The organism is Streptomyces gobiensis, from assembly GCF_021216675.1.
Classification (GTDB): domain Bacteria; phylum Actinomycetota; class Actinomycetes; order Streptomycetales; family Streptomycetaceae; genus Streptomyces; species Streptomyces gobiensis.
In genome coordinates, this window is the sequence record NZ_CP086120.1 from 4132090 (window position 1) to 4189760 (window position 57671).

Below are 57671 nucleotides of genomic sequence, written 5' to 3' on the forward strand. Positions count from 1 at the left end.
ACCGGGTGCAGACCGCACAGCAGCTCCGTGTACGCGGCCGGGTCGCGCATCGCGCGCTTTCGCCCGTCCACGGTCACATGGGCCGCCAGCCCCTGCCGTAGCCAGCCCGGCATCGCCTTGGTGAGGGTTTCGGCCGCCTCCGCCTGGTTGTCGGCGATCTGCACAACCCCGGCCGAGACATGCCCGGCGGCCTCGATGGTGTCGGTGTCGTGCCCCGCCGCCCGTGCCGCACGCCGCCACTGGGCGATCATCCCGGCCTTCTCCTCGTCGCCGCAGTGCATGCCCAGCAGCATGGGCAGCCCGCGCTCTGCGGCCAGCTGGACCGACCCGGAGCTGGTACAGGCGACCAGTACCGGGGGAGCGGTGGTCCCCTCCAGGGCCTCGGCAGGGCGCGGTACGACGGTGACCTCCCGGAAGCGGTAGCGCTCGCCGTCCGCGCCGACCCGGGTCTCGCGCAGCCAGCGCAGCAGGAGATCCAGCGACTCCGGGAAGCCCCGCTCATATGCCTCGACGCCACTGCCGAAGACTTCCAGATCCACCCAGGGGCCGCCCCGGCCGACGCCGAGCGTGAAGCGGCCGCCCGTGGTGAGATGCAGCAATGCGGTCTGCTCGCCGAGCGTGACCGGGTGTGCGGTCGGCAGTACGCTCACGGCGGTGCCCACACCGATACGCTGGGTACGTCCCAGCAGGAGCGCCGCCAGTGTCACCGCCGAGGGACAGGTGCCGTACGGTACAAAGTGGTGCTCTGCTAGCCATATCGCATCAAGTCCGGCCTCTTCGGCCAGTTCTGCTGAGCGCACCGCGCGGTGCAGTGCCTCCCCCTGACCCTGCCCCGGAAACTGGGCGCCCAGCACAAATGCCCCTACACGCATGGCCATTACCTCCTCATCGGCCGACGCGAACTCCCCCAGGCATTAACGCCTGACACGTGCCAAGGGCACGGCCCGGCGTGAAGTTCTTCTGATGATCAGCGAAAAGAGTGATGGAGCGACCAGGCGTCCGTTCCCCGGCGACCTGGTGCGTAGGCTTTGACGCAGAGCCCCGTCATCGGGCCGTACGGCCCCTGGACATCCCGAGGTGCCCCTGTGTCCCCGCGACGAAACCGCCCACGCGGCGGTGCGAAGCCAGACCGCCGCGATGACGGTGGGGAGCGCTATGGCCTGGAACGCACCGAGGACTGGCGGGGCGAGGAGTGGGTGGTGCGGCTCATCAGCGGCGGTGGTGCGGCCAAGCGCTACCGCTGCCCCGGGTGCGATCAGGAAATCCCGCCGGGTGTGCCCCATGTGGTGGCCTGGCAGCAGTACGGGAGCGTGGACGACCGGCGGCACTGGCACAAGGCGTGCTGGAACGCGCGGGACCGCCGGAGCGCCCGGCTCCAGCGGTCCCGTAACGGCCCCCGTTACTAACGTTGCTCAGGTGACTGACGCTGCCTGGGCCCTTATACGTCACGTGCCGTCAGCGCGGCCCATGCGCCGATCAGTGCCGCGGCTGTGACTCCGGCGATAATCCCCACCGGCGCCCAGCCCTGCGGTCCTGATTCCAGGAACGGCGTGCTGTAGAGCGTGGCGATGTTGTTGACCACGGAGTACTCAATCAGCGCTTGCTGGATGTCCTCCAGCGATTCTCCCTGCATGAACAGCGCCAGCAGCAGCGGCAGCAGCACCAGCCCCAGCATGGCGGTGATCGCTCCGGCGGAGTGCCGGAGCAGCGCGCCGAACGCGAGCGCCAGCAGACCGAGGAGGGCGACATACAGTCCCGTGCCGACCGTGGCGAGCGCCCACTCCTCACCGGTGGGCTCGGTGCCGCCCTTGTCGCTCAGCACGCTGCTGTGGGCCAGCGCGACCAGAGTTGTGGCGATGGTCGTCAGCACGAACGCGACCACGAAGAAGACCACGGCCTTGGCGATCAGCACCCGGCCCCGGCTTGGGCAGGCGGTCAGCGTGGTGCGGATCATGCCGGTGCCGTACTCCGAGGACATCACCAGTACGCCCAGCGTGATGATGCACAGATGCCCGAGCAGCAGCCCCGTGAACCCGGCGCCCAGCACCGGCATGCCGTCGAGGTCGTCGAGCGAGCCGAGCGGGATGGTCAGGAGCAGTCCGATGCCGATGACGAGCACCAGCATCACACCGAGCGTCCACATGGTGGAGCGCACCGAGCGGATCTTCGTCCACTCGGAGGCGAGCGCGTGCCCAAAGTGCGTCCGCTGGACGGGAATCGGCGACACATACCCGGCCTCCGGGGCGGCCTGCCGCTGCCCCCCGTACGGTCCGGGCGCGCCCTGCGGCTGCGCGGGCGCCGGGGCTCCGTAGCCGCCTGGGCTCCCCATGGGCTGCGCAGGAGCTGGCGCCGCCCCGTAAGCCCCCTGCTGCTGCCCGGCGTACGGCCCTGGCGCGGCCTGCGGCTGTATCGCGGCCCGCTCGCCGGGTCCGGCCTGCGGCGGCGCGGTGGGCCGGCTGGGCGGCGCGTAGGGGCTGACCGGCGGCTGCGGCGGCTGCGGCGGGGTCTGTGGGGTCTGTGGGTGCTGCGGCGTGGTCATCGGGTGGCCTCGCTGTCGGGCGTGGAGAGGTCGGTGGGGGCGGCGGCGGGCTGTGGCGGGGGCGGTGGCGCGCCCTGCCAGGCCTGCTGCGGTGGGTACGGGCCCGGCATCGGATGGCCGTTGCCCGCATAGGGGGCCGCGTGGGGCGCGTAGCCCATCGGCTGCTGGAACCCGCTGAGCTGGTCGGCCGTGGACCGGTAGTCGACCGCGCCCTGCGTCATCCGCATATACGCCTCTTCCAGCGAGGCATGGTGCGGCGAGAGTTCCCACAGCCGGACGTCCGACTCATGGGCGAGGTCACTGATCCGGGGCAGCGGCAGACCGGTGACGCGCAGGGCGCCGTCCGTCTCGGGCTGTACCTGGCCGCCCGCCTCCGCCAGCGCCGTCGCCAGCTTCTCCCGCTGCTCCGGTTCGCTGTCCGGCGTACGGACGCGGGCGAAGTCCGCGGAGTTGTGCGCGATGAAGTCCCGTACCGACATATCCGCGAGGAGCTGGCCACGGCCGATGACGATCAAATGCTCCGCGGTCTGCGCCATTTCGCTCATCAGATGGCTGGAGACAAAGACCGTCCGGCCCTCCGAGGCCAGCCGCTTCATCAGATTACGGACCCACAGGATGCCCTCGGGGTCAAGACCGTTCACCGGCTCATCGAAGAGCAGTACCTGCGGATCGCCCAGCAGCGCCGCCGCGATGCCCAGCCGCTGCCCCATGCCGAGCGAGAAGCCCTTGGAGCGCTTCTTCGCCACCTCCTGCAACCCGACGACGCCCAGGACCTCGTCGACCCGCCTGGCCGGGATACCGGAGAGCTGGGCGAGGCACAGCAGATGCTCGCGCGCGCTGCGGCCGCCGTGCACCGCCTTGGCGTCCAGCAGCGCACCCACCTGGCGCGGAGCATTGGGGAGTTTACGGAAGGGATAGCCGCCGACCGTGACATGCCCGGCACTTGGCTCGTCCAGTCCCAGAATCATCCGCATCGTGGTGGACTTCCCGGAGCCATTGGGCCCCAGAAAGCCGGTGACGGTGCCTGGCCGTACCTGGAAGGACAGGTTGTATACGGCTGTCTTGGCGCCATAGCGCTTCGTCAGGCCGACTGCCTCGATCATTTTCTCCGCCCCTGGGCTGGTCACATGCGGTTGCCCGCCGTTGCGTGCGTCGGGGCGCGCCGCCCCCCGTCCTAGGAGGGTATCGGGGCGTGTTCGGTTCCTGTCACGCGTCCCGGTGCTTCAGCGCCAGATAGCCGCCCAGCAGCGCCGCGATCACCCAGGCGGTCATGATGAACAGCCCGCCCCATGGCCCGTAGGGACGGTCCGTGCCGTCCGTGACCACCGACATGATCATAGATCCCGCCTGGTCGGGAAGGTAATTCGCGATCTTGCTGGTCGCCTCCACCGCCTCCAGGACGGAGGAGATCAGAAAGAAGAAGGGCATCAGGATGCCGAAGGCCAGCAAGGGGCTGCGCAGCATCCAGGTGACGCCCATCGCGAAGACCGCGATCAGCGTCATATAGAGCCCGCCGCCGATCACCGCACGCAGCACGCCCGGTTCGCCGAGCGACGTCCCGAAGTCACCCAGCATCGCCTGGCCGAGAAAGAAGGAGAGAAAACTGGTGACCATGCCGACCACGAACACCAGCGCCGTACAGACGGTTACCTTCGCGGCCATAAAGGCGCCGCGCTGCGGTACCGCCGCCAGCGAGGCGCGGATCATGCCGGTGCTGTACTCGCTGGACACCACCAGCACCCCGAAGGCGATCATGGCCAGCTGACCGAGCATCATCCCGGCGAAGCTGGTGAGGGTCGGGTCGAAGGTCAGCCGCTCCCGCGGTGACAGCTGCCCGAAGGTGTTCTTCACCAGCAGGCTGATCAGCATGCCAAGGCCGGCCGTCACCACCAGCGCGATGCCCAGGGTCCACAGCGTTGACCGGACGGTACGGACCTTGGTCCACTCCGACTGGAGAACCCGTGTCGTATGGGCCATGGCTCAGGACCCCTTCCGCCGCTGCCAGCTCTCGCCCCAGGCGGGGCCCTGCTGCGGCGGTGGAGCGGCACCGGGCTCCTCGGCCGTCGTATGCGCGTGGTATTCGACCGCTCCGGCCGTCAGCCGCATGAACGCCTCTTCCAGGGAGGCCTGCTGTGGGCTCAGCTCATGCAGCACCACCTGATGCTGGGCCGCCAGCCCGCCGATCCGGGCGGAGTCCGACCCCTCGACCTCCAGCGCACTGTCGGCGGTGGTCACCAGGGTCAGCCCCGCCGCCCCGAGCACATCACGCAGCCGCTCGGGCTCGGGGGTGCGTACCCGCACATAGGACCGGGAGTTGTTCCGGATGAAGTTCCGCATCGAGGTGTCGGCCAGCAGCTTGCCCTGGCCGATGACCACCAGATGGTCGGCGGTGAGCGCCATCTCGCTCATCAGATGGCTGGAGACAAAGATCGTACGGCCCTCGGCGGCCAGCTGCCGCATCAGATGACGGACCCAGTGGATGCCTTCCGGGTCAAGACCGTTCACCGGCTCGTCGAACAGCAGGATCCTGGGGTCGCCCAGCAGCGCCGCCGCGATGCCCAGCCGCTGCCCCATGCCGAGCGAGAAGCCCTTGGGCCGCTTCCTGGCGACCGCGCTCAGCCCGACGAGATCAAGCACTTCGGCGACCCGGGCACGGGGGATGCCATTGGACTGGGCGAGACAGAGCAGATGGTTGTAGGCGCTGCGGCCGCCGTGCACGGCCTTGGCCTCCAGCAGCGCGCCAATGGAGGTCAGCGGGTCCCGGAGCTGGTCGTAGTGTTTGCCGTCGATGCGGACGTCGCCCGCGGTCGGCCGGTCCAGGCCCAGCAGCAGCCGCATCGTGGTGGACTTGCCTGCCCCGTTGGGCCCCAGAAAGCCGGTGACGACGCCGGGCTGGACGGTGAAGGTGAGCCCGTCCACGGCGGTTTTCTCGCCGTAGCGCTTGGTCAGCCCGTCGAGCTCGATCATGAAACGACGCTAAACGGGGCAAGGGCCCCTCGCCACTCGGAGCGGGGGCCCTTGGACCATATGTCGTTATGCCCGTATGTGCTGGGCGCGCTGTTACCGGGACTGCTGGGCCGGGACCCCCTTGGGCAGGCCCTCTTCGCCCTCGGCGGGCTGACCGGCCGCGGCGACGGCCGCGCCGGTGAGCGTGGCCAGCATCTCGCGGACGTTGGTGAGCTGGGCGTTGATGCTGTCGCGGCGGTTGGTGAGCGCCGCCAGCTCACGCTCGGACTCGCTGCGGACGCGGTCGGCCTTGGCGTTGGCGTCGGCGACGATGTCCTCGGCCTGGCGCTGTGCGGTCTCCACCGTCTGGCGGGCCCGGCGCTCGGCGTCGGTACGCAGCTTCTCGGCCTCCAGGCGGAGCTGTTCCGCGCGGTGCTCGATCTCCGCCAGCCGCTTCTCGGCCTTGGCCTGGCGGGAGGCCAGGTCGCGCTCGGACTGCTCGCGCCGCTTGGCCAGGTTGGTCTCGAAGTCGGCGGCGGCCTGGGCGGCCTTGGCGCGGGTGTCCTCGAAGAGAGAGTCGGCCTCCTCGCGCTTGGACTGCGCGTCCTTCTGCGCCTCGGCGCGCAGCGTGGACGCCTCGCCCTTCGCCTTCTCGACGATACGGGAGCCCTCGTCCTCGGCCTTCGCCTTGCGCTCGGCGGCGAACGCCTCGGCGTCGTTGCGGACCTGCTGGGCCGCGCCCTCAGCCAGCTCACGGTGCTGCTCGGCGGCCCGACGGGCCTCTTCACGCAGGTCCTTGGCCTCCTCCTCGGCGAGGCGGAGGATCTTCTCGACCCGCGCACCGAGCCCGGCGTAAGACGGCTCGGCGTCATTGACCTGGGCCTGGGCGTTCTGCGTCTCGAGGTGCAGCTCCTCGATGCGCTTTTCCAGAGAGGTGATTCGGGCCAGTGCGCTGTCACGGTCGGCGACGAGTTTCGTGATGCGGTCGTCCACCTGCCCGCGGTCGTAACCACGCCGCACGAGCTCGAAGCCGAAGGGGGAGGAAGTGTCGCTCATGGGGTTCCTGTCGAATGAGACCGGTGAGGTGATAGGGGGAATCCTAGGGGCCAAAGCGGCGTGTCATCGAGCTGATGCCGGTTTGATATGGAGAATGTGCGCTCCTTCGGGTGGCTAACTCTCGGATGACTTGCCGCTCGAACGAGTGACGCCCGCGCCAGCACCCGCCTTGACACCACCATTTGGTCCGCTGTTGGACCCTTTGCTGCCTTTGCCGCCCGCGGCGGGCGCCTCAAAGGATTCCAGCGCTTCCAGCACGTCCTGGACACGGGAGATCTCTGCGTTGATGTCTTCGCGGCGGCGCACTAGCACATCAAGCTCGCGCTTGCCCTCATCGACCGTACGCTTCGCCTCCTGCTCGGCCTCGGTACGCAGCTTCTGGGCTTCCTTCACCATGCTGGTCTTCTTCTGCTCGGCCTCCTTGAGCAGTCCCTCGGCCTTCTTCACCGCGGCGATCCGGACCTTGCTCGCTTCCGAGCTTGCCTCGGACACCATCTTCTTGGCCTTCTCCTGGGCCTGGGCCAACTGCTCCTCGGCGGCCTTGACCAGCTTGTCGCAGCGCTCGCCCGCCGACTTCATCGCCTCGGAGGACTCCCGGCGTGCCCGGTCGTGCAGCTCCTCGACCTCCCCCTCGACCCGAGTGCGCAGTGCCTCCGTCCGCTCCCGTATGGCGGTCGCGTCGCGACGGGCCTCCTCCAGCATGGTGTTCGAGTCCTCGCGGGCCTTCTCGACCAGCTCGCTGCTCTCCGACCGGGCCTCGGCCACCAGCCGGTCAGCCTCCTTGCGGGCGGCGCCGACCATGGTGTCCGCCTGCTCCTCGGCGGCGGCCGCTGCCCGTACCGCCTCCTCCTGAGCCTTGGCGACCAGTTGGTCGGCCTGTTCGGCGGCTTCGCTGAGCTTCTTGGCGGCGTCCTTGCGGGCTTCGTCGCGCATCCGGTCGGAGTCGGTGCGGGCCTGTTCGGTTTCTTCGCTGGCTTCGGTGCGGAGGCGGTTGGCTTCGTTCTGGGCTTCGGTGACCAGTTGGTCGGCTTGTTCGGCGGCTTCGCTGAGTTTCTTGGCGGCGTCCTTGCGGGCTTCGTCGCGCATCCGGTCGGAGTCGGTGCGGGCCTGTTCGGTTTCTTCGCTGGCTTCGGTGCGGAGGCGGTTGGCTTCGTTCTGGGCTTCGGTGACCAGCTGGTCGGCCTGTTCGGCGGCATCGCCCAGTTTCTTGGCGGCGTCCTTGCGGGCCTCGTCGCGCATCCGGTCCGCGTCCGCCCGGGTCCGCTCAGCCTCGTCCTGGGAGGTGGCACGCAGCCGCTCCGCCTCGGCGATCGCCTCCGTAACCGTGCGCTCCGCCAGGGCCTTGGCGGCCGCGGTCTCCTCGGCCGCCTCCCGGCGCAGCGTGGCCGCCTCCTGCTCGGCCGCGGCACGCCAGCCGGCGATCTCCTCCTCGGCCTGCTCATGCAGCCCGGCCACCGAGTCCCGTACCTGCTGGGCGTGCTCCTCGGCGGCGGCGACCAGTTCGGCGGCGCGCCGCTCGGCCTCCTCGACCAGCCGGCCCGCCTCGGTCTGTGCCTCCTCGACCCGCTTACGCGCCGAGGACAGCAACTCCTCACTCTGCTCACGTGCCTGGGTGCGCTCCCGGTGCGCCTCCTCGCGGGCGTCGGCCAGCAGATCATCGGCCTCCCGGCGCCGCCGGGCTGCCTCCTCCTGGGCGGCGGACAGCGCTTCGGCCGCCTCGGTGCTGGTGCGCTCGGCCGCGGCGTCGGCCTCGGCACGCACCCGGTCGGCCAGCTCCTGGGCGTCAGCGCGCAGCCGCTCGGCCTCCGCAGCCGCCTCGCCACGCAGCCGTACCGCAACCGCTTCGCCCTCGGCGCGGGCCTGGGAGGCATCCGAGGCGGCCTCGGTGCGCAGCCGTTCGGTCTCCTCCTCGGCCTGCTGCTGGAGCGTACGGATCCGGTCCGCCGACTCGGCGCGCAGCCGTTCGGTTTCGCTGCGGGCCTCCTCACGCAGCCGCTCGGCCTCGGCCCGGGCGTCGCGCAGCTGCTCCTCGGCCGAAGCGACCTTCTGCTCGGCCTCGCTGTGCAGCCGCCGCAATTCCTCAGCGGCATCCGCCATGATCTGCTCGGCCTGCTGCTCGGCCTCCTCGCGGGTGCGCCGGCCGGCCTCTTCGGCCTCGGCCCTGGTCTGCTCGGCCTGCTGCTCGGCGCCGCTGCGCAGCTCCTCGGCCTCGGTGCGGGCCCGCTCCAGCGCGTCCTCGGCCTGTCTGCGCAGCGTGGTGGCCCGCTCGATGGCCTCGGTGCGTACGCGCTCGCCCTCGGCGGTGGCGGAGTTGCGGGTCTCCTCGGCGTCGGCCTTGGCCTGGCCCAGCAGCTCCTCGGCGCGGCTGGCCGCCTCCTCGATCTGCTGGACGGCTTCCTTGCGGGCCTCACCACGCAGCCGCTCGCCCTCCTCGGCGGCTTCGGCGCGCAGCTGCTCGGCCTCACCGCGCAGCCGCCGTGCCTCCTCCTGGAGTTCGACGGTCTTGGCGCGGTACTCCTTGGTGTCGTCCTGGGCCGCGCCCTTGAGCTGCTCGGCGGTGTCATGCGCCTCGGCGCGCAGCCGGTCGGCCTCCTCCTCGGCCTCCCTGCGCAGCCGTTCGGCTTCCTCGGCGGCGGCCTTGGTGGTGGCCTTGGCGTCCTCGGCGGCCTTGGTCAGAATCTCCTCGGCGCTGCGGGCCGCCTCGGCGAGCTGGTTCGCGGACTCCTCGGCGGAGGTGGCGCGGGCGGTCTCGCGGGCCTCGCTGATCAGCCGCTCAGCCTCGGCGCGGGCGTCGGCCCGGACCTGTTCCGCTTCGGCCTTGGCGGCCTCGGTCTCCTTGGTGGCCTCGCCGACCAGGCGGGCGATCTCAGCCTTGGTGGTGCGGCTGCGCTGCTCATTCTCCGACTCCGCGTCAGCCAGCCGCTTCGCCGCGGACTCCCGGGCCTGTTCGACCAGCTTCTCGGCCTCGGCTCGCGCCTCGCGCAGCGACGCCTCGGCCTGCTGCATACGCTCCTGGGCGCGCCGGACCAGACCGCTCGCCTCGCGGCGGGCGGTCTCGGACTCCGTGGCGGTGCTGGCGCGCAGCCGCTCGGCGTGGTCGGTGGCCTCCTGGGCCTGGGTGGAGGCGGCTCCCAGCAGCCGTTCGGCGTCCGCGCGGGCCCGCCGCAACAGGGCCTCGGCCTCGGCGCGGGCGTTCTCCGCCTCGGTGGTGAGCCGCTGCCGGGACTGCTCGGCCAGCCGCTGTGCCTCGGCCCGGGCGGCGGACAGCGTCCGCTCGGACTCGGCCCGGGTCTCCTCCATGAGACGGCGGGCCTGTTGCTCGGTGCGGGCACGCAGCTGCTCAACCCAGGCGACGTTTTCGTTGACATGCGACTCAACGGTGGCGCGGCGCTCCGCCAGCTCCTGGTCCAGCTGCTGGCGACGGCGCACCGCCTCGGCGTGCAGCTCGGACTCCAGCCGGGACTGCGCCTCGGCCTGGTCCTGGTGGAGCCGCTGAGCCTGGGCGCGGACATCGCGCAGCTCCCGCTCGGCGTCGGCGCGCAGCTGGTCGGCCTGGATCTGGGCGTTGCGCAGCAGCTGCTCGGCCTGGCCGGAGAGATTGTCGTATCCGGCCGGGCGCGTGGCGAGGCTGCGGCGCGCCTCGTGAAGCTTGGCGCGCAGCACCTCGACCTGGTAGCCGAGGTCGTCGGCGTGTTCGACGGCCTTCTCGCGCTCCTTCTTCAGCCGATCCATCTCGGCCTCGAAACGCGAGAGGTGGTCGTCAGCCTCGTAGCGGTCGTAGCCCCGCACTGCGCGGTCCCATCCGTCCCCTGGTCGTGTTAAAGGTGATCTGAAGCCCTTGGAGAAATGGTGTCAGATCATCGGCGGAACGTGGGACGAGCCCCTGGCGCCAGCCCGCTGCCCCAACCGGGTCGCCACTCTACCGGCCGGGGAAGCGGACGTCAGTGGTCCGTTGCGGCGGAGGTGACCAGTTCCGTGAGCACCCCATGGCAGTCCTTGGGGTGCAGGAAAGTGATCCGGGAGCCCATGGAACCGATGCGCGGCTGGTCATAGAGGACTCGCACCCCCTTGTCGCGGATGGCTTCGGAGTCACCGTCGACATCGGCGGTGCCAAAAGCGATGTGGTGTACGCCCTCGCCGTTCTTGGCCAGCCATTTGGCTACGGTGGACTCCTCGTTCACCGGTTCCAGCAGCTGGAGATATGAGGCTCCGCCGTCACTGGTCTCATTGATCTTGAGCATGGCCTCCCGGACGCCCTGCTCCTCATTGATCTCGGTGTGGAACACCTCGAACCCATATGTGGCCCGGTAGAACTCGACGGTCTTGTCGAGGTCGAAACAGGCGATCCCGATGTGGTCGATACGCGTCAGCATGGAACTAGGACACCGCTGAAGGAGGTGGTTACGCAACGTGCGCACGGTCACACCGGCTGACCGGTGACCGCACAGCGTACTGCTCAGTACATTGGCGATTAACCCTCGTTCACTTCCTTCTCCGAAGGGGTCGCACCATGACTGGCACGACCGGCACCACCAGTAACACTTCAGTGATCGTCGCGGGCGCCCGTACGCCCATGGGGCGACTGCTCGGCTCGCTGAAACCCTTCTCCGGGGCCGACCTCGGCGGCTTCGCGATCAAGGCAGCCCTGGACCGTGCGGGCATCGGCGGTGACCAGGTCGAGTACGTGATCATGGGGCAGGTGCTTCAGGCCGGGGCGGGCCAGATCCCGGCACGGCAGGCCGCCGTCAAGGCGGGCATCCCCATGAGCGTCCCCGCCCTCACCGTCAACAAGGTCTGTCTCTCCGGCCTGGACGCCATCGCCCTGGCCGATCAGCTCATCCGGGCCGGTGAGTTCGAGGTCGTCGTCGCGGGCGGCCAGGAGTCGATGAGCAACGCTCCTCATCTGCTGCCCAAGTCCCGGGAGGGCTACAAGTACGGCGCCGTGCAGATGCTGGACGCCATGGCGTACGACGGCCTGACCGACTCCTTCGAAGGCGTCGCGATGGGCGAGTCCACCGAGAAGCACAACACCCGCCTCGGCATCGCCCGCGCCGAACAGGACGAGATCGCCGCCGCCTCCCACCAGCGCGCCGCGGCCGCGCAGAAGAACGGCCTCTTCGAGGCCGAGATCACCCCGGTCGAGATCCCGCAGCGCAAGGGCGAGCCGGTGGTCTTCAGCAAGGACGAAGGCATCCGTGGTGAAACCACCGCCGAGTCGCTGGGCAAGCTGCGCCCGGCCTTCGCCAAGGACGGCACCATCACCGCGGGATCGGCCTCGCAGATCTCTGACGGCGCCGCCGCGGTGGTCGTGATGAGCAAGGCCAAGGCCGAGGAGCTGGGCTTGGAGTGGATCGCCGAGGTCGGCGCGCACGGCAATGTCGCGGGCCCGGACAACTCGCTCCAGTCGCAGCCGTCCAACGCGATCCAGCACGCGCTGAAGAAGGCCGGGCTCACCGTCGGGGATCTCGATCTGATTGAGATCAACGAGGCGTTCGCGGCCGTCGCCGTGCAGTCAATGAAGGACCTCGGCGTGGGCCCCGAAAAGGTGAACGTCAACGGCGGAGCCATCGCGCTCGGCCACCCCATTGGTATGTCGGGCGCCCGCATCGTGCTGCACCTCGCCCTGGAGCTGACCCGCCGGGGCGGCGGTACGGGCGCAGCGGCCCTGTGCGGCGGTGGCGGTCAGGGAGACGCGCTGATCATCCGGGTACCCGGCAAGTAAGGACCGTACGGGCGGGCCGTACGGGCGAGACGTACGGGCGACGTATGGGTGAGACAAGAGGAGCGGCGCACATGGTGGACGTCCCCCAGCTGGTGGAGCAGGCCCGGCAGGGTCGGCCCCGGGCCGTGGCCCGGCTGATCTCGCTGGTGGAGGGGGCGTCCCCGCAGCTGCGGGAGGTGATGGCGGCGCTGGCGCCGCTGACCGGCAACGCGTATGTGGTCGGACTGACCGGCTCGCCCGGCGTCGGGAAGTCCACCTCCACCTCGGCGCTGGTCACCGCCTACCGCAAGACCGGCAAGCGGGTGGGGGTGCTCGCCGTCGACCCTTCCTCCCCGTTCTCCGGTGGCGCGCTGCTCGGCGACCGGATCCGGATGTCCGAGCACGCCTCGGACCCCGGCGTCTACATCCGGTCCATGGCCACCCGCGGCCACCTCGGCGGGCTGGCCTGGGCCGCGCCACAGGCGATCCGGGTGCTGGACGCGGCGGGCTGCGATGTGGTGCTGGTCGAGACGGTCGGGGTCGGCCAGTCCGAGGTGGAGATCGCCTCGGAGGCCGACACCTCCGTGGTGCTGCTCGCCCCCGGCATGGGCGATGCCATCCAGGCGGCCAAGGCCGGAATCCTGGAGATCGGTGATGTGTATGTGGTCAACAAGGCCGACCGGGACGGTGCCGACGCCACTGCCCGCGAGCTGAACCACATGCTGGGCCTCGGTGAGTCCCGTGGACCCGGCGACTGGCGGCCGCCCATCGTCAAGACGGTCGCCAGCCGTGCGGAGGGGGTCGACGAGGTCGTTGAGGCGCTGGAAAAGCACCGGGCCTGGATGGAGGAGCGCGGTGTCCTCACCGAGCGCCGCATCAAGCGGGCCGCGCATGAGGTGGAGGCCATCGCGGTGACGGCGCTGCGGGAGCGGATCGGTGATCTGCACGGTGACCGGCGGCTGGACGCGCTGGCCGAGCGGATCGTTGCCGGGTCGCTGGACCCCTACGCCGCGGCGGACCAGCTGGTCGCCGGGGTGACAGAGGCTTAGCGGGGCTTTCCCTCTCGACGCGTGAGTCGCTGGCGCGACGGGCCGTCCGTTTGTGGGGGTTCCCCGTATCCCGCCCCTTCCCGGCTGTACCGGTGTGCGGCTCCGCCGCGTGGCGGGGCTTCGCCCGGCTGCGGGGGTGCCGGGGTGGGTTTCCCCGTATCCCTCCCCCAGCTACCGCTGGGAGGTGCCCCCACCTTCCCGGAAACCGGGGCTGCCGCCCCGGGGCCCGGGGATGGCCGGTGCGGGCCGGTCGCCGGGTGTTGTGCCCACCAAGCGTCGCGAGCTCCGTCCAGGGATTGGCCGGAGCGTTGTGGCTGGTGTGGGTGGGTGGTTGCGTAGCAGGGCGGGCCTACGCCCCTCGCGGGGCTGGGGGCACCTCCCAGCGTTAGCTGGGGGAGAGTGCCCACAACACGTGGGCGGCTCGAGTGCCCACAACACCTCGGGGGTCTGGGGGGCGGAGCCCCCCAGTTTCGGGAAGGGGCCGGGTTAGGGGAATCCCTCCGTCGACAACGCACCGACGGACGGCCGGGGCGCAGCCCAGCCCCGCCAGGGCTGGGGAGCTGAGAGGGTGCCGCAACATGAGCAGCGGCTAGACGGGGGGTCGGTGGCTGCGGAGGTGGTCGGCTACCGGAGTGAGCGAGCTCTGCAGTGCGGCCAGGTCCTCCGGCGTGAGCAGATCTATGAAGTGACGGCGCACCGAGGCCACATGGTGCGGAGCGACCTCACGCATGGTCAGCCAGCCGTGCTCGGTGAGCACCGCGTACAAGCCGCGCTTATCGGTGTCGCAGTGCTCGCGCCGGACCAGCCCGGCGTTCTCCATCCGGGTGATCTGGTGTGAGAGACGGCTCTTCGACTGGAGCGTGGCGGTCGCCAGATCGCTCATCCGCATCCGGCGGTCCTCGGACTCCGAGAGATTGACCAGGATCTCGTAGTCGTTAATGGTCAGGCCGAACGGCTGCAAGTCCTTCTCCAGCTGGTACATAAGCAACCTGCTGACATCCAGGTGCGTGCGCCAGGTCCGCTGTTCTTCTTCGCTGAGCCAGCGGGTGCCTTTTTCGGTGTCCATGGCAGCGACTCTACCGACCCCCGTGCGCGACCATCGAGCCGCTTACCCCCCGGCGTTGATCACCGGGGAGGGTGCCACAATGTCTGTGCTTGTGCCTTCCTTCACAAACCCCTGGGAATCTCACCGTGGACTTCAAGACAGCCTCTGCCCTGCGCCGATTGCGACTGGTCTCTGCCCCCGAGGCCGTGTCTTTCCTCCTTCTGCTTGTGTGCTCGGTACTCAAGCGGACGACCGACTTCAACGCCGTGCCGGTCATGGGCATGATCCACGGCATTCTGTTCATCCTCTACGTGCTCTTCTGGGCCGACGCCTGGAACCGCACCAAGTGGCCCCTGAAGCGGGCAGCGATCTACTTCGTGCTCTCGGTCCTGCCCACCGGCGGCTTCTTCGCCGAGAAGATGCTCCGCCAGGAGACCGAGGCCAGCGTGACCGCCGCCCGGGCCCGTAAGGAGAGCGAGGAAAGCCGGGACAGCCAGAAAAGCGAGGAAAGCATGGCGGGCGAATGATCATCGCCTTCTCGGTGACCCCGCTCGGCGTCGGTGAGGACGTGGGGGAGTACGTCGCCGACGCCGTGCGAGTGGTCCGCGCCTCCGGGCTGCCGAACCGTACTGACGCCATGTTCACGACCCTCGAGGGCGAGTGGGACGAGTGCATGGATGTCGTACGCCGCGCGGTGGCCGCGGTTGAGCGGCGGGCGCCGCGCGTCTCACTCGTCCTCAAGGCGGATATCCGCCCGGGAGTCACGGATGGACTAACCCAGAAGGTAGAAACCGTGGAGCGCCATCTGGCCTGACGACCGGCGACAAGGCGGCCCAGCGGCCGCCCTGTCGGCCTTCTTCCGTTCGACACGAAACTACGTGTCCCTTCTGCTGGGATATGTCGGCTTCGTTGATCGAGTGGAGGGACCGTGCGGCCGGAGGGCTATGACTACGAGACCTACAGCCGTCTCGCGGGACCGCTCACCGAGCCGGAGCAGGCCCCGTACCGGGTGCGTTACCGCAGCCTGCTTTCTCAGGAGCCGAACCGCGTCCGTGCCGTGCTGCTGATGACCGCGGCACCCAGCCTCTCCGCGGTCCTCCTTGTCTGGCTGATCTGGCCCTCGCATTGGACCGATCGCCAGGGCGCCCCGATATGGCTGCTGATGGCCGACGCCGTCATGCTGATCTGTATTGGGCTGATCGAGCTGTTCCGGCTGATCAATGTGATCTCCGTCGCGCACGCCACGATGGTCGCCTGTGATCCGGTCCCGGTGCGCCCGGCGGAAGGCACCCGGGTCGCCTTCCTCACCACGTATGTGCCCGGCAAGGAACCCATCGAGATGGTGCGGACCACCCTTGAGGGGGCGGTGCGGCTCCAGCACGATGGCGTCCTGCACGTCTGGCTGCTGGACGAGGGCGATGACGACACGGTCAAGGAGCTCTGCGGCGAGCTGGGGGTACACCACTTCACCCGCAGGGGCGTCACGGAATGGAACCAGCCCACCGGGCCGTACCGGGCGCGGACCAAGCACGGCAACTACAACGCCTGGCTGGACGCGCACGGCCACGACTACGACTACTTCGCCTCCGTCGACACCGACCACACCCCGCTGCCCAACTATCTGGAGCGGATGCTCGGCTACTTCCGTGACCCGGATGTCGCCTTTGTCGTCGGGCCGCAGGTGTACGGCAACTACGTCAAACCGGTCACCAAGTTCGCCGAGAGCCAGCAGTTCCTCTTCCACGCGCTGATCCAGCGAGCGGGCAACCGCTATGGCGCGCCGATGTTCGTCGGCACGAACAACGCGGTGCGCATCAGCGCCATCAAACAGGTGGGCGGTCTCTTCGACTCCATTACGGAGGACATGGCCACCGGCTTTGAGCTGCACCGCACCCGCAATCCGGCGACCGGCAGGAAGTGGCGCTCGGTCTACACGCCCGATGTGCTCGCGGTCGGCGAGGGCCCGGAGTGCTGGACCGATTTCTTCACCCAGCAGATGCGCTGGTCCCGGGGCACCTACGAGACCATCCTCCAGCAGTACTGGCGGCGCCCGCACCGCTTCTCACCAGGCAAGCTGCTCAGCTACTCGTTGATGCTGGTCTACTATCCGATGAGCGCGGTCACCTGGATGCTCGGCGCTTTGAGCTGCACCCTCTTCCTCTGGTTCGGCGCCTCCGGCACTCAGGTCGCGGCCGCTGTCTGGCTGATGCTCTACAGCGATGTGGCCGCCCTGCAGATCGGCCTCTATGTCTGGAACCGGCGGCACAATGTCTCGCCACATGAGCCAGCGGGCTCCGGTGGTCTCGCGGGCATGGCGATGTCGGCGATCTGTGCACCGATCTACGCCAGATCACTCATCGCGGCGCTCTGCCGCGGTGCCTGCAAGTTCGTCGTGACGCCCAAGGGCGGCACGGCGAGCCCCGACCGGCTCAGCACCTTCCGTATCCATCTCTTCTGGGTCGTCGTGCTGGGCACCGGCTTTCTCGCCTCGATCGTGCATGGCAACACCCATGTGGCCATGCGCACCTGGACCGTGCTGGCGCTGGTCATCTCACTGGCGCCACTGGCGATCTGGGCCTTCACCGAATTCTGCGCGAAGCGTAGGAGCAGCGAACCCGAAGGCGAGCGGGAACCCGCGCTCGTCGCCACGTATACCGGGAGTTGATCCATGCCGTACCGTCCGAGCGCACGATTCAAGAAGACACTCATGGGGGCCGGCGTCACCCTTGTGCTCGCCGGGCTCAACGCCCCAGCGACGATTGGATTCGCCAAGGAGAGGATCCATGAGTACAAGATTGCCCAGCCCGGTTACCAGGCCCGGTACGGCTCGTGGCAGATCATGGATGTCCCCTCGCGGTATCAGACGAACGCGATCCATGCGGCCCTGCTGCACACCGGGAAGGTGCTGCTCATAGCGGGCTCCGGCAACGATCAGGAGCAGTTTGACGCGGGCACCTTCGCCACCATTCTGTGGGATCCGGCGGACAATACCTTCAAGCGAATACACACGCCGGATGATCTGTTCTGCGCGGGTCATTCGGCACTCCCCGACGGGAGGATGCTCGTCGCGGGCGGCACCGCACGTTATGAGAAGCTCGACGGAGAGGTTGAGCGCGCGGGCGGCGGGATGCTCATCAAGAACGAGAACCCGGACAAGCCCTACACCCTCCCCAAGGGCACCCGCTTCCGCTCCCCCTCCGGTACCGAATACAGAAGCGACTTCCCCGTTGTCGTCCCGCGTGCGAAGAAGACGGAGGAGAGCGACGGCAGCGTGACGGTCACCGCCAGCGAGACACAGGTGTTCGTGGAAGCGGTGAAGAAGGGCAAGGGCTCGGTCACCAACAAGCCCGGCCAGTACGAGATAGCGGGCCTCAAGGGCAGTGACGCCGACAACCTCTATGGCCTCGCCGAAAAACTCACCCTGGACAAACAGGACTTCCAGGGGATCAAGGAAGCCTATGAGTTCGACCCGGTGGCCGAGAAGTACATACCCGTCGACCCCATGTCCAAGGCCCGCTGGTATCCGACCCTGGTGACCCTGCCCGACGGCAAGGTGCTCTCGGTATCCGGACTCGATGAGATCGGCGAGATCCTGCAGGGCGACAACGAGATCTACGACCCCAGGACCAAGAAGTGGTCCAAGGCGCCCAATCGCTACTTCCCGACCTACCCGGCACTCTTTCTGACCAAGGGCGGCAAGCTCTTCTACTCCGGGTCGAACGCGGGCTATGGACCGGACGACAAGGGCCGGGAGCCGGGCATCTGGGATCTGGCGACCAACACCTTCCAGAAGGTCGACGGGATGACCGACGCCGACCAGCTGGAGACCTCCAGCTCACTGCTGCTGCCACCGGCCCAGGACCAGAAGGTGATGGTCCTGGGCGGGGGAGGGGTGGGTGAATCCAGGAAGTCGACCCCGCGCACGGCGATCATCGACCTCGATGAGAAATCCCCCACCTACCGTGATGGCCCCGAACTCCCGCAGGGAACGCGCTATCTGAACAGTGTGATCCTGCCGGACGACACGGTCTTCACCAGCGGCGGCTCGGAAGACTACCGGGGCCGCAGCGACAGCGACATCCTCAAGGCGCAGTTCTACAACCCGGCGAAGAATGAATTCCGGCCCGCGGCCGACCCCAAGGTGGGCCGTAATTACCACGCCGAGGCGCTGCTCCTGCCCGACGGCCGGGTGGCCACCTTTGGTTCCGACCCGCTCTTCAGCGACAAGGCGAACACCAGGCTGGGCACCTTCGAAAAGCGCATCGAGGTCTATACGCCCCCGTATCTGCACGGCGGCCGGGCGGAAAGCCGACCGGTGATCGGTGACGGTCCGCAGCAGGTGGCCCCCGGCGACACCGCCACCTATCGGACCAAGGACGCCGGGCGCATCGCGAAGGCCCGGCTGATGCGGCCGAGCGCCGTCACCCATGTCACGGACGTCGAACAGCGCTCGGTCGAGCTGGGGCTGAAGAAGGGCTCCGGCGAGGTGACCGTATCCATCCCCGAGGACCGCTCCCTCATTCCGCCCGGCTGGTACATGCTCTTCCTCACCGATGACGCGGGCACTCCGTCCGAGGCGAAGTGGCTCCACCTGCCGTAGTTCCGGCCCGGGGGACGCATCAGGCCGTCCCCCGGGCTCACCGCTGGACGTTACGGACCAGCCCCAGGGCGTACTCGGCCCACCAGCGCCCGGCGGGGGGCCCGCCCCGGCACTCGCCGTCGGACTCCCCGGGTCGCTTGATCCACAGATAGGCGTCCAGCAGCGGATCGCCGGTGTCGGTGGTCGGTGGGGTGCCCAGTGCCCGGCCGGGAGGATTGCACCAGGCGTCGGCCCGGCCGGTGAGCGGCCCATTGCCGTTGCGGCTGGAATCGATGACGAAGTGCTTGCCGTCGAGCGACTCGGACAGCTTCCGGCCGTAGACGATGACGTCGTCGTCGGTGTGAAAGTTGGAGACATTGAGCGCGAAGCCGTCGGCCACGGCCATCCCGGAGCGCCGCAGCGGCTCGGCAAGCTGGCCCGGGTCCTTGATCCAGCCCGGGTTGCCGGCGTCCAGATAGACCTTCACTCCGGACTGTGCCCTCAACCGGTCGACTGCCTCTTTCAGCAGCTGGTACCGCTCATCGTGATACTGGCCCGGTGTGCAGCCGTCCACGATGTGCGGCACGGCGTCCGGCTCCAGGATCACGATGGCCGGGTGGTCCCCGATGGCGCTCGCGAAGGCGTCGATGTAGGCGCGGTAGGCGCCCCCGTCCGTGGCGCCGCCCCCGGAGTGCTGCCCGCAGTCGCGGTGCGGGATGTTGTACGCGACGAGTACCGCCGTGCTGTTCGTCTTGGCCGCGCTGGTGACGGCGGTCTTGACATCCGGGACCGGGTCGTCCCCCGAGGGCCACTCAGCCACCGCCTGCTCGGCGAGGAGCTTGAGTGCCTCGGCGTCCTCCGTACGTCCTTCCCTCTCCCACTGCCTGATCTGCCGGGCGGCGTCGCTGGCCGGGTCCACCCAGAAATCCGTCTGCTTGCGCTGCCAGGCCTGCGCGCCCTTCGACGGTGGGGTGCTCTCTGCCCCCGCCTGAGACGCGGGCGTCTTGCAACCAAGGGCGAGAGCCAGAGTCATAAGCGCGGTGAGCGTACGGATCCGCCGGCCGGACATTCACTTCCCCTGGAAGGAGTGGTTGGTGATACGTCACGGAAACCTTGACACAGACGATGGGCGAACTCCGGCAGGACACGGACGCTCATGGTGCGACTGCTGGTGCGACTGCGGGCTCGCAGACTGATCGAAGTCTGAGACGGGGCTGACCACCATATGGCTGGCCGGTAAGGTCGAGATTGTGTCAAAGCCGCTCAGCCTCTCGTTCGACCCGATCGCTCGCGCCGACGAGCTGTGGAAGCAGAGATGGGGATCGGTGCCCTCGATGGCCGCCATCACCTCCGTCATGCGCGCGCATCAGATCCTGCTCGCCGAGGTTGACGCCATCGTCAAGCCATACGGACTGACCTTCGCCCGCTACGAGGCACTGGTGCTGCTCACCTTCTCCAAGGAGGGCGAGCTGCCGATGTCGAAGATCGGCGAGCGGCTGATGGTCCATCCCACCTCGGTCACCAATACCATCGACCGGCTGCAGAAGAGCGGGCTTGTCGCCAAGCGCCCCAATCCCAATGACGGCCGGGGCACGCTGGCCTCGATCACCGACAAGGGCCGTGAGGTCTGTGACGCGGCGACCCGCGATCTGATGGCGATGGACTTCGGGCTGGGCGTCTATGACGCCGAGGAGTGCGGCGAGATCTTCGCGATGCTGCGGCCACTGCGGATCGCCGCGCGGGACTTCGAAGGGTAGGGCGCCGGTAGATCGTCCGGAACGCCCCGTTACGCTCAATAGCCGTGCCGCAGTCTTCCGGGGGACAGCTCCCGTATCCCCGGCCGGAGGGGCTGCCCGAGACGGCTATGCGAGGAATGCCTCAGTGAAGCAGAATGTGCTGACCCGGTACCGTGTGATGGCCTTCGTCACCGCTGTGTGGCTGCTTGTGTTCACCGGGTTCATCGTCGCCAAGTACGCGTTCAAGGTCGGCGACACGATGGTGGTGTCGCAGATCCACGGTGTGCTCTTCATCATCTACGTGATCTTCGCCTTCGATCTGGGGTCCAAGGCGCGGTGGTCCTTCGGCAAGCTGCTGTGGGTGCTGGCCGCGGGGTGTATCCCGGCCGCGGCGTTCTTTGTGGAGCGCAGGATCACAGCGGAGATCAAGCCGCTCATCGACGCCGCCGAGCCCACGGCTCCGGCCAGCGCGCACCTTCCCTGACGGCGTCCGCCCGGCGCTGGGGTTTTCCCCCGGCCCCGCTCCCTGTGTGATGCGACGCACCGGTGGCTTGGACCCATCGACAACTACTAGGACGTCCAAGTAAATTTGCGGTATGGACGCTGACGCGATCGCAGAGGGCCGCCGCCGCTGGCAGGCCCGGTACGACACCGCACGCACGCGGGACGCCGACTTCACGACGCTGAGCGGCGATCCCGTGGAGCCGGTCTATGGCCCCCGGCCCGGTGACACCTACCAGGGGTTTGGGCGGATCGGCTGGCCCGGTGAGTATCCGTTCACCCGTGGCCTCCACCCGACCGGCTACCGTGGCCGGACATGGACCATCCGCCAGTTCGCGGGCTTCGGCAACGCCGAGCAGACGAACGAGCGGTACAAGATGATCCTGGAGGCGGGCGGCGGCGGTCTCTCGGTCGCCTTCGATATGCCGACCCTGATGGGCCGCGACTCCGACGACCCCCGCTCTCTCGGCGAGGTCGGACACTGTGGTGTCGCCATTGACTCGGCCGCCGATATGGAGGTCCTGTTCAAGGACATCCCGCTCGGTGATGTCACCACATCGATGACGATCAGCGGCCCGGCCGTGCCGGTCTTCTGCATGTATGTGGTGGCCGCCGAGCGGCAGGGCGTAGACCCGGCCGTGCTCAACGGCACGCTGCAGACCGATATCTTCAAGGAGTACATCGCGCAGAAGGAGTGGCTCTTCCAGCCCGAACCGCATCTGCGGCTGATCGGTGACCTGATGGAGCACTGCGCGCACGGCATCCCCGCTTATAAGCCGCTCTCGGTCTCCGGCTATCACATCCGTGAGGCGGGCTCGACGGCCGCGCAGGAGCTTGCCTACACCCTCGCCGATGGCTTCGGGTATGTGGAGCTTGGCGTCTCCCGGGGCCTGGATGTCAACACGTTCGCCCCTGGCCTGTCCTTCTTCTTCGACGCTCACCTCGATTTCTTCGAGGAGATCGCCAAGTTCCGGGCGGCCCGCCGGATCTGGGCCCGCTGGATGCGCGATGTCTATGGGGCGACCTCGGAGAAGGCCCAGTGGCTGCGGTTCCACACCCAGACGGCGGGCGTCTCGCTCACCGCACAGCAGCCTTACAACAACGTGGTCCGTACGGCCATAGAGGCCCTCGCGGCGGTCCTCGGCGGTACGAACTCCCTGCACACCAACGCCCTGGACGAGACCCTCGCACTCCCCAGCGAGCAGGCCGCGGAGATCGCGCTCCGTACCCAGCAGGTCCTGATGGAGGAGACCGGGGTCGCCAATGTCGCCGATCCGCTGGGCGGCTCCTGGTTTGTCGAGCAGCTCACGGACCGTATCGAGGCCGACGCCGAAAAGATCTTCGACCAGATCAAGGAGCGCGGCACCCGGGCCCACCCGGATGGCCAGCACCCCATCGGTCCGATCACCTCCGGCATTCTGCGCGGTATCGAGGACGGCTGGTTCACCGGCGAGATCGCCGAAGCCGCCTTCCAGTACCAGCGGGCCCTGGAGAAGGGCGACAAGAAGGTCGTCGGTGTCAACTGCCACACCGGCTCGGTCACCGGTGATCTGGAGATCCTGCGGGTCAGCCATGAGGTCGAGCGCGAGCAGGTCCGGGCCCTTGGTGAACGCAAGTCCCGCCGGGACGACGCGGCGGTAGGCGCCGCACTGGGCGCCATGCTGGCGGCCGCCCGAAACGGCTCGAACATGATCGAACCGATGCTGGAGGCGGTCCGCGCGGAGGCCACACTGGGAGAGATCTGCGACGCCCTCCGAGACGAATGGGGCACCTACACAGAGCCCGCAGGCTTCTGACGCCCTCTTTACGGCGTCCTCGCATTGTTCGGCCCCCGGGGGGCCTCACAAGCTTCGGACTCCCCCTAGCCCTGGCGGGCTGGGAGGTGCCCCCAGCGCCGGACTCCGTCCGTCGGTGGTTGTGGCTGAGCGCCGCTGTCGGCGGTGGGATTCCCCTAACCCGGCCCCTTCCCGAAACTGGGGGCTGTCGCCCCCAGACCCCACCCCCGTTGTGGGCACTCGCAGCCCCGCGAGGGGCTGTGGGTGGGCACAACCCGGCCACCGTCCGCACCCGGGCACCCCCGGGGCCCCGGGGGCGCAAGCCCCGGTTTCCGGGAAGGGGTGGGAATTGGGGAGACCCACCCACGGCCCCCCGCAACCGGGCGGAGCCCCGCCACGCGGCGGAGCCGCATACCGGCACTGCCGGGAAGGGGCGGGAATTGGGGAAACCCCACCACCGGCACCCCCGCAACCGGGCGGAGCCCCGCCGCGCGGCGGAGCCGCATATCGGCACTGCCGGGAAGGGGCGGGAATTGGGGAAACCCCACCACCGGCACCCCCGCAACCGGGCGGAGCCCCGCCGCGCGGCGGAGCCGCACACCGGCACCGCCGCGGAGGAGCGGGATACGGGGAAACCCACCCACAGCACGCCCGCAGCCGGGGGCGAAGCCCCGCCGCGCGGCGGAGCCGCATATGGGTGCAGCCGGGAAGTGGGGCACCCCGCCTCACCCCGCGCTCGCCGCAGCAAGCCCCCCAACCAGCAACGTCGCAAAGGTCCGTGCCCACTCCGCATCAACCGCCTCCGCACTGACCAGCGACCGATGAACCACCGCCCCCGCGATGACATCGAATATCAAGTCAACCGTGCGCGCGGATTCACCCGGGGCATCCTGCGGCAGCTCGCCCCGGGCCTGAGCCCGGGCCCGGCCCTCCAGCACAAGACGCTTCTGGCGATCGACGATCGCCGCCCGGATCCGGTCCCGCAGTGCCACGTCATGCGTGGATTCGGCGACGACCGCCATCAGGGATGTTTTCGTCTCGGGCCGGTCCAGCAGCGCCGCGAAGGACAGGACGACACCCTCGATATCCGCCTGGAGACTGCCACGGTCGGTGAGTTCGAGCTCATCGAAGAGCACAGCCACCGCGTCCACGACGAGTTCACTCTTGCCCGGCCAACGGCGGTAGAGGGTGGTCTTGGCCACTCCCGCCCGGGCGGCGATATCCGCCATCGTCAGCCTTGACCAGCCCAGTTCGACCAGCGCAGAACGGGTCGCGTTGAGGATTGCCTGGTCAGCTGCGGTGCTGCGCGGTCGGGCCATGGGGTGACCATATCCAGGGTCATCAGTTACGCTACGACCCGTAGCGGAACAGTGATCATCTCCGCGACAACCACATGCCGGGTGGGGACCCGGCGCGTAACGCCGCGCGAAGGAGGGAGACTGGTCTCATGCAGCCACGCAATATGTCCATGAGCGGAGTGGTCGACCTCGCCGCGGTGAAGGCGGCCGGAGAGGCCAAGCAGAAAGCGGAGGAGGCTCGCGCCCAGCGGGCGGCCTCCGCCGACCAGGGCGGCGGTGTCGCCCCAGGCAGTCTGGTGTTCGACGTCGACGAGGCGGGCTTTGAGCGCGATGTCCTGCAGCGCTCGGCCGAGGTGCCGGTCGTCATCGACTTCTGGGCGGAGTGGTGCGAGCCGTGCAAGCAGCTCGGGCCGCTGCTGGAGCGCCTGGCAGAGGAATACGCGGGACGTTTCCTCCTCGCCAAGATCGACGTCGACCAGAACCAGATGCTGTTCCAGCAGTTCGGCGTCCAGGGCATCCCGGCGGTCTTCGCCGTGATCGCCGGGCAGGCGCTGCCGCTGTTCCAGGGGGCCGCTCCCGAGCAGCAGATCCGGCAGGTGCTGGACCAGCTGACCCAGGCCGCCGAGGAACGCTTCGGCATCGTCGGTGCCCCGGTGCAGCCGGGCGCTGAGGGGGAGGCCGGGGAGCAGGCGGCGCCCTCGGCACCCGAGCCGCCGGAGAACCCGGCGCTCGCCGCCGCACACTCGGCGCTGGACGCCGGTGATCTGGGCGGCGCGGTGCAGGCGTACAAGAACGTGCTCTCAGACGAACCGGGCAATACGGAGGCCAAGCTGGGCCTCGCCCAGGCCGAGCTGCTTGGCCGTGTGCAGGGACTGGACGCCCAGCAGGTCCGTAAGGACGCGGCCGAGCGGTCCGCCGATATCGAGGCGCAGCTGCGCGCCGCGGACCTGGATCTGGTCGGCGGCCATGTGGAGGACGCGTTCGGGCGGCTCGTGGAGACCGTGAAGCGGACTGTCGGTGACGAACGGGAGACCGCGCGGCTGCGGCTGCTGGAGCTCTTCGAGGTCATCGGACTGGAGGACCCACGGGTCGTGGCGGCGCGCGCCGCGCTGGCTCGGGTGCTGTTCTGACCTGCGGCTGAATCCAGCTACTACCTATTGACATAGCGACAAACAGCGGCCGTGCTTTGCCAAAACTTGGTAATCGCGGCCGCTGTTACTCATGGTAAGTGCGGGTCGGCGTTTTCTCCCTGTAGCGCCCGGTTGACCCGGTCTTTCCGGCTGACTGCGGCAACCCTCCGTGCCTGGGTGATACGGATGGGTGCGACACCGGACACACCACCGTTACCCGCAAGTAATGAACCCCCTTGTGCCACACCCCGTCAATGCACGACGATCGGCCACGCTCGGTTCATTTTCTCAGCCCGGCAGCCAACCGGCGCCCAGTGGGAGTGGAGTCCTCACCGAGTGGCCGGGAGCTCCCACTCACCGGCCTGACGGACAGGGGGGTCCCTGCCCAACGGCGGGGCCTGTCCAAGAGGCTGCGCGAGAGCGTGGCCAGTGGTTGTCGCTCGGGGGTGAACGCCGACCGCACGGACGCACGGCACGTGTCGGTGCATTGGCGCTCCTTCCCGAGGACGTAGCACTTCTCCATCCCAGCCAGGGAATTCATGTCATAGCGAGTGAGCCCGGCCGGAGATGTACGTCCGAGAAGGAGGAAAGTCATGGAGTCTGTGGCTCGTGGCGGGACCAGATGGAAGCGGTTCGCCGTTGTCATGGTCCCCAGCGTGGCTGCTACGGCGGCGATAGGCGTGGCCCTCGCGCAGGGCGCGCTCGCGGCGTCGTTCAGCGTCTCCGGCCAGCAGTTCAAGGTCACCGCAGACCGGCTGGACGGAACTGGTTTCGTCCAGTACGGAGCGATTGACACCAATAAGCAGGGGAATCACCCGGTCGCGGTCGTCGGCATGAACGAGGCCACGATCGAGAATCTCTGCCAGTCGGTCGTCGTGCCCGTGCCGGTCTTCGGTGATGTCACGATGAGGCTGACCGCGGGGGCCAAGGGCAGCCCGAAGGTCCAGGCGAAGAAGCTCTACATCGACGCCGATGACCTCCACGCCAACGCGACGTTCAACAACATCGATATCGGTGTGTCGGTCGACAAGACCACCAAGGGGCCCGGCCCGGCCAAGGGCGATAAGTATCTGGGAGACTCGTTCGCCCAGCAGGCCGAGTCGGTGACCTTCACCGACGTCAAGCAGCGCGCCTGGGCGACTACGGCGGGCACGTTCAAGCTCAGCGGTCTGCACATGGCCGTCAAGAAGGGCAAGAACGAGTGCTACTGACGCACTGAGCGTACGGGTGCGGGGCCCCACTCGTGCCCGTACGCCGTTGTATCCACACAAGCTGCGCGCCAGCCCCGAGGAGCAGTACGACATGAGCGCCGAGACGCAAGAACGGCCGCTGAGCGGATTCCAGCGAGCCCGCCGTTCGTTCTGGGAGTGGCGCGGTCAGCGCCCGTTCTGGGGTGGGCTGCTGACCCTGCTGGCCGGCCTCCCGATCATGTATGTCCCTTACCAGAACCTCACCCTGGGTTCGCTGACGCTCCGTATGTCGACGACGGCGGGCGCGGGCTCGCTGATCATCGGCGTCCTGCTGGTCGTGCTCGGTCTGACCATGTGGTTCCAGCCGGAGTCCCGGGTGTTCGCCGGTGTCGCGGCGATTCTGCTGGCGCTGGTCTCCCTGGTCGTCTCGAATATCGGGGCCTTTCTGATCGGCTTCCTGCTCGGACTGGTCGGCGGCGGTCTCGGGATCGCCTGGGCGCCCGGCAGGCCGGCTGAGCGGGCGGCGGACAAGCAACAGTCAGCCGAGGACGAGGGGAACTGGAGGAACCGTGCCGGGGGATGAGGAGCATCAGGAGGCATCCGGCAGGGTGCGGACCGGGCCACGCCACGCGGCCCCCAGGAAACCGCTGCTGACGCGTTTGCATGTGCCCGCGGGCAAGGCGATAGCCATCGCGGCCATGCCCTCCGCGGTGCTGATGGGTATGGGCCTGACCCCCCAGCTCGCCAACGCGAAGCCGCAGCCGAAGAACCCCTTCCAGGACGGGCCGTGTGTATCAGCACCCGACCAGGAGCCCGAGCGGGAGAAGCCCGCGGCGGATACCGAGCCCGAGCCCGAAAAGTCACCCGAACCAAGCGCCCCCTCCCCGAAGGCCCCGCCCAACCCGGAACCCGAGCCCGAGCCCGACCCTGAGCCGGAGCCGGGCCCGTCGACGCCGACGCCCAAGAACCCGCTGGACCCGCTGGGCCTGGGCGACGCCATCAAGGACCTCCTCACCCCCGACCAAGACGAGCCGAAGCCGCCAACCCCCACCCCCGCCCCGACCCCCACCAAGCCCACAGAGGCAGCCAAAGACACCGCTGAGAAGAAGCTCAAGGAGCCCAAGAAGGCCCTGCCGAGCCTCGCCGACGACACCAAGGACAGCGGCGGCAAGGAGCCCTACCCATGCCCGGTGGAGAAGAAGGTCGCCGGGGATGATGAGCGGACCCCTGCCACACTGCCGAATCAGCCGTGGTTCCTGGAGGCCAGCTCCCTCACCCTGCGTGGCCTGGACTACAAGGGCGTCGTCAACGTCACCATGGCTAACGGCAAGACCAAGCAGGCGCTGAAGTTCACCGCGGAGTCCGTGGACATCGGCGATCTGCACCAGATCGTCGACGGCCCGAAGGGCCTCAGGTACCACGTACAGGCGGGCAAGGGCACCACATCAACCATCCGCGGTGGCACGGTGACCATGTACACCGAGAGACTTCAGGGCAATCTGTTCGGGATCATCCCGATCACCTTTGACCCGGAGCACCCGCCACCGGTCAATACGCCGTACGCGTACTTCACTCAGGTAAAGATTACGCAAGCAGGCCAGTTCGGCGGCAACCTCACCGTCCCCGGCCTACACCAACACATGACCAACAACTAGACGTTGTGGGCACTCTCCCCCAGACTTCTCCCCCAGCTACCGCTGGGAGGTGCCCCCAGGGAGGTGCCCCTAGCCCCGCGAGGGGCGTAGGTCCACCCTGCTACGCAACCACCCACCCACACCAGCCACGACGCTCCGGCCAACCCCGCAACGGAGCTCGCGACGCCTGGTGGGCACAACACCCGGCCACCGGCCCGCACCGGCCAACCCCCGGGGCCCCGGGGCGAAGCCCCGCCCGCGGCGGAGCCGCATATCGACACAGCCGGGAAGGGGCGGGATCGGGGAAACCCCACCCCGCGGCCCACCCCCGCGGGCAGCAGCCCCGTCAGCTGTCCTTGCCCAAGTGCAGGACGCGAACCATATTCGTGGTGCCCACCACCCCGGGCGGCGACCCCGCCGTCATGATCATGGTGTCGTCCTCGTTGTACCGCTGAAGCTTCAGCAGCTCCTGGTCCACCAGCCCGACCATGCCATCGGTGTTCTCCACATGCGGCACCACGAACGTCTCCACGCCCCAGCTCAGAGTGAGCTGATTACGGGTGTTCGGGTCCTCCGTAAACGCCAGAATCGGCTGGACGGTGCGATAGCGGGCGAGCCGCCGCGCGGTGTCGCCGGACTTGGTGAAGGCCACCAGTGCCTTGGCATCCAGGAAATCCGCCATCTCGCAGGCCGCACGGGCGACCGAACCGCCCTGGGTGCGCGGCTTCTTGCCCGGCACCAGCGGCTGGAGGCCCTTGGACAGCAGTTCCTGTTCAGCCGCCGCGACGATCTTCGACATCGTCTTCACGGTCTCGATCGGGTACTGGCCGACCGAGGACTCCGCGGAGAGCATGACCGCGTCCGCGCCGTCCAGGATCGCGTTGGCGACATCGGACGCCTCGGCGCGGGTCGGCCGCGAGTTGGTGATCATCGACTCCATCATCTGGGTCGCCACGATCACCGGCTTGGCGTTACGGCGGCACAGCTCGATAAGCCGCTTCTGCACCATCGGGACCTTCTCCAGCGGGTATTCCACCGCCAGGTCACCACGGGCCACCATCACACCGTCGAAGGAGAGGACGACCTCTTCCATGTTCTCGACGGCCTGCGGCTTCTCGACCTTGGCGATCACCGGCACCCGGCGGCCGACCTCGTCCATCACCCGGTGCACATCGCGGACGTCCTTGGCGTTCCGTACAAAGGAGAGCGCGACCATGTCGCAGCCCATCCGGAGGGCGAACTTCAGGTCATCGATGTCCTTTTCGGACAGCGCCGGGACGTTGACCGCCGCACCGGGCAGGTTGATGCCCTTGTGGTCGGAGATCACACCGCCCTCGATGACGATGGTGCGTACCCGCGGCCCGTCGACCTCCACGACCTGGAGGGCGACATTGCCGTCGTTGATCAGGATCGGGTCGCCCTTGGCGACATCCGCCGCGAGCCCCTTGTAGGTGGTGCCGCAGATGGTCTTGTCACCGGGGACGTCCTCGGTGGTGATGGTGAATTCCTCACCGCGGACCAGCTCCACCGGCCCTTCGGCGAAGGTGGCCAGGCGGATCTTCGGGCCCTGCAGGTCGGCGAGGACGCCGACCGCGTGCCCGGTCTCCTCGGCGGCCTTACGGAGGCGGTCGTACCGCTCCTCGTGCTCCGGCTGAGTGCCGTGACTCATATTGAAGCGGGCCACGTTCATGCCGGCCTCGATCAGCGTTTTCAGCTGGTCGTAGGAGTCGACGGCGGGACCCAGGGTGCAGACGATTTTGGAACGGCGCATGGTGGCGATCCTATCGTTTTGTTTAGACACGAAACGTACTGGGGGTGACCTGGCTCACCGATCAAGGGCTGACCAGTGCGTACGCCTGTGCGGCGATCTCAAGCTCCTCGTCGGTCGGTACCACGGCGACGGCGACCCGGGCGTACTGCGGAGAGATCACCCGGGCCTGGTCCGAGCGCACCGCGTTGAGCTCTGCGTCGAGGGCCAGGCCCAGCTCCTCCAGCCCGGTGACCGCCGCCTCCCGAACCGGGGCGGAGTTCTCTCCGATGCCCGCGGTGAAGGCCACCGCGTCCACCGTGCCGAGCACGGCGCTGTACGCGCCGATGTACTTCTTCAGCCGGTGAATATAGATGTCAAACGCGAGCTTTGCCCGCTCATCGCCCTCGTCGATACGCCGGACGATCTCCCGCATATCGTTGTCGCCGCACAGACCTATCAGTCCGCTGCGCTTGTTGAGCAGCGTGTCGATCTCGTCTATCGACTTCCCCGCGACCCGGGAGAGATGGAAGATCACGGCCGGGTCGATGTCGCCGGAGCGGGTACCCATCACCAGCCCTTCGAGTGGGGTGAGCCCCATCGAGGTGTCCACGCAACGACCGCCCGCGACCGCTGAGGCCGAGGCGCCATTGCCCAGGTGCAGCACGATGACGTTGACCTCGGACGGGTCCTTGTCCAGCAGCTCGGCGGTCTTGCGGGAGACATACGCGTGTGAGGTGCCATGAAAGCCGTAGCGCCGGACGCGGTGCTCATCGGCGGTCTCGGTATCGATCGCGTAGCGCGCCGCGTGCTCCGGCATGGTGGTGTGGAAGGCGGTATCGAAGACCGCGACCTGCGGAAGGTCCGGGTTGAGCGTCTGGGCGGTCTTGATGCCGGTGAGATTCGCCGGGTTGTGCAGCGGTGCCACCGGCACCAGCCGTTCGATCTCGGCGAGCACAGCGTCGTCGATCACGGTCGGGGCGGTGAACTTCTGTCCGCCGTGCACCACGCGATGGCCGATGGCGGCCAGGCCGGGCGAGTCCAGACCCAGCCCGTCCGAGGCCAGCTCATTGGCTACGGCCTTCAGCGCCGCCTCATGGTCGGCTATCGGAGCCTCGCGCTCACGTCTGGCACCGCCCGCCGGGGTGTGTGCCAGCCGGGAGCTGGTCTCACCGATCCGCTCCACCAGGCCCACCGCGAGCCGGGCCCCATCGGCCATGTCCAGCAGTTGGTACTTCACCGATGAGGAGCCGGAGTTAAGAACGAGCACGCGAGTCGCCGTCGTGGCGGTCATGCTTCACACGCCCCTTTCCTGGGCCTGGATGGCGGTGATCGCCACGGTGTTGACGATGTCCTGGACCAGTGCGCCACGCGAAAGGTCGTTGACCGGCTTACGCAGGCCCTGCATGACCGGGCCGACGGCGACGGCACCGGCCGAGCGCTGTACGGCCTTATAGGTGTTGTTGCCGGTGTTGAGATCGGGGAAGACCAGCACGGTGGCCTGCCCGGCGACCGGTGACCCCGGCAGCTTGGTGGCCGCGACGGACGGCTCAACGGCGGCGTCGTACTGGATCGGGCCGTCCACCAGCAGATCCGGGCGGTGCTGGCGTACCAGCTCGGTGGCCTGCCGCACCTTGTCCACATCCGCGCCCGTACCGGACGTACCGGTGGAGTAGGACAGCATCGCGATCCGCGGCTCCACACCGAAGTGTGCGGCGGTCGCCGCCGACTGGATGGCGATATCGGCCAGCTGCTCCGCGTTCGGGTCCGGGTTGACCGCGCAGTCGCCGTAGACCAGGACCTTGTCGGACAGGCACATAAAGAAGACCGAGGAGACGATCGACGCCTCCGGTTTGGTCTTGATGATCTCGAAGGCGGGACGGATGGTTGCGGCGGTGGAGTGCACCGCGCCGGAGACCATGCCGTCGGCCAGGCCCTCCTGCACCATCAGGGTGCCGAAGTAGGAGACATCTGCGACGACGTCGTAGGCCAGCTCATAGGTGGCGCCCTTGTGTGCACGGAGCTTGGCGTACAGCTCGGCGAAGCGCTCGCGCAGCGGCGAGGTGGCCGGGTCGACGACACGCGCGGTCGCCCCGGGGCCCTCGGCGATCTCATCGGGACCGAGCAGATTGAGGTTGACGCCCAGATCGGCGGCGCGCTTACGGACCGCGGCGTCCTCACCCAGCAGCGTGAGATTGCAGATGTTGCGGCGCAGCAGTACCTCGGCGGCGCGTAGCACCCGCTCCTCGGTGCCCTCGGGGAGCACCACATTGCGCCGGACGGACCGGGAGCGTTCGATCAGCTCATGCTCGAACATCATCGGGGTGACCCGGTCGCTCTGTACGACCGCCAGCCGCTCGGTGAGCTGCTTGGAGTCAATGTGCGACTCAAACAGGCCCAGCGCGATCTCCGCCTTACGCGGGTTGGTCGCGTTGAGCTTGCCCTCCAGGGCGAAGAGTTCGGCGGCGGTCGGGAAGGAGCCGCTGGGCACCGCCAGCACCGGGGTGCCGGGGGCGAGCCGGGCGGCGAGCGCCATGGTCTCGTCACCGGGGCGCTGGTCCAGGGTGAGCAGCACACCCGCGATGGGCGGGGCGCCCGCGGAGTGCGCGGCCAGCGACCCGATGATCAGGTCGGCGCGGTCCCCCGGCGTCATCACCAGGCAGCCCTCGGTGAGGGCGGGCAGGAACGTCGGCAGCATCGCACCGCCGAAGACGAAGTTACGGCAGTCCCGGGCCAGCCCGGCCGGGTCTCCCAGCAGCACCTCGGCACCGAGCTCATCGACGACCTGCTGAACGGTCGGCGCGGCGAGCGCGGGCTCTTCGGGCAGTACGTAGACCGGCTCCGGCAGATGGTGGCCGAGTGCCCGGGCGGCCTCGGCGGCATGGCTGTCCCGCACCCGGTTGGCGACCATGGCGATCACCTCACAGCCGAGCGAGGTGAAGGCATGGTGGGCGTTGCGTACGTCGGCCACCACCGAGTCGGCGCTCTGGTCGAGCCCGGCCACCACGGGCAGGACGGCCGCGCCGAGCTCATTGGCGATCCGGGCGTTGAGTGCCAGCTCGGCGGGGAGGCCCGTATCGGCGTAGTCGGTGCCCAGGACGAGGACGGCCTCATAGTCCTTGGCGACCCCGTGAAAGCAGTCGACGAGCTGAGATATCAGCTCGTCGGTGCCCTTCTCCGCCTGCAGTACGGCGGCTTCGTCATAGCGGAGACCGACCATGCTGCCCGGCGGCTGGACCAGCCGGTAACGGCTGCGCAGCAGATCCAGCAGCGGATCCGGGGCATCGTGGGCGAGCGGACGGAACACCCCCACCCGGTCGATTCGGCGGGTCAGCAGCTCCATGACCCCCAGCTCGACCACCTGCCGACCGTCACCGCGGCCAATGCCGGTTACGTACACGCTGCGCGTCACGCGTGCTCTCTCCCTCTGCCTGCAAAGCTTCCGTCATTGATACGACTACCCCCTTGACAATACCTGCGCGTCTGGATAAGTCGCGCGCCAGGCATCAGCATGGTGGGTGAGCCGTTCTGGGCCGCGTTCAAGACGTGAAACAATCCCCCCGGCTCAATCGGACCGTCCCCGATCAGGAGTAGCGATCAGCATGCGCATCGGAGTCCTCACCGCCGGCGGCGACTGCCCCGGCCTGAACGCCGTCATCCGATCGGTCGTGCACCGTGCCGTGGTGGATCGCGGCGATGAGGTCATCGGCTTTGAAGACGGCTTCAAGGGTCTGCTCGACGGCCGTTACCGCGAGCTCGACCTCAACTCCGTCAGCGGCATCCTCGCCCGGGGCGGCACGATTCTGGGCTCGGCCCGGCTGGAGCGCGACCGGCTGCGCGAGGCCTGCGACAACAGCGAGGAGCTGCTGGGCCGCCTCAAGATTGACGCGCTCATCCCGATCGGTGGCGAGGGCACCCTCACCGCCGCGAACATGCTCTCCGAGGCCGGGCTTCCGGTCGTCGGTGTCCCGAAGACGATCGACAACGACATCTCCGCGACCGACCGCACCTTCGGCTTCGATACGGCCGTGGGCGTGGCGACCGAGGCCATCGACCGGCTCAAGACCACCGCCGAGTCCCACCAGCGGGTGATGGTCGTCGAGGTCATGGGCCGCCACGCGGGCTGGATCGCCCTGGAGGCGGGCATGGCCAGCGGCGCACACGGCATCTGCCTTCCCGAGCGGCCCTTTGAGGTCGACGATCTGTGCAAGATGGTCGAGGAGCGCTTCTCCCGCGGCAAGAAGTTCGCGGTCGTGTGTGTCGCGGAGGGCGCGCGCCCGGCGGAGGGCTCGATGCCGTACGAGCACGGTGAGATCGACCAGTACGGCCATGAGCGCTTCGCCGGCATCGGGAACCGGCTCGCGAACGAGCTGGAACACCGCCTCGGCAAGGAGGCCCGGCCGGTCATCCTGGGCCATGTGCAGCGCGGCGGCACCCCGACCGCGTACGACCGGGTGCTCGCCACCCGCTTCGGCTGGCACGCGGTGGAGGCCGCGCACCGCGGCGACTTCGGCATGATGACCGCCCTGCGCGGCACGGACATCGTCCTGGCGCCCCTCGCGGACGCCACCCGCGAACTCAAGACGGTCCCCCAGAACCGCATGGACGAAACCGAAGCGGTCTTCTGACCCCACATGTTGTGGGCACTCTCCCCCAGCTAACGCTGGGAGGTGCCCCCAGCCCCGCGAGGGGCGTGGGTCCACCCTGCTACGCAACCACCCACCCACGCCAGCCACGACGCTCCGGCCCACCCCGGGGCGGAGCTCGCGACGCTTGGTGGGCACAACACCGGCCACCGGCTTGCACCCGAAGAACCGGGGCCCGGGGCGGAGCCCCCGGTTCCGGGAAGGTGGGGGCACCTCCTGGGGGCACCTCCCAGACGGAGTCTGGGGGAGGTAGCTGGGGGCGGGTTGGGGGAAAGCCCCCCGGGCGGGGGTCACCCGCGGCGCCCCCAGTGATAGAGGTGCTCCGGGCGGCCCTGGCCGCCATAGCGGGGCGCCCGCTCCACCAGCCCGCGCTCAGCCAGATGTTCCAGATAGCGCCGTGCCGTCACCCGGGAAGCCCCAATCCGCTCGCCCACCTGACTCGCGGAGAGCCCCTGCGGCGCCTCCTGCCGCAGATGGTCAACAACGGCCTCCAGCGTCTGATTGCTCATCCCCTTCGGCAGCGGTCCGCCGACACTGCCCCGCAGCGCCGCGAAGGCGCGGTCAACATCCTGCTGGGCCGTCGCCTCACCATGGAAGACCAGCTGACGACGGTAGTCGGCGTAGCGCTCAAGCTTGTCGCGGAACGCGGCGAACGTGAACGGCTTCAGCAGATACTGCACCACCCCATGGGCCACCACGGACCGTACGACGTCCACATCACGTGCCGAGGTGATCGCGATGACATCCGTCAGATGGCCCCGGGCACGCAGCCCACGGCAGACATCAAGACCGGTCATATCGGGCAGATAGAAGTCCAGCAGCACCAGATCCACCGACTGCCTGTCAAGAAATTCCAGCGCCTCCGCGCCCCGGTGGACGGTGCCAACGGCGACAAAGCCCGGCACCCGCTCAACAAACTGCGTGTGGGCGCCCGCGATCCGGGGGTCGTCCTCGACGACCAGCGTCCTGATCACGACTCATCGCCTCCGTAGCCGCACGGTGAAGACGGCACCGTCGCCGCTGTTCACGTCGACCTCGCCGTCATAGCGGTTGATCACCTGTTTGACGAGGGCGAGCCCGAGCCCCCGGCCATGTGCCCCCTCAGCGCGCTTTGTGGACCAGCCCCTGGTGAACATCGCGTCAAGGTTCGCGCTGTCCACACCCCGGCCCGAATCGGCCACCCGGACCAGCAGCGCGCCATCCTCCTCGGTGCGGGCCGTGACCGACACCCTCCGGGGCGGCTCACCGGCCAGCGCCGCGTCAATCGCGTTGTCCACCAGATTGCCCACCAGCGTCACCAAGTCCCGCGCGTCGACGTCCGTCTCCGCCACCGCGGTGTCCTCAGTGACGGTCAGCTCAACGCCCCGCTCGGCGGCCTGCGCCGCCTTTCCCAGCAGCAGCGCGGCGAGCGCGGGTTCCTCGACCTCGCTGGTCAGCCGGTCGGCGAGTTCCTGCGCGGAGGCCAGCTCCACGGTGGCGAACTCCACCGCCTCCTGCGGGCGTCCCAGCTCAATCATGGTGACCACGGTGTGCAACCGGTTCGCCGACTCATGCGCCTGGGAACGCAGCGCCTCGGCGAAGCCACGCACCGAGTCCAGCTCCCCGGCCAGCGACTCCAGCTCGGTGTGGTCGCGCAGTGTGGTGACGGTGCCCAGCGGGCGGCCGTCCTTCTCAATACGTTCCTGGTTCACCACGAGCACCCGGTCGCCGTATACGCACAGCTCATCGTGGACCGGCTCGCCAGAGCCCAAGCGACCGCTCAGCGGCTCGGCCACCCCCAGCTCCCGCACCGGGCGGCCCTCTGGGTGCTCGGGCAGCCCCAGCAGCCGACGCGCCTCATCATTGGCGAGGGTGAGCCCGCCACCCGGATCCATGATGAGCAGTCCTTCGCGCACATTGCGCAGTACGGCGTCATGGTGCTCGTACAGTCGGCTGATCTCGGCGGCCCCCAGCCCCAGTGTCTGCCGCCGGAGGCGTCGGCTGATTGCCCACGATCCCGCTCCGGCCACCAGCAGCGCCACCGTCGATACGACCGCCACCGGGACAATACGCCGCCGCACCTCATCCCCGATCTGCTCCTGCAGAATCCCGATCGAGACCAGCCCGAGCAGCTGACCGTCCGCCGTCTCGACCGGCACCACAGCCCGTACTGACGGGCCCAGCGTCCCCTCATAGGACTCGGTGAATCTCTCCCCCCGCAGCGAGGGTTCGATAGTGCCGATGAACTTCTCGCCGAGCACCTCCGGATTGGGGTGGGAGTAGCGGGTCCGGTCGGTCGCCATAAAGACAATGAAGTCGGTGCCGGTGGCCTTCCGTACCGACTCGGCGAGCGGCTGAAGCGTATGTGTGGGCTCCGGTTCGGTGAAGGCGCTGCGGACCTCGGGGAGTTGGGCGAGGCCGGAGGAGAGGGTGAGCACCTGATGCCCGGCGTCCGCCCGGCTGTCCCGGCGCGCTTCCAGGACCACCAGGACGACTCCGGACCCGACCAGGAGAAGAATCACCGCGAGCTGAAGCACAAAGAGCTGTTGTGCCAGGCTCAGCCGATTTCGCATATCAGGGATTCTCGCAGGTCAGGCCGGGGCCGTGGGGATCAAGAACCGGGCATCAGAAGCTGATGCCCATCGCCCAGCCGCCGAGCAGCATCACCATCGCGGTAATGAGTACGACCCCGATCAGGTTGAGCCAGAGTCCCGCCCGCACCATCTGCGGCATGGTCACATAGCCGGACCCGAATACGATGGCGTTCGGCGGGGTGCCGACCGGGAGCATAAAGCTGCAGGTGGCCGCGAGCGCCGCAGGAGCGAGCAGGAGCAGCGGGTCAAGCCCGATACCGACGGCCACCCCGCCGAGCACCGGCAGGAAGGTCGACGCGGTGGCGGTGTTGCTGGTGAGCTCGGTCAGCATCAGGATGATCAGGCAGACCGCACCGATCAGCAGCACGGTGGGGAGCGTGCCGAGGCCGCCCATCCTGGTGCCGATCCAGTCGCTGAGCTTCGTGTCCTGCACGGCCTTGGCCAGGCTCAGACCGCCGCCGAAGAGCAGCAGCACACCCCACGGGATGCCGGACTGCGCGGTACGCCAGTCCATGGTCTGTATCCCCTTCTTGACGGAGACGGGGATGAGGAAGAGGAGGAGCACGGCGCCGATGGCGACGGCTTGATCGGAGAGGTTGCCCATGAACGGCAGCGCCGAGGTCAGTGCGGACCAGCCGGTGATCGGTTCCTTGAACACCCACAGCAGAGCGGCGCCGACAAAGACGGCGAGCACATTCCACTCGCCTCGGGAGACCCTGCCCAGCTTGTCGATCTCCTCCTGGATGACCTTCCTGCCCCCGACCACATCGGTGAGCTTGGTCGGGTAGACGACCCGGGTCAGAAGGAGCCAGGCGAGGACGAGGAAGATGGCGGAGAGGGGCACGCCGAGCTTCATCCAGTCCGCGAAGCTGATGGTGATGCCGTAGTTCTGCTCCACAAAGCCGGACATGATGAGGTTCGGTGGGCTGCCGATGAGGGTGGCCAGACCGCCGATGGTGGCGGCGAAGGCGATGGCCAGCATCAGACCGGTGGCGAAGTTCTTGGTGTCCTTGTCCTCCGCCATCTCGGACACCGGCCCGCTGGCCTCACCAGCTTCACCAGCTTCACCCGTCCCACCACTCCGCTTGGCGATGACGAGTGCCAGCACGCTGGTGCCAATCGGCAGCATCATCAGCGTGGTGGCCGTATTGCTCACCCACATGCTGAGAAACGCCGTGGCGATCATGACCCCCAGCACCAGCTGCCGGGGCTTGGTGCCAATCGCCCGCATGGTCAGCAGCGCGATCCGCTTATGCAGATTCCACTTCTGCATGGCCAGCGCGATCACAAAGCCGCCCAGGAAGAGGAAGACCGTGGGGTGTGCGTAGGGCGCGGTCGCCTCGTCGACGGCGAGCACGCCGAGCAGAGGGAACGCCACGATGGGCACCAGCGACGTCACGGCCAGCGGCAGCGCCTCGGTCATCCACCACACCGCCACCAGGACGACCACAGCGGCCGTGGTCCGGGCCGGAGTGGACAGGGCGTCATCCTGGGGCAACAGGAAATACGTCGCGAGCGCGAGTACGGGCGCCAGGACACGGCCGAGCCATATCCGCCGCTGCGGCAGACTGGATTGGTCCGCACCCGGCCGGGGACCGGTCGAGACCCGTGCCTGGGCCTCGACGCGCTGGGTGTCGATTGCCATGACCATCCTCCCGAAACATTGCGGCCACTTGGCTGTAACCGGTGTGCTCGGGAATGTGGCACGGGCCCTGGTCACTGTCGCTGTTCTGTTCTTAACGGTCGCAGACAGCCCCAGATGATCGATCACCCGGCCGCCGTCGGGGACAGGCCCCTAGTCCGTCCCACATGGTGTCAGGGCCGCTGATGGGGCCCGGTGTGGTGGTCGTGACGATCTTCTCGTTTGTGGCTATGTAGGGAAATTTCTTTGTCCCCTTCATGCTGCTGTTTCCCCGCATCGGATTCCCGCCTCGGTCAGCATCTTCACCTTCTTCGGTAACACCGGCACAGTGGTCTACGGTCAGCTCGCGCGCGTCGGCTCGGTGGTGGCTTCGCTCTGGGCGGGGCGATCAAGGGCTAACAGGGGATTTCCCTTATGATCTAGACCATTGAGCCGGGCAGACCTTGGTGATGAGGACCAGGGTCCTGGAGCTTCCTACGATTCCCAGCTTTGGGTGAACGTACGGTGGGTTACCGGGAGTCACCGGCCATAACGTGTGTGAATGCAAGAACGACCGCCTTTCGACGCCGCGGCAGCGCGGCGGCTGCGGGACTCTCTCGGTATGACACCCGCCCATGTCGCCTACGGCATGTGGGCGGCCTTCGGGCTGCAGATCAGCCCGGCAAAGATCGCCGCTTGGGAACTCCAGGAAGAATCACCGACCGAGGTCGAGCTGACCGCGCTGGCCGGTGCGCTGTGGTGCGCCCCGAGTGACCTCCTCGGCACCCCGCGAAGCCTGCGTGAGTACCGGCTTGCGAGCGGATTCGCCCCCTCCGATCTGGCGCTGCGGATCGGGATGCCCTCGCCGCAGTACGAGCGGATCGAGCAGACCGGGGAGTGGACCGGCAACGACCGGCAGGCAACCGAGCTTGCGGAGGCCCTGAAGCTTTCCTTGCGCGCGTATATGGAGCTCACCGGCAAGAACGCCCAGCTGCGGGAGATGCTGCGCAGCGCGGCCAGCGTGCGCTGGCAGGCGTATGTCCGCCCGCTGTGCAAAATGCTGCCGACCGTGCCCCAGGACACCGTCGAGCGGGTGCTGGAGCGGCTGAACGACGAGTTCCACAAGCGCAGCTTCTCGTCGCTGAGCTGGATCGACACCAGTACCGAGACGGCCAATGGTTCGGTGGACGCCGGGCGTCTCTACCTCGATGAGGTGGTGGAGCACTTCTGGGCGCAGCTCGAAGAGCTCTGATGTTATTCGGACGTCAGTCGCTGTCTTCCAGCCGGAAGCCGACCTTCAGGCCCACCTGGTAGTGCGCGATCCGGCCGTCTTCGAGGTGGCCGCGGATCTGCGCCACCTCGAACCAGTCGAGGCCGCGCAGCGTCTGTGACGCGCGGCTGATGGCATTGCGGATCGCGGCATCCAAGCCCTCGTGCGAGGTGCCGACGATTTCCGTCACCCGGTAGGTGTGCTCGCTCATCGCGGTCTCCCTGGTTGAGGTCCTTTCCACCGTGCCTCAACCGGCGGGATGCCGCGAGCGGAGCGAGCCGTGTGCTGCCGTCCCCACGACGGCGTGTCAGGTGTCAGGCAGGGATCAGCCAGACCGTGGCCAGGGGCGGGAGGGTCAGGGTGATGCTTGAGGGGCGGCCCTGGGAATGGGTGGGCTCAGTCTTGATGGGGTCGCGGTTACGGATGTCGCTGCCGCCGTAAGGGGCCGCGTCGGTGTTCAGGGCCTCCTGCCACACCGGGATGTGGCTGGGGACGCCCAGGCGGTAGCCGTGCCGGACGACGGGCGAGAAGTTGCTGACGGCGACCAGCGGGGAGCCGTCGGCGGCGAAGCGGAGGAAGGCGAAGACATTGTCCTCCGCCGCGTGGGAGTCGATCCAGGCGAACCCCTCGGGGTCGCTGTCGCGTTCCCAGAGCGCGGGGTTGGCGTGGTAAGTGGTGTTGAGGTCGCGGACCAGGTCCCGTACGCCGCGGTGGTCCGGCTCGGCGGAGTAGGACGGGTCCAGCACCCACCAGTCCGGGCCGTGCGACTCGGCCCACTCCGCGCCCTGGGCGAACTCCTGGCCCATAAAGAGGAGCTGTTTGCCCGGGTGGGCCCACATAAAGCCCAGATACGCCCGGTGGTTGGCGCGTCGCTGCCACCAGTCGCCGGGCATCTTGGAGACCAGGGCCTGCTTTCCATGCACCACCTCATCGTGCGAGATGGGCAGCACATAGTTCTCGGAGTAGGCATAGATCATGGCGAAGGTCATCTCGCCGTGGTGGTACTTGCGGTGCACCGGGTCCTTGGTGATGTACACCAGGGAGTCATGCATCCAGCCCATGTTCCACTTCAGGCCGAAGCCGAGGCCACCGAAGCCGCCCGCGCCGATGTGGTGGGTGGCGCGGGTGACGCCGTCCCAGGCGGTGGACTCCTCGGCGATGGTGACGACGCCGGGGCAGCGGCGGTAGACGGTGGCGTTCATCTCCTGGAGGAAGGAGACCGCGTCCAGATTTTCCCGGCCGCCGTACTCGTTCGGGCTCCACTCGCCGTCCTCGCGTGAATAGTCGAGGTAGAGCATGGAGGCCACCGCGTCAACCCGCAGGCCATCGATATGGAACTCCTCGCACCAGTGCACGGCATTGGCGACCAGGAAGTTACGGACCTCGGTACGGCCGTAGTTGAATTCGAGCGTGCCCCAGTCGGGGTGCTCGGCGCGGCGCGGGTCCGGATGCTCATAGAGCGCGGTGCCGTCGAAGCGGGCGAGCGCCCAGTCGTCCTTGGGAAAGTGCGCCGGAACCCAGTCCATCAGGACGCCGATGCCCGCCTGGTGAAAGGCGTCGATGAGGTACTTGAAGTCATCCGGGGGGCCCAGCCGGGCGGTGGGCGCGTAGAAGCCCGTGACCTGGTAGCCCCAGGAGCCGCCGAAGGGATGTTCGGCGACCGGCAGCAGCTCTACATGGGTGAAGCCCAGATCCTTGACATAGCTGGGGAGCTGCTCGGCCAGCTCCCGATAGGACAGGCCGGGGCGCCAGGAGGCGAGATGCACCTCGTAGATGGACAGGGGCGAGGTGTGGACGGGGCGCTTGGCGCGGCGCTTCATCCATTCGGCGTCACCCCAGGCGTATGTGGAGGAGTGCACGACCGACGCGGTGGCGGGCGGGCACTCGGTGCGGCTGGCCACCGGGTCGGCGCGCAGCGTGTGGCCGCCGTCGGGGCAGCAGATGTCGTACTTGTAGAGGGCGCCGTCGCCGATGCCGGGGAGGAACAGCTCCCATACCCCGCTGGAGCCCAGCGACCGCATGGGGCAGGACGTGGCGTCCCAGTAGTTGAAGTCACCGGCGACCCTGACCCCCTGGGCGCTGGGGGCCCAGACGGTAAAGCGGGTGCCGGATACGCCCTGATGCTCCATCGGGTGGGCACCCAGCGCGTGCCACAGCTGCTCATGGCGGCCCTCGGAGATCAGATGCAGATCGAGCTCGCCCAGCGCGGGGAGGAAGCGGTAGGGGTCCTCCACTTCGGTCTGGTTGTCCTCGCTGTACGAGACCAGGAGCCGGTACTCCGGGATCTCCGCCAGCGGGAGGACACCGGAGAAGAGGCCGTCGCCGTCGCTGTACAGCTCCGCGCGCAGCCCCTTGGCGATAACGGTGACGGCGGTGGCGAAGGGCCGCAGCGCGCGGAAGGCCACCCCGCCGCGCACGGGGTGCGCGCCGAGGAGAGCGTGCGGATCGTGGTGTGCTCCGGTGAGCAGCCGCTGCCGCTCACTGTCCCCGAGCGGTTCGGCTCGTCGCGGGCCCCGGTCGCCGGGGGGAGTGGTCGCGTCGCCGGGGCGCGCGGATGACGGCTTCTTGGCGGGTGGTGGCTGATCGGCGCGGGCGGTCACGGGGCGGGCCTCCTGGGGGGCTCGGCGAGGCGGCGGATGGCGGAGAGGGGGATGGGGAGCCAGGTGGGGCGGTGATGGGCCTCGTAGACGACTTCGTAGATGGCCTTGTCCGTTTCATAGGCGCGCAGCAGGGCCACGTGTTCGCGCGGGTCGGTGCCGGCGGCGTCGGCGTAACCGGCGCAGTAGGCGGCGCGGTTGGCGGCGGCCCATTCGCGGGACCAGTCGGTGGCCCCGCGCTGACAGGCGGCGTAGTCGAAGGAGCGGAGCATGCCGGCGATATCGCGGAGTACGGGCTGGGGGCGGCGGCGGTCGGAGAGGGGCTTGGCCGGTTCGCCCTCGAAGTCGATGAGGGTCCAGCGGCTGCCCCGGCCGGAGCCGGTGGCCGCACGCAGCACCTGGCCGAGATGGAGATCGCCATGGATGCGCTGCACCTGGCAGCCGTGGCCGGAGCGGGCCAGATCGGTCACGGCGGCGAAGGCATGGCGCAGCCCGGTGCGGTACGGGCGCAGTGCCGGGACGCTCTCGGCGGCGGCCTCCAGCCGGTCGTTCATACCAATGGCCAGAGCTTCCAGCTGAGGGCCGGGCAGCGCGGATGTGGGCAGCGCGCTGGCGAGGGCGGTGTGTACCTCGGCGGTGGCGCGGCCCAGGGATCGGGCCGCCGCGGTGAAGTCGACCCGCTTGGCCAGCGCGCGCAGGGCCAGCTGCCAGCCGTCACTCGTACCGGGCAGATACGGCTGGAGAACCCCGAGGGTGAGGGGATCGGTGGCCGGTGCCTCAAACCACGCTACGGGCTCGGGCACCCGGACACAGCCGGTGCGGGCCAGCGCCAGCGGCAGCTCCAGGTCGGGGTTGATGCCGGGGCTGACCCGGCGGAAGAGCTTGAGGATGTACGTATTGCCGTAGATCACTGAGGAGTTGGACTGCTCGGCCCTGAGCGGCCGGGGGCGCAGCCCGGAGGGGATGGCGCTGCCGGGCTGCCGGACGAATCGCAGCGCGCCCAGGCGCCCGGGAGCGCGAAGCCGCTCCAGGAGGAGGGCCGTGAGCCGGGGGTCGGATACCGCGTCATAGATGGCGCGGTCCCGTAGGGGCCCTTCGCTGGGTCGGCCGATGAGGGCGGGAGCGAGCCCGGGCGGCAGTACGGGACGTACGCCGAGCAGCAGTTGATAGCAGTCGCTGGCGTCCGGCTGGTGGGCCTGTACCAGCAGATGGAGCAGGCCAGGGGTGGCGCTGCCATTGGCGCAGGGCAGCAGCTCGGTCGCCGCGACGAGGGTGACGTCGTCGACCGGGCTGCCCTTCCCGGCGAACCATCGCTGCCGGGGCAGCCACTGGATCAGCATGGGGGCCAGCGAGTGCAGCAGCGCGGTCTCGCTGGTTTCATGCATGGCTACGCGGGGCGAGGAGCTGTCCGGCATAGCGGTCATGGCGTCCTTCCCCCGGGTACACGAATGTACGCAGAGTGTCCCGGATTGCGGCAATGGCTGTCCGGCTGTGCGGGACGTGTTGAGGGGAGATCGACCGTGCGGCGGCGGGGCGCTAGGCCGCACGGGTGCTTAGTAGGGTGCCCAGGGCGGCCCGTGAGTAAAACCTCGGGCCGCTGGGCAACTGTGGTGGACGGTCCCCTGCCCGGCCGAACGCTCTGGCCGACGGCAGGGCGTTACGGGCTCGGCTGGTGCCGCAGGCGGAACCAGTAGAAGCCATGACCCGCCAGGGTCAGCAGATACGGCCATTCGCCGATCGCCGGGAAGCGCACGCCGCCGATCAGCTCCACCGGGTGCCGGCCGCCCCAGGCCCGTAGATCCAGCTCGGTGGGTTGCGGGAAGCGGGAGAAGTTGTGCACACACATCACCAGGTCGTCCTGGTACTCGCGCAGGAAGGCGAGCACCGCCGGGTTCGATGACTGCAGCTCGGTGTACTCGCCCAGCCCGAAGGCCGGATTCTGCTTACGGATCTCGACCATCCGCCGCGTCCAGTGCAGCAGTGAGGAGGGCGAGCTCATCGCCGCTTCCACATTGGTGACCTGGTAGCCGTAGACCGGGTCCATGATCGCTGGCAGGAAGAGCCGCCCGGGATCGCAGGAGGAGAAGCCCGCGTTACGGTCGGGCGTCCACTGCATCGGGGTGCGTACCGCGTCCCGGTCGCCGAGCCAGATATTGTCGCCCATGCCGATCTCGTCGCCGTAGTAGAGGATCGGCGAGCCGGGCAGTGACAGCAGCAGGGCCGTGAAGAGCTCAATCTGGTTGCGGTCATTGTCGAGCAGCGGGGCGAGGCGTCGCCGGATGCCGATATTGGCCCGCATCCGGGGATCCTTGGCGTACTCGGCGTACATGTAGTCACGCTCTTCGTCCGTCACCATTTCAAGCGTCAGCTCGTCATGGTTGCGCAGGAAGATGCCCCACTGACAGCTGGACGGAATAGCCGGGGTCTTGGCGAGGACTTCCGAGACCGGGTAGCGGGATTCCCGGCGTACCGCCATAAAGATGCGCGGCATGACCGGGAAGTGGAACGCCATATGGCACTCGTCGCCGCCCTTGTCGAAGCTGCCGAAGTAGTCGACAACATCCTCTGGCCACTGATTGGCCTCGGCGAGCAGGACGGTGTCCGGGTAGTGGGCGTCGATCTCCGCGCGGACCCGCTTGAGGAAAGCGTGCGACTGCGGAAGGTTCTCGCAGTTGGTGCCCTCCTCGGCGTAGAGATACGGGACCGCGTCCAGCCGGAAGCCGTCGATGCCCAGATCCAGCCAGAACCGCAGGGCGGAAATCATTTCCTCCTGCACCACCGGGTTCTCATAGTTGAGATCCGGCTGGTGCGAGAAGAAGCGGTGGAAGTAGTACTGCTTGCGTACCGGATCAAAGGTCCAGTTGGACGCCTCCGTATCCACGAAGATGATCCGGGCGTCCCCGTACTGCTTGTCGTCGTCGGCCCAGACGTAGTAGTCGCCGTACGGACCCTGCGGGTCACGGCGGGACTCCTGGAACCACTCATGCTGATCGCTGGTGTGGTTCATGACCATGTCGATGATGACCCGCATGCCCCGCTGGTGCGCGGAGTCGACGAACTCCACGAAGTCGGCGAGATCGCCGAACTCGGGGAGCACCGAGGTGTAATCCGACACATCGTAGCCGCCGTCCTTGAGTGGCGACTTGAAGAACGGCGGCAGCCACAGGCAGTCAACGCCCAGCCACTGCAGATAGTCGAGCTTTGCGGTGAGGCCTTTCAGATCGCCGATGCCGTCGCCGTTACTGTCCTGAAAGGAACGGACCAGGACTTCATAGAAGACCGCACGCTTGAACCACTCTGGATCGAGGTCCTTCGCGGGCGTGTCCTCAAAGGTGTCGGGGACGGGCTCATTGACGCTCATCGTTGGGTGACCCTCCGGTCGGTGAGGACGGTCGCAGGGAGAAGATGTGCGCCGGGGCCCGGAGAGGCTGCGTATCAGTACAGCCGGGCTCCAGGCGCACATAGTTGTCCCTGCCCCAGTGGTAGGTCTCGCCGGTGAGCTCATCGCGCACCGGAAAGGGTTCGGCGCCACTTTCCTGCGCAGGGGTGAGGCCGAGGTCCGCCATGTCCAACGACACCGTCGCTTCGTGGGTGTGGTGCGGATCGAGGTTGACCACCACCAGCACCGAGTCGGCGTAGGGCTCGGTGCTGCGCTTGGAGTAGGCGATGACCTGCTCGTTGTTCGTACGGTGGAAGCGCAGCCCGCGTAGCTGCTGCAGCGCCGGATGGCGGCGGCGCAGCCGGTTGAGCGCGGTGATGAGCGGGGTGATGGAGCGTCCGGTGCGCTCGGCGGCGGCCCAGTCGCGGGGGCGCAGCTCATACTTCTCGGAGTGCAGATACTCCTCGCTGCCCGCCCGCACGGGGGTGGCCTCGCACAGCTCATATCCGGAGTAGACACCCCAGCTGGGGGAGAGGGTGGCGGCGAGCACGGCCCGGATCTCAAAGGCGGGACGGCCGCCGCCCTGGAGATACGCGTGCAGAATGTCGGGCGTGTTCACAAAGAAGTTGGGCCGCATATAGGCGGCCGCGTCCCCGGCCAGCTCGCTGAGATAGTCCGTCAGCTCCTGCTTGCTGTTGCGCCAGGTGAAGTACGTGTACGACTGCTGGAAGCCGACACGTGCCAGGGTGTGCATCATGGCGGGCCGGGTGAAGGCCTCGGCGAGGAAGATGACATCCGGGTCGGCGCGGTTGATGTCGGCAATGACCTTTTCCCAGAACGCCACCGGCTTGGTGTGCGGATTGTCGACGCGGAAGATACGCACACCGCGTTCCATCCAGAAACGCAGCACACGCAGCGTCTCGGCGACCAGGCCACGGTAGACCTCCGGGCCGGTGTCAAAGGCGATCGGGTAGATGTCCTGGTACTTCTTGGGCGGGTTCTCGGCGTAGGCGATCGTTCCGTCAGCCCGCTTGTGGAACCACTCAGGGTGTTCCTTGACCCAGGGGTGGTCAGGAGAGCACTGGAGGGCGAAGTCGAGGGCGACCTCCATCCGCAGCGTACGGGCCTTGCTGACGAAGTAGTCGAAGTCGGCGAAGGTGCCCAGATCCGGGTGGATGGCGTCATGGCCGCCCTCGCCGGAGCCGATGGCCCAGGGGCAGCCGACGTCATACGGCCCCGCGGAAAGGGCGTTGTCACGGCCCTTGCGGAAGGCATTGCCGATGGGGTGGATCGGCGGCAGATAGACCACGTCGAAGCCCATCGAGGCAAGTGCGGGCAGCCGCTCGGCCGCGGTACGCAGAGTGCCGGAGACTGGCGGCTCGCCCTCCTTGACGACGGCACCCTCGGAGCGCGGGAACAGCTCATACCAGGAGCCGAACAGGGCGCGTTTACGCTCCACTTGGAGCGGCAGCGCCCGGGAGCAGGTGACCAGCTCACGCAGCGGACGCCGCTCCAGTACGGCCGTCACCTCCGGGGCGAGCGCGGCGGCCAGCCGGATGGCGGCCGGGCGGCCCTTGTCGCGCAGCGCGTCCACGGCGTCCAGTACGACGGCCCGGCCCTCGCTCTTGGGCACCTCGGCGGCGGCGCGCTCATGCAGCTCAGCGCCTTCGCGGAGGGTCAGCTCGGTGTCGACGTCGGCCGGGATCTTGATCGCGGCGTGCCTGCGCCAGGTCGTGATCGGATCGCCCCACGCCTCGATCGCGAAGGTCCAGCGGCCTTCTGTTTCCGGGGTGACCTCGGCGCCCCAGCGGTCGGTGCCGGGGACGAGCTCCCGCATGGGAAGCCAGGGCCCGCCACGTCCGGTGGGATCGCGCAGCACCACATTGGCCGCTACCGCGTCATGCCCTTCCCGGAAGATGGTGGCGGACACCTGGAAGGTCTCGCCCGCCACGGCTTTCGCGGGGCGGCGCCCGCAGTCGACGAGCGGCTTGATGTCCAGGACGGGGATGCGACCGATCATGGGCTCACCTGGGGTTGATACGTAGGGTTTTGTTCTTTGTATCCGCTCCGCTGGCAACTGGCTGGTTGCAGGCATGACCGCTCCTGTCCGCGTTCACTCGGCTGGGGGTCTCGCTAGGGGGCGCAGGGGGAGAGCCTGCCCACTGCGCGGGGGCAGGCAATCAGGCATTGGGTGAACTACTAGTACGTAAGGGCGCACACGTGAAGCGGGGGGGGCAAGGGGGGAGCGCATCCGCGGACCGGCTCCGCCGTGCGGCGGGTGCCCGGAACCATCAGGAAGACCTTGCGGAGAGTGGCCGTTGCCGTCAACTGTCATTTCGGTGACGGAGGTTCCGCCGCGACACGGCTGAGACATCGCCGCTTACGGAACAACGGAGGCGTCCCGCGACGTACCTTGTGTGTCCAGCGGGTGGAAGTCATACGGAAACGGGTCGAAAACACAGTGAAGGGACCCAGCGGACCAACGTCCACCGCTACCTTCGAGGGGTGAAGGCCATTCGTCGCTTTTCCGTACGTCCCGTCCTTCCTGAGTCCCTACGACCGCTCAGCGAGCTGGCGCGCAACCTGCGCTGGTCCTGGCACCCCGATACTCGTGAGCTTTTCCGCTACGCCGACCCGGAAGGGTGGCGGGCGGCCGGAGGCGACCCCGTGCGGCTCCTGAGCTCCGTATCGGCCAACCGGCTGGCCCAGCTGGCCCGGGACCGTGGATTTCTGCGCCGGCTCGCCATGGGCATAGGGGATCTGCACGACTATCTGTCCGAGCCGCGGTGGTATCAGAGCGCGGGCGATCAGCTGCCCGCGGCCATCGCCTACTTCTCACCCGAGTTCGGCATCACCGCGGCGCTGCCGCAGTACTCCGGCGGCCTTGGCATTCTCGCCGGGGACCATCTCAAGGCCGCCAGCGATCTGGGTGTCCCGCTGATCGGGGTCGGGCTGCTCTACCGGCATGGCTACTTCCGGCAGTCGCTGTCCCGCGATGGCTGGCAGCAGGAACGCTATCCGGTCCTCGACCCCAACGAGCTACCGCTGGAGCTGATGCGCGAGGGCGGTGGTTCACCCGTTCAGGTGGAACTCACGCTGCCCGGCGACCGCCGCCTGCGCGCTTATGTGTGGCAGGCCCAGGTCGGCCGGGTGCCGCTGCTGCTGCTCGACTCCGATGTGGAGGACAACGCCTCGGCGGAGCGTGGCGTCACCGACCGGCTCTACGGCGGTGGCCGGGAGCAGCGGCTGCTCCAGGAGATGCTGCTCGGCATCGGCGGCGTCCGTGCGGTGCGCGCGTACTGCCGTATCACCGGACACCCGGAGCCAGAGGTGTTCCATACGAACGAGGGGCACGCCGGCTTCCTCGGTCTGGAACGCATCCGCGAGCTGAGCCGCTATGGCGTGAGCTTTGACGCCGCGCTGGAGGCCGTGCGCGCGGGCACGGTCTTTACGACCCACACCCCGGTCTCCGCCGGGATCGACCGCTTTGACCGCGAGCTGGTCGCCCGGCACTTCGGCGAAGACGGGGAGCTGCCCGGCATCGACGTCGCGCAGGTGCTGCGGCTGGGCATGGAGACCTATCCGGGCGGGGAACCCAACCTCTTCAATATGGCCGTGATGGGTCTGCGACTGGCTCAGCGCGCCAACGGGGTGTCCACGCTGCATGGCGCCGTCAGCCGGGAGATGTTCGCCGGGCTGTGGCCAGGGTTTGACTCGGCCGAGGTGCCTATCACCTCCATCACCAATGGCGTACACGCACCGACCTGGGTGGCCCCCGAGGTCTCGGAGCGGACCTCCCGGCTGCCGGACAGCGACCTGTGGGAGCTCCGCCGTACCCTGCGCGAACAGCTGGTGCTGGAGGTACGGCAGCGGCTGTACGACTCCTGGCGGCAGCGCGGCGCCGCCCGGGCCGAGCTCGGCTGGATCAACGGTGTCCTGGACCCCGATGTCCTCACCATCGGCTTCGCCCGGCGGGTGCCCTCGTACAAGCGGCTCACCCTGATGCTGCGCGACCGCGACCGGCTGATGCGGCTGCTGCGCCACCCAGAGCAGCCGATTCAGCTGGTTGTCGCGGGCAAGGCACATCCGGCCGACGACAGCGGCAAGAAGCTCATCCAGGAGCTGGTGCGCTTCGCCGACCACCCTCAGGTGCGGCACCGGATCGTCTTCCTGCCGGACTACGGGATGGCGATGGCGCAGAAGCTCTACACCGGCTGCGATGTGTGGCTCAACAATCCGCTGCGGCCACTTGAGGCCTGCGGGACATCCGGCATGAAGGCAGCACTCAACGGCTGTCTCAATCTGTCCGTCCTGGACGGCTGGTGGGACGAGTGGTTCGAACCGGACTTCGGCTGGGCCATCCCTACCGCCGACGGGTCCGGAGCGGCCGATGACGACCGGCGTGACGCCATTGAGGCGACCGCGCTCTATGAGCTGCTGGAGGATCACGTCGCGCCGTGCTTCTATGAGCGGCCGCAGCGCTGGCTGGAAATGGTCCGGCAGACACTGGACCGGCTGGGGCCCAAGGTCCTCGCCGACCGGATGGTGCGCGACTATGTGCTGCGGCTGTACGCACCAGCCGCCCTCGCGCACCGGGAGCTGGACGCCAAGAGCGCCGGTGAGCTGGCCGACTGGAAGGCACGTATCCGGGCCCAGTGGCCGCACGTCGCCGTCGACCATGTGGAGACCGCCGACTCCGGAATCGGCTCCGCCGAGCTGGGCGGCTCGCTGGCGCTCCGGGTGCAGGTCGCCCTGGGCGAGCTGGCGCCACGCGAGGTGGAGGTGCAGGCGGTCGCGGGCCGGGTGGACGCCTCCGATTCCATCACCGATCCGGTCCATGTCCCGCTGAAGCCCACCAGCGGCCCGGATCCGGCGGGCCGCTGGCTCTTCGAGGGGCCGCTCGCCCTGGACCGTACGGGGCCCTTCGGCTATACGGTCCGCGTCCTGCCCGCACACCCGCTGCTGGCCAGCGGCGTGGAGCTGGGGCTGGCCGCGGCCCCACCGGAGGGCATCGCCTCCAGTGAGGCAGCGGGGGTGCTGATGCGCTGACAGCGCCTGGCCGGTGATACAGCTGATTCAGCCCTCGACCTTCACGGCCGTCCAGGCGGCCGCAACGGCCTTGGCCTCGGCGCTGTCCGCGCCGTAGAGGTCACTGGCGGCCGTGATGGTTGCCCGGCGGGCGTCCGCGTAGTTGGTTGTGGACGTCATCTGCTCGGTGAGCGCCTTGAACCAGATCTGCTCCGCCTTGTCGATCCCGATACCCTGCAGCGTCGAGCCGTCGGCGGTCGGGGAGTTGTACGTCACCCCGTTGATCTCCTTCTGCCCGCTGCCCTCGGCGAGCAGGAAGAAGAAGTGGTTGGCGATGCCCGAGGAGTAGTGGACATCGACATTGCCGGCGCCCGGCTTCCAGTAGTCGAGGGACTTGCCGTCCTTGGAGGGCTCGTCCATATACCGCAGCGGCTTGCCGTTGCCGAAGATGTCGATCAGCTCGCCCACGTGGTAGTCGGCCACATCGACATCGCTGCCGACATGGAACTCGACGGCCGCGGCGAAGATGTCGGAGGTGGCCTCGTTGAGGCCGCCGGACTCACCGGAGTAGATCAGCTTGGCGGTGGCCGAGGTGACTCCGTGGGTCATCTCGTGGGCCGCGACATCGACCGAGGTGAGCGGCTTTTCGTTGTTCGCGCCGTCACCGTAGGTCATACAGAAGCAGGAGTCCGACCAGAAGGCGTTGACGTAGTTGTTGCCATAGTGCACCCGGGTGAGGGCGGCGACACCGTCACCGCGGATGCCGTCGCGGCCGTGCACATCCTTGTAGTAGTCCCAGGTGGCACCGGCGCCGTAGTGCGCGTCGACGCCCGCGGTCTCCCGGTTGGCCGGGGTGCTGTCGCCCCAGATGTCCTGCTTGCTGGTGAACAGCCTGCCGTTCCCGCCCTGACCATTCCTCATGTCATGCGTCTTGCCACCGCCGCGTGCGGCGTCGGTGAGTGAGTACGAGCCCTCCGAGCCCGAAGTGCCGAGCTCCACCTTGCCGCTGTACTGGCTGTGGCCGACACCGTTGCGGATGGCCTGGTACTCAAAGATCTTCTTGCCGGTCCCGGCATCGGTGATGACATGCAGTTCACTGGGTGAGCCATCGTCCTGAACACCGCCGATGACCCTCTCCCAGGCGAGCGTTGGCTTGCCATCGGCCGCCCAGATCACTTTGCGCGGTGCCTGGCTGCCCTTCGCCTTTGAAGCGGCGGGCTTCTTCGCGGCCGGGGCCCGGGTGGACTTCACCGTGATTCTGGCGTTGGTCGACTTGGTGACGCGCTTGGTCTCGCCGGACTTCGTCTTGTGCACCACCAGATCGCCGCCGAGCACGGGGAGTCCGGCGTAGGTGCGCTCATAGCGGGTGTGAGTGTCCCCGTTGCGGTTCTTGATGACGCTGCGGACCTCGAGCTTCTCCTGTGCGCCGAGGCCCAGTTCAGCGGCGACAGCGGCCTTCGCGGAGCTGGCGTCCGCCGCCTTGATGAGGTCGCCGTACTGCGCGGCCGAGAGCGTGGCGGGCAGGGCACCCGTCTGGACGGGTGGTGCGGCACCGGCTGATCCGGTGGCCAGGCCGGCGGCGAGCATCGCGGCCGCAGCGACAAGCGCCGCGCTCATGGTGGCGCGGCGACGGTGCGGACGGCGGGGCAGGCCGGATATGGGTGATATGCGGGCGGAGTTGTGGGATGCAGGTCTCACATGGGCTCCTCAGGGATGTGGGGGGTGTCCCAGGTGCATGGCAGCGTCCCATGCAGGACGCGTACATGTCAGGAGGCTGAAAGCTGGTTGACCGGAATTCGTCCGTTCCCACAACTTCCTTGTCCGGTATGCGGATCAACCCTCTGGCGCTGCCATGCCGTCCCCCGTAGTGCAGCGGGACATCGCGTCCCCGCACCGAAACGGAGGGAACGTCCATGCATCAGCGAGCCATACGCACCCGCCATGCCATGACCGGGCTGGCGGCGGCATTAGCGCTGGGCGCCACCGCACTCACCGCCCCCGCACACGCGGCCACCGGGCCGGACCACGGGAACGACACCACACAGGCCGCCCTGGAGCGGATGGTCGAGAACGGCGCACCGGGCGTGGGCGCCATGTCGCACCGCCCGGACGGGACATGGTTCGGCCAGGCCGGCGCCGCTGACCTCGACACCGGCCGGGAGCGCACCGCCAAGGACCGCTTCCGGGCGGCCAGCATCACCAAGACCTTTATCGCCACCGTGCTGCTCCAGCTGGAGGCCGAGGGCAAGCTGAGCCTGGACGACACCGTCGAGGACTGGCTGCCGGGCGTTGTACAGGGCAATGGCAACGACGGCAGCAAGATCACGCTGCGTCAGCTGCTCCAGCACACCAGCGGACTCTTCAACTACACCGCCGACCCGGAAATGTGGGAGAGGTTCACCACCGGTTTCCCGCAGCACCGCTATGACACCTACAAGCCCAGGGAGCTGGTGTCCATCGCGCTCCAGCACCAGCCCGACTTCGAGCCGGGCAAGGGCTGGTCGTACTCGAATACGGGCTATGTGCTGGCCGGAATGGTCATCGAGGAGGCGACGGGCAAGCCGTATGCCAAGGCCGTTAAGCAGCGCGTCATCAAGCCGCTGAAGCTCAAGGAGACCTCCTTCCCCGGCACCCGGGTGACGCTGCCGCGTCCGCACGCGGTGGCCTACTCCAAGCTCTGGAGTGAGGATCCGGACGCCAAGATCCACGACGTCACCGAGCTCAACCCCTCCTGGGCGGGCGCGGCAGGCGAGATCGTCTCGACGACCGGCGACCTCAACCGCTTCTTCGGCGCGCTCCTGCGCGGTGAGCTGCTGCCCAGACCACAGCAGTCCGCGATGTTCAACACTGTGCCGGTGGGAGACGAGTTCCCCGGGGAGTACGGGCTCGGGATCTACTCCCTGAAGCTCTCCTGCGACAAGACCGTATGGGGCCATGGCGGAAGCCTCCATGGCTCGCTCTCCAACGTCCTCGGGACCAGGAACGGCGACCATGTGCTCACCGCCAATATGAACGGCGACTGGCTGCGGGACGAGCAGGCCTACAGCGATCTGTTCGAGGCGGAGTTCTGTGGAAAGAAGCCCGGCCCGGGCGGCAGCGGACCCGCGCTCAACGGATCGGCCAGGCAGAGCCCGCTGAGCTGAGCCAGCCCTTCCCGAAAACGGGCTGAGCCAGCCCTTCCGAAACGGCCCGCCCCCGCGGCTGAGCGCGCGGGGGCGGGCCAGGGCCGAAGATCAGCTGAGGCTGTCCCGCCAGGCCCGGTGCAGATCCGCAAAGCGGCCCCCAGCCCCCGCGATGAGTTCAGCGGGCGTCCCGTCCTCGACAATCCGGCCGTCCGCCATCACCAGGACCCGGTCAGCGATCTCGACCGTGGACAGCCGGTGCGCGATGACCACCGACGTACGGCCCCGGAGCACCGTACGCATGGCCTGCTGGACCGCCCGCTCACCGGGAATGTCGAGCGAGGAGGTCGCCTCATCCAGGATGAGCACCGCCGGATCGGCCAGCAGAGCCCGGGCGAAGGAGACCAACTGCCGCTGGCCCGCCGAAATCCGGCCGCCACGCTTACGGACATCGGTGTCGTAACCATCCGGGAGAGCCGTGATGAAGTCATGTGCCCCAATCGCCTTCGCGGCGCGCTCGATCTCCTCCCGGCTGGCGTCGGGGAGGCCGATGGCGATGTTCTCCGCGACCGTGCCGGAGAACAAGAACGCCTCCTGGGTCACCATGACCACACCCCGGCGCAGCTCCGGCAAGGCCAGCTCCCGCAGATCGGTGCCGTCCAGCAGCACCCGGCCGCGGGTCGGCTCGTAGAACCGGGCCAGCAGCTTGGCCAGCGTCGACTTCCCCGCACCGGTCGCACCGACCACCGCCACCAGCTGCCCGGCGGACAGCGTGAGATCAAAGCGCGGCAGCACCTCGCCGCCGGTGCGATAGGCGAACCGGACCCCGTCGAAGACCACCTCGCGGCCCGGAAGCTCGCTCGCCCGCTCCGGCAGCGGCTTGGGGTCCGCCGGCTCCGGAACCCCCGGCTCCTGGGCGAGCAGCCCGGCGATCTTCTCCAGCGAAGCAGCGGCGGACTGATAGGAGTTGAGAAACATGCCCAGCCGGTCGATCGGGTCGTACAGCCGCCGCAGATAGAGCGCGGCGGCGGCCAGCACACCCAGCGCGAGCCTGCCGTCGGCGACTCGGTAAGCCCCCCACAGGACCATGGCGGCGACGACAATATTGGCGGTCAGTCGGGAGAGCACCACATAGCGGGCCATCTCGAGAATCGAGTCGCCGTTGACCCGCAGATGCTGGCCGTTGAGCTCCCGGAAGGCCGCGTCATTGGCGCCCTCCCTGCGGAAGGACTTCACCGGCCGAATGCCGTTCATGGTCTCCGCGAACTTTACGATGACGGCCGCGATCGCCGTGGACCGCTTGCGGAAGACCCGCATGGAGCGATGCTGGAAGTTCCGTACGAGGAGATAGAGCGGCACGAAGGACAGCAACGCCGCACCACCCAGCCCCAGGTCGAGATAGAGCAGCATCGCGGAGATATAGACGACGGAAACGACGACGCCCAGCAGCTCCTGCAATCCCTCATCAAGCAGCTCCCGCAGCGACTCCACATCAGTCGTCGACCGGGAGATCAACCGCCCCGAGGTGTAACGGTCGTGGAAATCCACGCTGAGCGCCTGGGCATGCCGGTAGATCCGGCCGCGCAGCTCCAGCAGCACGCGCTGGTTGATACGCGCGGCAGCCCGCACAAAGGCGTACTGAAATCCGCCCGACAGCGCGGCACAGAGCAGATACGCCGCCGCAACGGTGATCAGCGGCCCATAGTCATCGGCGCGCAGCGCCGGTACGGCACGGTCGATGGCGTACGCGACCAGCAGCGGACCAGCCTGCACGGCGGCCTGCTGGAACAGCAGCAACAGCGCCGCGACGGCCACCCGGCGCCGGTGCGGGGCCAGCAGCGACCCGAGCAGCCGCCGGGACGCCCCGTCAGGGGCGGGCAGCACATCCCGGTCGAACGGGTCGTCGGCCTGCTCGGTGCTGCTCAACGCTCCTCCCCGTGACCCTCACCGGACATCAGATGGCGGTACTCCGCGCTGTCGCGCAGCAGCCGGTGATGGTCGCCGACGGCGGCTATCCGGCCCCCGGAGAGCAGCGCGACCCGGTCGGCGAGCAGCACGGTGGAGGGCCGGTGCGCGACCACCAGAGCCGTGGTCGTCGCCAGCACCTCGCGCAGCGCGGCCCCCACCCGGGCCTCGGTATGCACATCCAGCGCGGACAGCGGGTCATCCAGCACCAGAAAGCGGGGCCGTCCGACGACGGCCCGGGCCAGCGCGAGCCGCTGCCGCTGGCCTCCGGACAGGCTGAGTCCCTGCTCACCGACCTGGGTGTCGACCCCGCGCGGCAGCGCGTCCACAAACTCCTCGGCCTGCGCGATACGCAGCGCACGGCGCAGGTCATCATCGCCCGCGCCCGCCGCCCCCATCAGCACGTTCTCCCGCACCGACGCAGAGAACAGCGTCGGCTCCTCAAACGCCACCGCCACCATGGCCCGTAGCTCGGGCCGGGAAAGCGTGGCGATATCGGTGCCATCGACCGTGATCCGCCCACCGGTCACCTCATGCAGCCGTGGCACCAGCGCGGTGAGCGTCGTCTTCCCGCTGCCGGTCGCCCCAACGAGCGCCATGGTCTCCCCGGACCGGATATGCAGATCGACCCCGTCCAACACGGCCGGTGAGCCCTCCGCGGCATCGGGAAACCGAAACCGTACCCCCGCAAACCGCAGCCCGTCCCCGCCCTTCTCCACCGCACTGCCACCCTTGGCACACACCTGGGCCGGAACCTCCGCATCCATCACCTCGAAGTAGCGATCCGTCGCCGTCGCCGCCTCATTGCTCATGGCGAGCAGAAACCCGATCGACTCAACCGGCCAGCGCAGCGCGAGCGCCGTGGACAGAAAGGCGACCAGCGTGCCCGCCGAGAGCCCGCCATCGGCGACCTGCACTGTGCCGAGCACCAGCGCCGCCCCGAGCGCCAGCTCCGGAAGAGTCATGATGAGCGCCCAGATCCCCGCCAGCAGCCGCGCCTTGTGCAACTCCGTGCCCAGCAGCCGCTGGGAGAGCCCCAGGAAGGCCCGAGCCTGACTGCGGTGCCGCCCAAATCCCTTGATGATGCGGACGCCGAGCACCGCCTCCTCGACAACGGTCGTCACATCACCGACCTGGTCCTGCGCCTTACGCGCCACCACGAAGTACCGCTTCTCAAAAACCGAGCAGAGCGCCACCAGCGGCACCACCGGAGCCAGCACCACCAGCCCCAGCGTCCAGTCCTGGGCGAGCAGAATGACGCAGCCGATCACAATCGTCACGCCGTTGATCACCAAGAAGGTCAACGGAAAGGCGAGGAACATCCGCAGCAGCTGCAGGTCCGTAGTGCCCCGGGACAGCAACTGCCCACTGGGCCACCGGTCATGAAAGGCAACCGGCAGCCGCTGCAGATGCCGATACAGATCCGCCCGCATCGCCGCTTCCACCCCAGCGAGCGGCCGCGCCACCAACCACCGCCGCACCCCAAAAAGCCCCGCCTCCGCCACCCCCACCAACAGCAGCAGCCCCCCACCGAGCCACACCCC

The 57671-nt window shown here is 68.4% G+C and carries 43 protein-coding genes and 1 pseudogene (2 of these 44 only partly in view); 19 read left to right on the plus strand and 25 right to left on the minus strand.

What is annotated here, in order from left to right; translation table 11 throughout:
- On the minus strand, positions 1–872 hold the 5' portion of the coding sequence (locus tag test1122_RS19410) for an LLM class flavin-dependent oxidoreductase (RefSeq protein WP_232270438.1). It extends 193 nt beyond the left edge of the window; 872 of the gene's 1065 nt are visible here — the first part of the coding sequence; its start codon is at positions 870–872; its stop codon lies beyond the left edge, outside the window.
- A 213-nt stretch (positions 873–1085) separates the two neighbouring features.
- On the opposite strand from test1122_RS19410, the gene test1122_RS19415 reads away from it, so the two are divergent.
- Entirely contained in the window at positions 1086–1406 is a 321-nt protein-coding gene (locus test1122_RS19415) for an ATP/GTP-binding protein (protein ID WP_232270439.1), read from the plus strand.
- Between the two features lie 32 nt (positions 1407–1438).
- On the opposite strand, the gene test1122_RS19420 is transcribed toward test1122_RS19415, so the two are convergent.
- The 7 genes from test1122_RS19420 to mce form a co-directional block, all read right to left on the minus strand.
- Positions 1439–2539, minus strand: a complete 1101-nt coding sequence (locus test1122_RS19420) for an ABC transporter permease (RefSeq protein WP_338423554.1) — start codon at positions 2537–2539, stop codon at positions 1439–1441.
- Positions 2536–3642 (minus strand): ABC transporter ATP-binding protein, encoded by a 1107-nt coding sequence (locus test1122_RS19425; protein ID WP_232270440.1) that lies wholly within the window; start codon positions 3640–3642, stop codon positions 2536–2538. Before test1122_RS19425 ends, test1122_RS19420 begins: the two co-directional genes overlap by 4 nt.
- A gap of 103 nt (positions 3643–3745) precedes the next feature.
- A complete protein-coding gene (locus test1122_RS19430; RefSeq protein WP_232270441.1) occupies positions 3746–4516 on the minus strand; it encodes an ABC transporter permease in 771 nt (256 codons plus the stop codon).
- 3 nt (positions 4517–4519) lie between these two features.
- Positions 4520–5506, minus strand: coding sequence for an ABC transporter ATP-binding protein (locus test1122_RS19435; RefSeq protein WP_232270442.1), 987 nt, complete (start codon positions 5504–5506; stop codon positions 4520–4522).
- Positions 5507–5599: 93 nt separating this feature from the next.
- A complete protein-coding gene (locus test1122_RS19440; RefSeq protein WP_232270443.1) occupies positions 5600–6541 on the minus strand; it encodes a coiled-coil domain-containing protein in 942 nt (313 codons plus the stop codon).
- A 114-nt stretch (positions 6542–6655) separates the two neighbouring features.
- On the minus strand, positions 6656–10330 hold the full coding sequence (scy, locus tag test1122_RS19445) for a polarized growth protein Scy (RefSeq protein ID WP_277879857.1): 3675 nt from the start codon (positions 10328–10330) through the stop codon (positions 6656–6658).
- Positions 10331–10482: 152 nt separating this feature from the next.
- A complete protein-coding gene (gene mce, locus test1122_RS19450) occupies positions 10483–10914 on the minus strand; it encodes a methylmalonyl-CoA epimerase (RefSeq protein ID WP_232270444.1) in 432 nt (143 codons plus the stop codon).
- A gap of 137 nt (positions 10915–11051) precedes the next feature.
- Here mce and test1122_RS19455 point away from each other — a divergent pair, with 137 nt between their 5' ends.
- Together test1122_RS19455 and meaB are read left to right on the plus strand one after the other, a co-directional pair.
- The gene (locus tag test1122_RS19455; protein ID WP_232270445.1) at positions 11052–12263 is read left to right on the plus strand and encodes an acetyl-CoA C-acetyltransferase; all 1212 of its coding nucleotides are present in this window, start codon (positions 11052–11054) and stop codon (positions 12261–12263) included.
- Between the two features lie 71 nt (positions 12264–12334).
- A complete protein-coding gene (gene meaB, locus test1122_RS19460) occupies positions 12335–13291 on the plus strand; it encodes a methylmalonyl Co-A mutase-associated GTPase MeaB (protein WP_232270446.1) in 957 nt (318 codons plus the stop codon).
- A 589-nt stretch (positions 13292–13880) separates the two neighbouring features.
- On the opposite strand, the gene test1122_RS19465 is transcribed toward meaB, so the two are convergent.
- Complete coding sequence (locus tag test1122_RS19465) at positions 13881–14357, minus strand: MarR family winged helix-turn-helix transcriptional regulator (RefSeq protein ID WP_232270447.1); 477 nt, start codon at positions 14355–14357, stop codon at positions 13881–13883.
- Between the two features lie 125 nt (positions 14358–14482).
- Here test1122_RS19465 and test1122_RS19470 point away from each other — a divergent pair, with 125 nt between their 5' ends.
- The 4 genes from test1122_RS19470 to glxA all read left to right on the plus strand — a co-directional run bounded on the left by test1122_RS19470 (position 14483) and on the right by glxA (position 18936).
- Complete coding sequence (locus test1122_RS19470; RefSeq protein WP_232270448.1) at positions 14483–14863, plus strand: DUF3817 domain-containing protein; 381 nt, start codon at positions 14483–14485, stop codon at positions 14861–14863.
- Positions 14860–15150 (plus strand): MTH1187 family thiamine-binding protein, encoded by a 291-nt coding sequence (locus test1122_RS19475; RefSeq protein WP_232270449.1) that lies wholly within the window; start codon positions 14860–14862, stop codon positions 15148–15150. The genes test1122_RS19470 and test1122_RS19475 overlap by 4 nt, the downstream gene beginning before the upstream one ends.
- A gap of 114 nt (positions 15151–15264) precedes the next feature.
- Complete coding sequence (locus tag test1122_RS19480; RefSeq protein ID WP_232270450.1) at positions 15265–17001, plus strand: glycosyltransferase family 2 protein; 1737 nt, start codon at positions 15265–15267, stop codon at positions 16999–17001.
- Positions 17002–17004: 3 nt separating this feature from the next.
- Positions 17005–18936, plus strand: a complete 1932-nt coding sequence (glxA, locus tag test1122_RS19485) for a radical copper oxidase GlxA (protein ID WP_232270451.1) — start codon at positions 17005–17007, stop codon at positions 18934–18936.
- Between the two features lie 37 nt (positions 18937–18973).
- Here glxA and test1122_RS19490 read toward each other — a convergent pair whose 3' ends face one another.
- Positions 18974–19984, minus strand: coding sequence for a glycoside hydrolase family 6 protein (locus tag test1122_RS19490; RefSeq protein ID WP_422397015.1), 1011 nt, complete (start codon positions 19982–19984; stop codon positions 18974–18976).
- Between the two features lie 181 nt (positions 19985–20165).
- Here test1122_RS19490 and test1122_RS19495 point away from each other — a divergent pair, with 181 nt between their 5' ends.
- The 3 genes from test1122_RS19495 (at position 20166) to test1122_RS19505 (ending at position 22948) form a co-directional block, all read left to right on the plus strand.
- Positions 20166–20672, plus strand: a complete 507-nt coding sequence (locus test1122_RS19495) for a MarR family winged helix-turn-helix transcriptional regulator (protein WP_232270453.1) — start codon at positions 20166–20168, stop codon at positions 20670–20672.
- Between the two features lie 124 nt (positions 20673–20796).
- Positions 20797–21135 carry a DUF3817 domain-containing protein gene (locus test1122_RS19500; RefSeq protein ID WP_232270454.1) on the plus strand — a complete coding sequence of 113 codons (339 nt, stop codon included), beginning with the start codon at positions 20797–20799 and terminating at the stop codon, positions 21133–21135.
- A 112-nt stretch (positions 21136–21247) separates the two neighbouring features.
- On the plus strand, positions 21248–22948 hold the full coding sequence (locus test1122_RS19505) for a coenzyme B12-dependent isobutyryl-CoA mutase large subunit (protein ID WP_232270455.1): 1701 nt from the start codon (positions 21248–21250) through the stop codon (positions 22946–22948).
- Positions 22949–23652: 704 nt separating this feature from the next.
- Here the strand turns inward: test1122_RS19505 and test1122_RS19510 are convergent.
- Positions 23653–24246, minus strand: coding sequence for a TetR/AcrR family transcriptional regulator (locus test1122_RS19510; RefSeq protein ID WP_232270456.1), 594 nt, complete (start codon positions 24244–24246; stop codon positions 23653–23655).
- Between the two features lie 128 nt (positions 24247–24374).
- On the opposite strand from test1122_RS19510, the gene test1122_RS19515 reads away from it, so the two are divergent.
- The 4 genes from test1122_RS19515 to test1122_RS19530 all read left to right on the plus strand — a co-directional run bounded on the left by test1122_RS19515 (position 24375) and on the right by test1122_RS19530 (position 28200).
- Positions 24375–25355, plus strand: a complete 981-nt coding sequence (locus tag test1122_RS19515; RefSeq protein WP_232270457.1) for a tetratricopeptide repeat protein — start codon at positions 24375–24377, stop codon at positions 25353–25355.
- Between the two features lie 593 nt (positions 25356–25948).
- On the plus strand, positions 25949–26566 hold the full coding sequence (locus tag test1122_RS19520; protein WP_232270458.1) for a DUF6230 family protein: 618 nt from the start codon (positions 25949–25951) through the stop codon (positions 26564–26566).
- Positions 26567–26657: 91 nt separating this feature from the next.
- On the plus strand, positions 26658–27128 hold the full coding sequence (locus test1122_RS19525; RefSeq protein WP_232270459.1) for a DUF6114 domain-containing protein: 471 nt from the start codon (positions 26658–26660) through the stop codon (positions 27126–27128).
- Entirely contained in the window at positions 27115–28200 is a 1086-nt protein-coding gene (locus test1122_RS19530; protein WP_232270460.1) for a hypothetical protein, read from the plus strand. Before test1122_RS19525 ends, test1122_RS19530 begins: the two co-directional genes overlap by 14 nt.
- 325 nt (positions 28201–28525) lie before the next feature.
- Here test1122_RS19530 and pyk read toward each other — a convergent pair whose 3' ends face one another.
- The 3 genes from pyk to pta form a co-directional block, all read right to left on the minus strand.
- Positions 28526–29950: a pyruvate kinase gene (gene pyk, locus test1122_RS19535; protein WP_232270461.1), complete on the minus strand. Its 1425-nt coding sequence runs from the start codon at positions 29948–29950 to the stop codon at positions 28526–28528.
- A 61-nt stretch (positions 29951–30011) separates the two neighbouring features.
- Positions 30012–31220 (minus strand): acetate kinase, encoded by a 1209-nt coding sequence (locus test1122_RS19540; RefSeq protein WP_232270462.1) that lies wholly within the window; start codon positions 31218–31220, stop codon positions 30012–30014.
- Between the two features lie 3 nt (positions 31221–31223).
- Positions 31224–33338, minus strand: a complete 2115-nt coding sequence (pta, locus tag test1122_RS19545; RefSeq protein ID WP_232270463.1) for a phosphate acetyltransferase — start codon at positions 33336–33338, stop codon at positions 31224–31226.
- Between the two features lie 190 nt (positions 33339–33528).
- Between pta and test1122_RS19550 the strand changes: the two genes are divergently transcribed.
- Positions 33529–34554 (plus strand): ATP-dependent 6-phosphofructokinase, encoded by a 1026-nt coding sequence (locus tag test1122_RS19550; RefSeq protein ID WP_232270464.1) that lies wholly within the window; start codon positions 33529–33531, stop codon positions 34552–34554.
- A gap of 308 nt (positions 34555–34862) precedes the next feature.
- Here the strand turns inward: test1122_RS19550 and test1122_RS19555 are convergent, their stop codons facing one another.
- From test1122_RS19555 to test1122_RS19565, 3 genes are read right to left on the minus strand one after another with little or no spacing between them, the layout of a single operon-like run.
- Entirely contained in the window at positions 34863–35546 is a 684-nt protein-coding gene (locus tag test1122_RS19555) for a response regulator (protein ID WP_232270465.1), read from the minus strand.
- Positions 35547–35549: 3 nt separating this feature from the next.
- On the minus strand, positions 35550–37124 hold the full coding sequence (locus test1122_RS19560) for a sensor histidine kinase (protein WP_232270466.1): 1575 nt from the start codon (positions 37122–37124) through the stop codon (positions 35550–35552).
- A gap of 52 nt (positions 37125–37176) precedes the next feature.
- Positions 37177–38790: an SLC13 family permease gene (locus test1122_RS19565; RefSeq protein WP_232270467.1), complete on the minus strand. Its 1614-nt coding sequence runs from the start codon at positions 38788–38790 to the stop codon at positions 37177–37179.
- Between the two features lie 176 nt (positions 38791–38966).
- Between test1122_RS19565 and test1122_RS19570 the strand changes: the two are divergent.
- Positions 38967–39186, plus strand: a pseudogene (locus test1122_RS19570) (carbohydrate ABC transporter permease); the annotation flags it as partial.
- Positions 39187–39328: 142 nt separating this feature from the next.
- On the plus strand, positions 39329–40018 hold the full coding sequence (locus test1122_RS19575) for a helix-turn-helix domain-containing protein (RefSeq protein ID WP_232270468.1): 690 nt from the start codon (positions 39329–39331) through the stop codon (positions 40016–40018).
- Between the two features lie 13 nt (positions 40019–40031).
- Here the strand turns inward: test1122_RS19575 and test1122_RS19580 are convergent, their stop codons facing one another.
- The 5 genes from test1122_RS19580 to test1122_RS19600 all read right to left on the minus strand — a co-directional run bounded on the left by test1122_RS19580 (position 40032) and on the right by test1122_RS19600 (position 48032).
- Positions 40032–40247: a dodecin gene (locus test1122_RS19580; RefSeq protein WP_232270469.1), complete on the minus strand. Its 216-nt coding sequence runs from the start codon at positions 40245–40247 to the stop codon at positions 40032–40034.
- Between the two features lie 103 nt (positions 40248–40350).
- The gene (gene glgB / locus test1122_RS19585) at positions 40351–42636 is read right to left on the minus strand and encodes a 1,4-alpha-glucan branching enzyme (RefSeq protein ID WP_422397016.1); all 2286 of its coding nucleotides are present in this window, start codon (positions 42634–42636) and stop codon (positions 40351–40353) included.
- A complete protein-coding gene (locus test1122_RS19590) occupies positions 42633–44048 on the minus strand; it encodes a maltokinase N-terminal cap-like domain-containing protein (RefSeq protein ID WP_232271994.1) in 1416 nt (471 codons plus the stop codon). The genes glgB and test1122_RS19590 overlap by 4 nt, the downstream gene beginning before the upstream one ends.
- 242 nt (positions 44049–44290) lie before the next feature.
- Positions 44291–45994, minus strand: coding sequence for a maltose alpha-D-glucosyltransferase (gene treS / locus test1122_RS19595; protein ID WP_232270470.1), 1704 nt, complete (start codon positions 45992–45994; stop codon positions 44291–44293).
- Positions 45981–48032: an alpha-1,4-glucan--maltose-1-phosphate maltosyltransferase gene (locus test1122_RS19600; RefSeq protein ID WP_232270471.1), complete on the minus strand. Its 2052-nt coding sequence runs from the start codon at positions 48030–48032 to the stop codon at positions 45981–45983. The genes treS and test1122_RS19600 overlap by 14 nt, the downstream gene beginning before the upstream one ends.
- Before the next feature lie 485 nt (positions 48033–48517).
- On the opposite strand from test1122_RS19600, the gene glgP reads away from it, so the two are divergent.
- Positions 48518–51061, plus strand: a complete 2544-nt coding sequence (glgP, locus tag test1122_RS19605) for an alpha-glucan family phosphorylase (RefSeq protein ID WP_232270472.1) — start codon at positions 48518–48520, stop codon at positions 51059–51061.
- A 27-nt stretch (positions 51062–51088) separates the two neighbouring features.
- Here glgP and test1122_RS19610 read toward each other — a convergent pair whose 3' ends face one another.
- A complete protein-coding gene (locus test1122_RS19610; protein ID WP_232271995.1) occupies positions 51089–52657 on the minus strand; it encodes a M4 family metallopeptidase in 1569 nt (522 codons plus the stop codon).
- Positions 52658–52953: 296 nt separating this feature from the next.
- On the opposite strand from test1122_RS19610, the gene test1122_RS19615 reads away from it, so the two are divergent.
- Positions 52954–54183, plus strand: coding sequence for a serine hydrolase domain-containing protein (locus tag test1122_RS19615; RefSeq protein WP_232270473.1), 1230 nt, complete (start codon positions 52954–52956; stop codon positions 54181–54183).
- A gap of 90 nt (positions 54184–54273) precedes the next feature.
- On the opposite strand, the gene test1122_RS19620 is transcribed toward test1122_RS19615, so the two are convergent.
- Together test1122_RS19620 and test1122_RS19625 are read right to left on the minus strand one after the other, a co-directional pair.
- The gene (locus test1122_RS19620; RefSeq protein WP_232270474.1) at positions 54274–56088 is read right to left on the minus strand and encodes an ABC transporter ATP-binding protein; all 1815 of its coding nucleotides are present in this window, start codon (positions 56086–56088) and stop codon (positions 54274–54276) included.
- On the minus strand, positions 56085–57671 hold the 3' portion of the coding sequence (locus test1122_RS19625; RefSeq protein ID WP_232270475.1) for an ABC transporter ATP-binding protein. 210 nt of this gene lie beyond the right edge of the window; only the last 1587 of its 1797 coding nucleotides appear in the window; the start codon falls outside the window, past its right edge — the gene reads right to left on this strand; it ends in the stop codon at positions 56085–56087. Before test1122_RS19625 ends, test1122_RS19620 begins: the two co-directional genes overlap by 4 nt.

Bases quoted from the DNA above. Each gene is read 5' to 3' on its own strand.
- test1122_RS19420 (WP_338423554.1), bottom strand. From the start codon at position 2,539: ATGACCACGCCGCAGCACCCACAGACCCCACAGACCCCGCCGCAGCCG.
- test1122_RS19520 (WP_232270458.1), top strand. From the start codon at position 25,949: ATGGAGTCTGTGGCTCGTGGCGGGACCAGATGGAAGCGGTTCGCCGTT.
- test1122_RS19590 (WP_232271994.1), bottom strand. From the start codon at position 44,048: ATGCCGGACAGCTCCTCGCCCCGCGTAGCCATGCATGAAACCAGCGAG.
- test1122_RS19600 (WP_232270471.1), bottom strand. From the start codon at position 48,032: ATGATCGGTCGCATCCCCGTCCTGGACATCAAGCCGCTCGTCGACTGC.
- test1122_RS19615 (WP_232270473.1), top strand. From the start codon at position 52,954: ATGCATCAGCGAGCCATACGCACCCGCCATGCCATGACCGGGCTGGCG.
- test1122_RS19465 (WP_232270447.1), bottom strand. From the start codon at position 14,357: ATGGACACCGAAAAAGGCACCCGCTGGCTCAGCGAAGAAGAACAGCGG.
- test1122_RS19430 (WP_232270441.1), bottom strand. From the start codon at position 4,516: ATGGCCCATACGACACGGGTTCTCCAGTCGGAGTGGACCAAGGTCCGT.
- test1122_RS19440 (WP_232270443.1), bottom strand. From the start codon at position 6,541: ATGAGCGACACTTCCTCCCCCTTCGGCTTCGAGCTCGTGCGGCGTGGT.
- test1122_RS19510 (WP_232270456.1), bottom strand. From the start codon at position 24,246: ATGGCCCGACCGCGCAGCACCGCAGCTGACCAGGCAATCCTCAACGCG.
- test1122_RS19515 (WP_232270457.1), top strand. From the start codon at position 24,375: ATGCAGCCACGCAATATGTCCATGAGCGGAGTGGTCGACCTCGCCGCG.
- test1122_RS19475 (WP_232270449.1), top strand. From the start codon at position 14,860: ATGATCATCGCCTTCTCGGTGACCCCGCTCGGCGTCGGTGAGGACGTG.
- test1122_RS19575 (WP_232270468.1), top strand. From the start codon at position 39,329: ATGCAAGAACGACCGCCTTTCGACGCCGCGGCAGCGCGGCGGCTGCGG.
- test1122_RS19540 (WP_232270462.1), bottom strand. From the start codon at position 31,220: ATGACCGCCACGACGGCGACTCGCGTGCTCGTTCTTAACTCCGGCTCC.
- test1122_RS19580 (WP_232270469.1), bottom strand. From the start codon at position 40,247: ATGAGCGAGCACACCTACCGGGTGACGGAAATCGTCGGCACCTCGCAC.
- test1122_RS19425 (WP_232270440.1), bottom strand. From the start codon at position 3,642: ATGATCGAGGCAGTCGGCCTGACGAAGCGCTATGGCGCCAAGACAGCC.
- test1122_RS19525 (WP_232270459.1), top strand. From the start codon at position 26,658: ATGAGCGCCGAGACGCAAGAACGGCCGCTGAGCGGATTCCAGCGAGCC.
- mce (WP_232270444.1), bottom strand. From the start codon at position 10,914: ATGCTGACGCGTATCGACCACATCGGGATCGCCTGTTTCGACCTCGAC.
- test1122_RS19610 (WP_232271995.1), bottom strand. From the start codon at position 52,657: ATGAGCGCGGCGCTTGTCGCTGCGGCCGCGATGCTCGCCGCCGGCCTG.
- meaB (WP_232270446.1), top strand. From the start codon at position 12,335: ATGGTGGACGTCCCCCAGCTGGTGGAGCAGGCCCGGCAGGGTCGGCCC.
- test1122_RS19505 (WP_232270455.1), top strand. From the start codon at position 21,248: ATGGACGCTGACGCGATCGCAGAGGGCCGCCGCCGCTGGCAGGCCCGG.
- pyk (WP_232270461.1), bottom strand. From the start codon at position 29,950: ATGCGCCGTTCCAAAATCGTCTGCACCCTGGGTCCCGCCGTCGACTCC.
- test1122_RS19550 (WP_232270464.1), top strand. From the start codon at position 33,529: ATGCGCATCGGAGTCCTCACCGCCGGCGGCGACTGCCCCGGCCTGAAC.
- test1122_RS19455 (WP_232270445.1), top strand. From the start codon at position 11,052: ATGACTGGCACGACCGGCACCACCAGTAACACTTCAGTGATCGTCGCG.
- glxA (WP_232270451.1), top strand. From the start codon at position 17,005: ATGCCGTACCGTCCGAGCGCACGATTCAAGAAGACACTCATGGGGGCC.
- test1122_RS19490 (WP_422397015.1), bottom strand. From the start codon at position 19,984: ATGTCCGGCCGGCGGATCCGTACGCTCACCGCGCTTATGACTCTGGCT.
- test1122_RS19565 (WP_232270467.1), bottom strand. From the start codon at position 38,790: ATGGCAATCGACACCCAGCGCGTCGAGGCCCAGGCACGGGTCTCGACC.
- test1122_RS19435 (WP_232270442.1), bottom strand. From the start codon at position 5,506: ATGATCGAGCTCGACGGGCTGACCAAGCGCTACGGCGAGAAAACCGCC.
- treS (WP_232270470.1), bottom strand. From the start codon at position 45,994: ATGAGCGTCAATGAGCCCGTCCCCGACACCTTTGAGGACACGCCCGCG.
- test1122_RS19560 (WP_232270466.1), bottom strand. From the start codon at position 37,124: ATGCGAAATCGGCTGAGCCTGGCACAACAGCTCTTTGTGCTTCAGCTC.